A 57,671-nucleotide genomic window follows, 5' to 3' on the forward strand; every position below is an offset into this window, starting at 1 on the left:
CGACTTCCACCAGCGCGCGCCCGTCGGCGGTGTCGGCGCGGCGCGTCGGCAGTCGGTCACGCACCGCGGCGTTCAACATGCGCAGGGCCAGCAAGGCATCGCCCACCATGCCGACGTCGGTGTTGTAGTTGGCCGCGATCACCATTGGATCGATGTCGATATGCAGGATCGGCACGTTGCGGCCGGGGAAGCGCCAGTGCTCGGTAGTGGTGGAGCCGGCGCGGCAACCGATGAACAGCACGACATCGGCATTGGCCACCAGATCGCGGGTGGCCAGGATGCCGCCATTGGCGCCTACCACGCCGGCGTTGAGCGGGTGCGTATCGGCCAGACTGCCCTGGCCGCTGACCGTAGTGCACACCGGCGCGTTGAGCGAAGTCGCGAGCGTGTCCAACTCACCGCAGGCGCCCGAAATCACCACGCCACCGCCGCAGATGATCAGCGGCGCGCGCGCTTCGGTCAGACGGCGCGCGGCGCGATCCACCTCGTCGGGGTCCGGCGCGTAGCGCAGCGCCGGGAAACGATCGTGACCGGCCTGGGCCCAGATCCCGGCCGGGTCCACATCATGCTTCTGAACGTCGTAGGGGAGGCACAGATGCGCCGAGCCCGGCTTGCCGGTCGTCATGGCGCGGAAGGCGGCGCGCACGGCGTCCGGAATCTGATCGGCACGGTCGATCGTGGTGTTCCACTTGGTCAGTGGCCGATACAGAGCTTCCTGGTCCAGCTCGGTCAGGGGGTATTTGCCGCGCGAGTTGACGGATACATCGGACGTAATGCCCAGCACCGGCACCGACGATTCGTTGGCCTCCACCAGGCCCGGCAACAGATATGTGGCACCACCGCCACTCGGACCCTCGCACACGCCGACCTTGCCCGTGACGCGGGCGTAGGCATCCGCCATGTAGGCGGCGCTGCGCTCGTCGCGCGCCAGCACGTGATCCATGCCGTGGTCCAGGCGGGCCAGAGCATCGTAAAAAGGCAGGCTGGTATCGCCACACAAGCCAAAAATGTGCTTCACACCGTTGAGCTGGAGCATACGCACCATCGCTTCGGCGCCGTTCATCTTGGTCATCCGCTTGATCTCCATTGATCGGCCGGGTGAAGGGAGCGCCGGCGTCCGATGGAGCATACTCGAAAGAATACTTTTAAGTATACTGAAACGTATGCAAGAATCCGGACAGCAATTGCCGATGCCGGGTGCTGACAAGGGCATCTGGTAGCGCGCGCGGTATGATCCGTGCGATTCAAGAATCCCATCGGGCAGAAACAAGCATGAATTCGCCTATTTCCACGACTCGGCGCAAGCGCGGTTCCGACGTGTTCCAGACGCTGCGCGACATGGCCATCTCCTACGCGCTGAAACCGGGCGAGCGTCTCAACGAAATCGAACTGGCGGAGCAACTTGGCGTGAGCCGCACGCCGGTGCGCGAGGCACTGGCGCGGCTGGCCACGCATGGCTTCCTGGAGGAGTCGAGCCGTGGCTACGTCCGCCGGCCGCTCGACATCCGCGAGATGCAGGACCTGTATGAGGCGCGCGTCGCCGTCGAACGCGAATGCCTGCGGCTTGCGTTCGAGCGTGCGTCAGCGGAGGGGGTCGAGGAATTGGCCCGATACCTGGAACACAGCCGTTCGGTCTCGCCCGATACGCCAGCACAGCAACTCGTTGAACTGGACGAGGGCTTTCATTTGCGTATCGCGGAGTTGTCCGGCAATGCGGAGTTGCGCCGGATGCTGGCCAGCCTGAATGAGCGCATTCGCTTCATCCGCTGGATCGACATGGAGAACGTGGGGCGCGATTCCACCCAGAGCGAGCACGCCGATATTGTCGACGCGTTGAAGGCGCACGACTGGCATCGCGCGGAGGCCCACCTGACCTCGCATATCGCGCTACGCCGCGAGCAGATCGTCGACGCCATCAAGAAGGGCCTGGCGCGCGTCTATCTGGAGGGTGAAGCGGACTGAAGCCGATTGAAGCGGATGGATGCCGGCCCATGCGTTCGGCGCTCAATCAGGCCGTTCGCATACTCAAGACAGCGTGGGTGGACACCATATCCGCCCAAAGCCGGGTCCGGATGCTGTTCCGTCCGGCCCGTTTGGCTTCATAGAGCAGCATATCGGCAGCGGCAATCAACGCGCTTTCGGTGACCTCGGTATCGCTGGCCGAGAAATCGACGGAGAGCACCCCGATGCTGACCGTGGCGCGCATGCGCTTGCCATCGGGGCCGGGCACCTCGCTGTCCGCCACCGCGGCGCGCATATCCTCGGCCAGGCTGGCGGCCGACTCGAAGTCCATCTGCGGCATGACGAGTAGAAACTCTTCCCCGCCGTAGCGAACGACGCTGTCCCGTGGCTCGCGGATGCGGTCCTGCAGCAGCATGGCGACGTGCATCAGCACGGCATCGCCACCCTGATGGCCGTGGTTGTCGTTGACGCGCTTGAAATGGTCGATATCGCAAACCATCAGCGTCAGCCAGCGACGCTCGGCGCGAGCCCGCTCCAGCACCTGCGGCAGCAGCGTCGTGTGCAGATGGCGACGGTTGAAGCAGGCTGTGAGATGGTCGCGGATGGATAGCGCCTTCAATGTACTGAGCGCCCGATACTCGTCGCGCCACAGCCGGTGATAGCGGCGCGCCGCGATGATGCCGAAGCTGTTGGTCAGCAGCAGAAGCATCGCCATCGTGACCTCGTCGGAGAATCTCGACTCCCCCCTCATCACGGCCAGCGCGATGAAGGCCGCCGTCGCGCCAAGGGCGATGCCAATTGCGGTGATGAGCCGATTCGGGATAAAGACGTAGATGACGATCAGCATGATGCAGAGCGACATCGCGTGCCAGGGCAACTCGCCGGGACGGAACCAGACGACCAGCATGAAGATCGCCATCCCGACGACCTCCGCCGCGCTGGCCACCGCCCGGTGGGCCAGCACCGACTCGGTTTTCCGGCGAATCAGATACAGACCGCCGCAGGCAGTCAGCGCGACGGCGATTCTCCCCAGCAACAGCACGAGCAACGACGTCCCAAAGCCCAGCGCGGCGAGATCAGTCAGGGAAAAGGCCAGATAAAACAGCGAACAGAACACCAAGGTGACGCGCAACGACGCGCGCGTGGTCCGCAGATGGTGTTGCTGAAACTCCCGCTCGAGCCCCGGATCCGAGAACTCGACCCGAACCGGATCAACAGCGAAACTCATTTCGACGTCTGCTTCGGACATAAGCGCGTGGGCGACCAGTCGGCCCGGCGGTCATTGAATGTGCGCCATTGTCTCCTATTACGGCCTGGCAGCCGGCAAGAATCCTCAATCCTTGATCTGCCTGGCAGAAACCTCCTGCCTATCAGATCAGCTCGCGATACAGCACTGACAGCGATTCGCTACCGGGAGCGCCTTCGCGCCACATGCGCGCCGCAAAGGCGTCCTCGAATTCCTCGGTACCTTCCTCGAACATGTCGTAGACGTTGTCGTGCGACAGCCCCTTCTCCAACACCATCAACGCGGCGTCAACGGCCTTGCGGGCGCGCTCCGGCAGTTGCGGCTGCAGCGCCTTCAGGGCAGCAATCTCGGCTTGCACCTGCTCTTCGGTCTTCATCGTCATGTCGTATTTCCATAGTGTTGGCGGCGTTCGCGCCGGAGGGCATTATGCAACGGGATCGGGCCCGGCTATCAGGCCGCTTGCCCGGCCTGGACGACACGCGGACCCAAGTGCCGTGTCAGCCGCTCGGCGCGCCCAGGCGATACCCCCCTATTCATTCCCCAGTTCCCTTGCGGCACGCATTACACTTAGCCTGCCGCGTGGCGATCGGGCGACTTCACCCGTGTGCCAGCGCCGCTCGACTTCTGCTTGCTCTATCCCAACAAGGAGATCCGTCATGGCTACCGCGCCCAATCCGTTCACCGACATCACCAAACTGCTGGAACAGTACAAGCTCCCCGGCGTCGACATGACTTCGATCATCGAAGCGCGGCGCAAGGATATTGAAGCCCTCGCGGAGGCCAACAGGATCGCCTACGAGGGCATGCAGGCACTCGTGCAGAAGCAGACCGAAATCCTGAGCAAGAGCATGCAGGAGATTCAGGCCACGGCCCAGAAGATGGCCACGAGCGGCAATCCCGCAGAGGCCATGACCAGACAGGGCGAACTCGTGCAGCAAGGCTTGCAGACAGCCTTCAACAACATGCGCGAACTGGCGGAAATGGCGCAGAAATCGCAAGCCGAGGCACTGGCCGTGATCACCAAACGTGCCGAGCAGAGTATCGCGGAAGCGAAAAGCCTGATGAAGCCAGGCGGCAAGTAACCTCCTGGCGGCGAAACCCGGCCTGACCGGCCGGGTCCGCAGGCCTGGAAGCGTCAACGTCTGATCGATCTGGAATACGGCATCTATACGGAGAACCGACTGGTGGCAGGCACCTAGTCCTGCGCGCCATTGCCTCCCGTTCGTCCCGCCTCGCCATCAATGCGCATCCGCGGCAGAAACTGCGGATACTCGCGCTGCATGAAGTCGATCAGCCCCTCGCGCACGACGCAGCGAAGATCCCACGCCAGACCCGAGGATGCGGCGGTGCACAGCACGCGAATCTGCATCGTGCGTTCCGTTGCGTCGGTGACCACCAGGTTGAAAAACCGCCGATCCCACTGGGGCGCGTTGTTCACGATGCGCTCCAGCTCCTTGCGCAGCGGCGCCAGCGGCATCCCGTAGTCGACATGGAAGAACACCGAGCCCAGTAGCTGGGAGTTGTTGCGAGTCCAGTTCTGAAATGGCTTCTCGATGAAGTACTGCAGCGGGATGATCAGGCGGCGCTCGTCCCAGATCCGCAGCACCACGTACGTTGCCGTGATTTCCTCGACCCGGCCCCACTCGCCTTCGACGATCAGCACATCGTCGAGCCGGATCGGCTGCGTCAAGGCAAGCTGCAACCCCGCGATCATATTGCTGAACACCGTCTTGCCAGCCAGGCCGGCGACCAGCCCGACCACACCTGCCGAGGCCAGCAGGCTGGCGCCGACCTGCCGCGCGCCGGGAAACGTCATCAGCAACATCGCCGCCCCGATCACCACCACCAACGCCATCGCAATGCGCGAGAGCACGCGTGTCTGGGTATGGATGCGGCGGGCATTCATGTTGTCCTCGACATCCACGGGGTGCCGGTCCAGCACGCCCTGCGCGAAGCCGGCAATGACCCGCGCCACGAGCCATGTCATGGCGGCGATCAACAGCAGGCCATTGACATGCCGCACATTGTCGATCCAGCGCAGTTCGTCCGGGGCAGCCTGCCATACAGTCTGCAACGCGAGCAGCAGCAGAACCGCCTTCGACGGGGCCCGCGCCTTGACGACCATGGGATGGAGTATCTGCGCGGAACGCGTGATCCGCAGTAGCAGCAGACTGCCGATGCGATGTGCCAGCAGCACGATAACGACCGCAACCAGGGCCGCCGTCCACGTGCCAAACCAGGGGTGATCGAGAAGAAGAGGAAGATTCATCGGCGTCCTTCATCAGGGGAGGCGTGATGCCGGTTACGAAGTAACCGACACGACGAAGGGACAGAAGTTTCACCGATGTTGTCTGCGCTCCACAGACTTTGCGACGCAAGCATCGCACCACGCCTGGTTACTCGGCGCGGCACACGCCGGCCATGCAACCGATCAACGGATCAGCGGATCAGCGGATCAGTCGATACGCCAGCCGCGCGGCAACGCGGGCGCTCTGACCGTCACGGTCGAACTGCGGATTGAACTCCGCAAGGTCTGCCGCGCGCAGCTTGCCGCTACCGCGCACGTGCGTGACGATGGCCTCGATCACGCTGATCGGCACGCCATACGCCGCAGGCGCGGAGACACCGGGCATGACGGCTGCCGGAAGCACGTCGAGATCGATCGTCAGGTAGACATGCGCGGCCTGCGCCAGCATCGCGTCGACCTCGGCCAGTCTGTGGTCGAGATGGCGCTCCTGCATCTCGGTGTCTTCAACGTAGCGCACGCCCAGCGCCTGCGCGTGGGCAAATAGCGATGCAGTGTTGCCGAGCCGGCTGACGCCGAGACACACATAGTCGAACGGCTGGCCTGCGGCACGGCACGCCTCCGCAATTTGGTCGAACGGCGTGCCGGAACTGCCGGGCCGCGCAGTCCGCAAATCGAAATGCGCATCGAGATTGAGGATCAGGACGCGGCCCGCGTCGCCCGCCGCATCCAGATGCGCCCTGAGGCCCTGCCAGGTGCCCCAGGCCACTTCGTGCCCGCCACCGAGCACGATGGGCAGCGCGCCACGGTCCAGTTGCGCCCTGACGACTTCACCGAGCGCCCGCTGCGCATCTTCGAGCGCGTCGCCCTCGCAGCGCACGTCACCTGCATCGTAGAGCGCGGCCACGTCATGAACCGGCAGGCTGGCCAGGGCGCGTCGAATGGCGCGCGGGCCATCGGCCGCACCAACACGGCCCTGGTTACGCCTGACGCCTGCGTCGCACGCGAAACCAACCAGCACAGTCGCACCAGCCAGATCGTCGCTGGCCGCTACGGCCAGCGGCTGGACGATATTGAACAGCCGCCGCGTATCCCCGCGCTCGCCGGTATCGGCACGCCCCTGCCAGACCGCATCAGGGGCCTCGGCTTGCGTCAATGCCGTCATTTGCCGTGCGTCCGTTTCACGAAACACGGGTTTCCCGGGCGAGCAGCGCGTCCGCCTTCGGCTTGGCCCGCAGGAACCAGGCCAACGACAGCAGCACGACCCAGCCCGCGCCAACGTACAGTGCCACGCGCGTGTCCTCGACATACCCCAGCACGCCGATCACGAACAGCATGAAGGCGATCGCCAGCGCCGGACCGACCGGCCACAGCGGTACCTTGAACTTGAGGGCGCGGACCTCTTCGGCCGACAGGCGGCGTCGCATGGCAACCTGCGACAGCAGGATCATCAGCCAGACCCACACGGTGGCGAAGGTCGCAATCGACGCAATGATCACGAACACCTGTTCGGGGATCAGGTAGTTCAGCACCACACCGCCGAGCAAGGCAGCAGCCATCGCCAGCACCGTCACCCAGGGCACGCCATGAGGCGAGGTAGTGGCGAACAGGCGCGGCGCCTGGCCCTGCTCCGCCATGCCGTACATCATGCGGCCAGCGCCAAAAATATTGCTGTTGATTGCCGAGATGGCGGCCGAGATGACGATCAGGTTAAGCACCGCCGCTGCCGACTTGATCCCCAGCCCGGAGAAGATCTGCACGAACGGGCTGCCCTGGCTACCGATGCCGGTCCACGGGAAGATGGCCATCAGCACGGTCATCGTCAGCACGTAGAACAGCAGGATGCGGGCCGGCACGGCGTTGATCGCGCGCGGAATCACCTTCTCCGGATTCTGGGCTTCACCGCCGGTGATGCCGATGATCTCGATGCCGCCGTAAGCAAACATCACCACCGCCAGAGACGCGATCAACCCGCCCGCGCCGTGCGGCAGGAAGCCGCCATGCGCCCACAGATTGGTCAGGCCCGGCGAATGCTCGCCATTCATCTTCACGCCGAGGAACAGGATCAGCGTGCCGCCGATGATCATCGCCGCGATGGCCAGGATCTTCACCAGCGCCAGCCAGAACTCGAGCTCGCCGAACACCTTCACATTGCACAGGTTCAGCCCGCAGATCAGCATGACGATGCCGAGCACCCATATCCATTGCGGCACTTCGGGGAACCAGAATCCCATATAGATACCGAATGCGGTCACGTCCGCCAGACAGACGATGATCATCTCGAGGATGTAGGTCCATCCGGTAAGAAAGCCCGCGAGCGGCCCCAGGTACTCGCTGGCGTAGCGGCCGAACGAGCCGGTCACCGGCTCGCGCACGGCCATCTCGCCCAGCGCGCGCATGACCATGTAGACCGCCGCGCCGCCCACGATGTACGCCAGGATAACGGCCGGGCCGGCCAGCTGGATCGCCGATGCCGAACCGTAGAACAGGCCCGTGCCGATGGCCGAGCCGAGCGCGAGAAAGCGGATATGCCGCGCGCTCAGATTGCGTTGCAGGTTTTTCAAGCTGTCTCCAGAAGGATGTCTAGATTGGGACCGAAGGCCCATGGCGCGCGGATCTTTGCCCGCTTGGCGCCGGCGCGAGCGTCCGTCAGACGCTCGGCAGGATGCCTGCAGGCAGCAAGGCCGTAAGGTGACGCTCGGCGATCAGCACGCTGGCGTCTTCGATATCCGGCGCGAAGTACCGGTCCTTGTCGTAGAACGGCACCGACTGACGCAGCAGGCCGCGCGCGCGCTCCAGCGCTTCGGTGGTCTTGCCGCCTTCACGGAAGTCCATGCCCTGGCAGGCCGCCAGCCATTCGATCGCCACGATGCCCTTGACGTTGCTGGCCATCTCCCAGAGACGTTTGCCAGCGTTGGGCGCCATCGACACATGGTCTTCCTGGTTCGCCGACGTAGGCAGGCTGTCGACACTGGCCGGATGCGCGAGCGCCTTGTTATCCGATGCCAGCGCGGCGGCCGTGACCTGCGCGATCATGAAGCCGGAGTTCACGCCGCCATTGGCGACCAGGAACGGCGGCAACTGCGACAGGTGCTGGTCCATCATCAGCGACACACGCCGCTCGGAGAGCGAGCCGATCTCGGCCAGGGCCAGCGCGAGGTTGTCCGCGGCCATTGCCACCGGTTCCGCGTGGAAATTGCCGCCCGAGATGATATCGCCTTCCTGCGCGAATACCAGCGGATTGTCGGAAACCGAGTTCGCCTCGACACCCAGCACATCCGCCGCATTGCGGATCTGCGTCAGGCAGGCGCCCATGACCTGGGGTTGGCAGCGCAGCGAGTACGGGTCCTGCACCTTGTCGCAATGCGCGTGCGATTGGCCGAGCTGGCTGGTCTCCCCCAGCAGGTGACGATAGACCGCCGCCGCGTCGATCTGGCCGCGCTGGCCACGGGCAGCGTGAATGCGCGGATCGAACGGAGCGCGCGAGCCAAGCGTTGCCTCGACGGTCAGCGCGCCGCACACGCTGGCCGCCGCGTACAGGTCTTCCGCCTGGAACAAACCCTGCAGCGCATACGCGGTGGAAACCTGCGTGCCGTTCAGCAGCGCCAGCCCTTCCTTGGCGGCGAGCGTAAGCGGCTGCAAATCGGCAATGGCCAGCGCTTCGCGAGCGGACAGCCATTCGCCGCGATGTCGTGCCCGGCCTTCGCCCAGCAGCAGCAACGACATATGGGCCAGCGGCGCCAGATCGCCCGACGCGCCAACGGAGCCCTTCAACGGGATGCACGGGTACACCTCGGCGTTCACCAGCGCGATCAGCGCGTTGATCACCTTGCGGCGGATGCCGGACAGGCCACGCGCCAGGCTGTTGATCTTGAGCACCATGATCAGGCGCACCAGCGCGTCGTCGATGGGCTCGCCCACACCTGCCGCGTGGGAAAGCACCAGCGAGCGCTGCAGGTTCTCCAGGTCCTCGCGGGCAATGCGGGTCTGTGCCAGCAGGCCGAATCCGGTGTTGATGCCGTAGGCCGTGCGGCCCTCGGCGATGATGTTCTCGACGCACGCCACGCTGCGGTCGATGGCGGGGAAGGCGCGCTCGTCGAGCGTGATCTTGACGGGCTGCTGATGCACGGCACGCAGTTGCGCGAGCGTGAGCTCACCGGGTTGCAGATGCAGGGCGAAGACTGGCTGATTTTCTTGGTACGACATGGTTCAAATCCGGAGTTACTTGGAGGTGCCGAGCATCGGCAGGTTCAGGCCGTTTTCGCGGGCGCAATCGATGGCAATCTCGTAGCCGGCATCGGCGTGGCGCATCACGCCGGTCGCCGGATCGTTGTTCAGCACGCGGGCGATACGGGCGGCGGCGGCATCGGTGCCATCGCAGACAATCACCACGCCAGAGTGCTGGGAGAAGCCCATGCCAACGCCGCCGCCGTGGTGCAGCGACACCCAGGTGGCGCCACTGGCGGTATTCAGCAGCGCGTTGAGCAGCGGCCAGTCAGACACGGCGTCCGAGCCGTCCTTCATGGATTCGGTCTCGCGGTTCGGGCTCGACACCGAGCCCGAGTCCAGATGATCACGGCCAATCACCACCGGCGCGGACAGTTCACCCGAACGCACCATTTCGTTGAAGGCCAGGCCCAGCTTGGCACGCAGGCCCAGTCCAACCCAGCAGATCCGCGCCGGCAGGCCCTGGAAGCTGATGCGCTCCTTCGCCATGTCCAGCCAGCGGTGCAGGTGTGCGTCGTCGGGGATCAGTTCCTTGACCTTGGCATCAGTCTTGTAGATGTCCTGCGGATCACCGGACAACGCGGCCCAGCGGAACGGGCCAATGCCGCGGCAAAACAGCGGACGGATATAGGCCGGCACGAAGCCCGGGAAATCGAAGGCGTTCGACACGCCCTCTTCCTTGGCCATCTGGCGGATGTTGTTGCCGTAGTCGAAGGTGGGCACGCCCATCTTCTGGAAGGCCAGCATCGCCTCGACGTGCTTGGCCATCGACTGCTTGGCGGCCTTCACCACCTCGGCCGGCTTCGTCTGCGCGAGGTCGCGGTACTTGTCCCAGGTCCAGCCGATCGGCAGGTATCCATTGAGCGGGTCGTGGGCGCTGGTCTGGTCGGTCACCATGTCCGGGCGCACGCCGCGACGCACGAGTTCCGGCAAGATCTCGGCCGCATTGCCGCACAGCGCGATGGAGATGGCCTTGCCTTCCCCGGTGTACTTCGCGATACGGGCCAGCGCGTCATCCAGATCCGTGGCTTGCTCATCGACGTAGCGCGTACGCAGACGGAAGTCGATACGGCTTTGCTGGCATTCGATGTTCAGCGAGCATGCGCCGGCTAGCGTCGCGGCCAGCGGCTGGGCACCGCCCATGCCGCCCAGGCCCGCGGTCAGCACCCAGCGTCCGGTCAGATTGCCGTCATAGTGCTGGCGGCCGGCCTCGACGAAGGTCTCGTAGGTGCCCTGCACGATGCCCTGGCTGCCGATATAGATCCAGGAACCTGCCGTCATCTGACCGTACATCGCCAGACCCTTGGCATCCAGCTCGTTGAAGTGCTCCCAGCTAGCCCAGTGCGGCACCAGGTTGGAGTTGGCGATCAGCACGCGCGGCGCATCGGCATGCGTCTTGAATACGCCCACCGGCTTGCCCGACTGCACCAGCAGTGTTTCGTCGTCGCCCAGCGTCACAAGCGACTCGACGATCTTGTCGTAGCACTCCCAGTTGCGCGCGGCGCGGCCGATGCCACCATAGACCACCAGTTCCTTGGGGTTCTCCGCCACTTCCGGGTCGAGGTTGTTCATCAGCATGCGCAGCGGCGCCTCGGTCAGCCAGCTCTTGGCCTGAAGCTGATTGCCGCGCCGCGCGCGGATCTCTACGTCACGGTAACGATTGGGGGTGCTCACGGTTGTTCCTCATCCACGGTTTGTTCACGACGGCGATGACGCCACAGCGCCATCCGATGGGGTTGTACAGTATTGTATAGACAAGTTGATTTGTACTGGGGTTTACCCCGTTTTCAGGGCGAGCAGATAGCGCGGCAAAGGGGACGGGAGAGAACGGGAGTGGACCTTGCCGCACAGTGGCACGGCAAGGTCAGGGGCTCAGCGGAGCAAGGAAATAGCGAAGGGGGGGCGTCAGGCGCCGGGGCCGAACCGCCCTTCCAGGCGGTGACGCGACCCCGGATGCAGCAGGCGGGCGAACGTCACGACGCGCTTGCCCGACCATGTGCGGCGCCGGATCAGCAGGCACGGTTCGGCGCGCGGGATCTGCAGGAGTTTTGCCTCGTCGGCGGTGGCGACTACGGCCTCGACGATATGCTCGCCCGCCGTCAGGGGAGCAAGGCTTTGCAGATAGGCATTCGGCGTGTCGACGCTGAAGTCCTGCTTCAGGTAGTCGGGAGCCAGGCCCGGATTGACGTAGCGGTCCTCGATCTGCACCGGCACGTTGTCCTGGTAGTGAACGATGATGGAATGGAAGATCTTCTCGCCTTCGCGCAGATCCATCGCCACCGCGCGCTCGGGGCCGGCGGGCTCCTCGCGCACCAGGATCACCTCGGAATGATGGCGATGTCCACGCTCCGCGATCTCGTCCGCGATGTTGTTGACCTCGAGCAGCGAAGACTGCATCTTCGGCTCCGCCACGAACGTGCCCACGCCCTGCATTCGCACGAGCCGGCCTTCGGCGGTGAGTTCGCGCAATGCGCGGTTGATCGTCATCCGGCTGGCGCCGAACTGTTCCACCAGTTCGTTTTCGGACGGCACACGATGATGTGCCGGCCATGCGCCCGTATCGATCTGTCGGGTGATCATCTGCTTCAGGCGCAGATAGAGCGGCATTGGCGCGTCCTCGGCACTGCTGTCCATCGTCAGCTCAGGCGTTTGACGCGGCATTCTTGGGGTTCTCCAGCTCCGGGCAAGGATAAAGCGCGAAGCGTTGATCGATTCGCGCACCTATACATGATTAGACAATTGCCAGCATTATCGCAAATGCCGGGCTATTGGTACTCGCTCCTCGCGTGGGGTAAAGCCGGGCATGGAAATACCCGGCCTGCCGACGCAAGAAACCCCGCGCCTCGACTGCGAGACGCGGGGTCCGTGGCCGGCGGCTGGCGCGCCGGGATTGGCCTGGTGGTCGTACTTTAGTCGTCGTACTTTAGTCGTCGTACTTTAGTGGTCGTACTCCACGCTGGTACTGAAACTCAGATCGAACGTATCAGACCAGCTAAGGTTCGCGAACGACATATCGCTTGTGCCAGTCGCCCCGGCAACTGCCGGGAACGCCGCCCCCTGATCGCCCGGCACCGACACGTTGACCACCGTATTAGCGGCCGCCGGCCTGGCACGCGCATTGCCGCTCACGAATACCTGCGGGGCGCCACCGATGGTCGATCGGATCTGCACGTTGGTCTTCTTCACGAACGGCACGCCCGATGCAGAGGTCCAGCTCATCGGGAATGTGGCCCCACCAGCGAACTCCGAGCCCGAACCCGGCGTCAGGGCATCACGCGCGGTCTTGCTGACTTCCTGCCACGCATACTGGCGCAGCGTATCTGGCGACGGCGGCGGTGTGCGCAAACGCACCGCGTAGCTGTAGGCCGGGGCCGCCGCATTGTCTTTCTGGTAGATCGCGAAAGTGTAGACACCGAACGGCGTCACGTTCGCGAGTTCCGTGGCGCTCAACTGCGGATTCGAGAACGCGGCGTTGCTGCCCGGCCATTTGAACTGCGCCTGCGCGGCCGGATCCTGGGCAACGCCGGCCAGACGGTAGCTATTGCGGCAGCTGTTCAGCTTGCTCGAGTACTTGCCCGGAATCGCGCTGGCGTCCACACCTTGCATGTCACCCGGCACAAGCTGCGCGTGGATATTGAGCGTGTCGCACGCACCGGTGCTCGGCTTGAGGAGCACCCCTGCACGCAGCCCCGGACCTGTCACCACGGCGAAGTCGACCGGCACGTTCTGGTCGTCCGTGATACCTACCTGCAAACTCAGCGAACTGACGAAGGCATTGGTGCCGGTGGTCGCTTTGGGGGCGTTCAACCAGTCCCAGCGCTGCGCATTGCCCGTGACCTTGCTCAGCACGTGACGCTGGTTGCCGACCAGACGCCAGCCATTGTCGCTGGTCGTCCGAGCCGACGGCTGCAACGCGATCTGCGCGATCTGCTGCATGCCATCGCGGATGCCATCGGCGCGTGTCCAGGACACCTTGATCCAGACCTTGTCGGTCGACTGGACCCGAATGATCTCCGGCAGGCTGAAGACCGCGCCAGTCATGCCGTCGTCGCCGACGATGCTGGAGCCCAGATCCTGCTCGGCATTCGCGCCGTTGCTAAGGTAGCTGCTGGGCACACCCGCCATCAGCGCGCCCGGCGCGACATCATCGACGATGATCTGCTCACAGGCGGCCACGCTTCCGCTCAACCGGGCGGAAGCGGTTGTCGACGCCGCGAAGCACTGATTGAATGCCGCCTGCAGCCCGGCAAGATCGCTGGCGCTGGGCAAGCTGGAAACCGGTTGGCCGCCGATCGTCGCCACGCTTGGCAGGCTTGCGGTGTCGGCCGCCGTCGGCGCAACACCGGGCGCAAGCTGGAGCATTGTCGGCGTATCGCTCGATGCGCCCGCCACCGATGTCAGTTGCACGCCGCCATTGGGCAGCACGTTGACCTTTACCTGATCGAGCAGACGGTCCAGCCCGGGCGCACCGGCCGTCAACGGACCGGAGATCAGATCCACGCCGGTGTTGCCGGTGGCGGCCAGCAGAGCGGCCAGCGCGTCCGAGTACGCTTTCACCGTGGTGCTGATCGACGATGCCGTGACCTTGGACTGCAGGAGACTGGTATCGTCCAGCAACTTGGTCGGGTTGTCGCCAATGATCGTCGCTGCAATCGCGTTGGTGAGCGGCGTGATGTTGATCGTCTGAGTACCAGCTGTCGCGCTCAGGCTGATCAGCGTGGCCTGCGAGTCGGCTACATTGCCCGTGGCGGCCAGCACGAACGGCGCAGTCAGACCGGTCACGTCGCACTGGAACGAACCAGTGGTGGCATCGGCAGGACAGCTTGTCGACTTGCCCGAGGCGTCCGTCAGCGTCACCGTGGCACCTTGCATCGCCGCGCCGGTCGCCGCAACGCCGCTGACGACCTGCTTGGTGGGCGCAGTGGTGCCCGGTGGCGTGGTCGTGGTCGTAGTCCCCCCCGTTGAAGAATCGCCACCACCACCGCATGCCGACAGGGCAAGCACTGCGATGCAAAGCGCAATGGGCGTGAGCTTCATATTTCCCCTTCCGTGCTGTCTGTATTGAAAAAATACTCTCGATCCGACTCAGAGCAGGCAGATCCCAGTGGCCTTCGAGTTCGGGCCGATGGTGCTCGTGTCGAAATTCGTGATGTGGGGCAGCCCGGTTGCGCAGGCGATGACCCACGTGACCTGATTGTTGACGCGGGTCCCCAGGATGACCTGGGTGTTGCCGGCGCCCAGGCCATCGGAGCCCTGCTCATAGACGTAGCCGCTCGGGCTGTAGGTGGCGCGCTGGCCCTTGCAAACGAACAGCGTGCCCGTGTCGCCGGCCGGAGCGGCGTAGAGGTTGCAGAACGTATAGGAAATCGTCCCGCCGCACGTATTGGTGATCGTCGTGCTACCCGATGCGTTGTGGCCCATCCGCACGCAGTTCATGGCACTGACGCCGGACTTGAGGCCGCCAGACCCGGACGCGCCGCTGTCGACCGTGGCGCTTCCGCCCGTGCCGGTTGACGTTCCCGAGCTGCCTCCGCTGCTCGACCCACTGCCGACATACACCCACAGACCCGTCGCGTCGCCACCGGCGCAATTCTTGTAGGCGAAGCCATAGCTGGTGGTCGCGCTGGGATTCACCGTGACGTTCATGCCACTCGCGAAGGTCTTGGCATTCGTGAACCAGTCCGCCTGCGTCACGGACGTATCGCATTTCGCGGTCAACACAACGTTCGTCCCCGCCGGCACCGGGTTGTCCGCCGATGTCGCGGGCGAACTCGACACCGTGCACTGCGGCTTGGCAACCGTGCACGATGCGGCGGGCGTGGCGTCGGTGGCGCTGCCCGTCCCCGCTGCGTCGCCGCCGCCCCCGCACGCGGCGATGGTCACGGCAAGGATGCCAAATAGCGTGGCTGCGGCGAATCTCCTGGTCTTTGTCATGGCTCGATCTTCCCTTCCGGCTGTTGTCTTGTTTTGTGCCGGCGAGCGTACGTGGCAACGGCCGGGGGCGCATCACCAAGATTGACGATGACAAGTGCGACCGTTTTGCCCATCTCCCCCGGTCGGCCCGCCGTGGACGCCGTAGCTGGTGCAGGCGTGTATCGGCCTGTCCGGAATCCCCGGGGCATATACATTGCGATACAAATCCCCCCGCCCGCCGCTACATGCCGGTTACTTGCGCCACCTAAAGTCATGCACAGGTTGATCACACACACAGGAGCGAGAGATGCCGGAGATCGTCAATTTGCCTCGACGGGGCTTTATGGGAGTTGTTGCGGCGACGCTGGCCGCGGCGCAATTCGGGGGGGCACAGACGGCCCGGGCCCAGACCAGCCAGCCGCACGCAACGCCACTGCCCTCACCCCGGCCAGGCACTCATACGAGCTTTGCGCCGATCAAGCAGATCAAGGCCGGCGTGCTGAACGTCGGCTACGCGGAGGCCGGCCCGACCAACGGGCCCGTCGCGCTGCTGCTGCACGGCTGGCCGTATGACATCTACAGCTTCGTCGACGTAGCGCCGCTACTGGCGGCGCGCGGCTATCGCGTGATCATTCCCTACCTGCGCGGCTACGGATCCACCAGCTTTCTGTCTTCCGACACCATGCGAAATGGTCAGCCCTCGGCGATTGCCGCCGACATGATCGCGCTGCTGGATGCGCTCGGCATCCAGAACGCCGTGGTGGCCGGCTTCGACTGGGGCGCGCGCACCGCCGACATCATGGCCGCACTGTGGCCAGACCGCTGCCGGGGGCTGGTCTCGGTCAGCGGCTACCTGATCGGCAGCCAGGCCGGCGGCAAGGTCCCCCTGCCGCCCGAGGCCGAGCTGCAGTGGTGGTACCAGTTCTACTTCGCCACGGACCGTGGCCGCGCCGGCTATCAGAAGTACACCCACCAGTTCGCCAGGCTCATCTGGAAACTGGCATCACCGAAGTGGGATTTCGATGACGCCACGTTCGAACGTAGTGCCGCCGCGTTCGACAACCCCGATCACGTCGACATCACGGTGCACAACTATCGCTGGCGGCAAGGGCTGGCCACCGGAGAAGCCCGGTTCGACGATATCGAGAAACGGCTCGCCACCGCGCCCACCATCAGCGTGCCCACCATCACCATGGAAGGCGACGCCAACGGCGCGCCTCACCCCGAGCCAAGCGCTTATGCCAGCAAGTTCACGGGCCGGTACGAACACCGCAACGTGACCGGCGGGATCGGCCATAACCTGCCGCAGGAAGCGCCCGCCGCGTTCGCGCAGGCGGTGCTCGACGTGGACCGGCGCTAAGGCACCATGCAGGCGATGGGCAGTCGTCATGGCCGCCCGGCCAGCGCCCATTACAGGCTCACGGTGGCGTAGCTCAGCGTCTTCGGCGTCTTGACCATGACTTCCGGCACCTCGCCAACGACGACGGTATCGTCCAGGCGGAAGCCACCCAGGCCGTACACATACAGTCCCGGCTCGGACGAATAGACTTCGCCGGCGAGCAGCGGCCGGGTGTTGAACGCCATATCCTCGGGATATTCGTGCAGCATCAGACCCACGGCATGGCCCGTCCGGTGGAACACGTAATCGCCACACCCCGCGCTTTCGATCACCGCCTGCGCGGCGGCGTCCATGTCGCAGACACGCCGGCCCACCACCGCCGCAGCCACGGCAGCGTCCGTGGCCAGCGCCGCAACGCTGTAGAACCTGGCCTGCTCATCGCTGGGCTGACCGCAGAACCATGTGCGCTCGTTCTCCACGTAGAGGCCGTTCAATCTCGGCAATACAAGGTTGACGATGGTGTCGCCCTTCGCGATGCGCGAGCCGCACGCCGCGCCGTCGCCATGCGGGGACGCCGAGGCAGGGCCGGTGAGCGTCCAGCATTTCATGATCTCGAAGTCCTCTCCCGCGAAACGTCGCGCAGCCTCTTCCACCATCAGCGCCGCCATGGCGTGATCGAGCTCCTGCACTAGCCGGCCGGGACGAATGTTCTCTCGGTAGCGATCCTGAACCCAGTCCGTCAAGGCCGCGAGGTCTCGCATGGTCTGCAGCTCCTCGGCGTGCTTGACCCATCGCAGGCTGCGCATCTCGGCCATCGCCGGACGCAACGTCATCTCGGGAAGATAGCGCTGCGCGCCGGTCAGGATCGGATGCTGAACGTCGACGGCGATGCGCGACATCCCGAGGCCCTTCGCGGCCAGCAATGCGGCCACGACTTCGGGCAGTTGCGACGGCAGGGCCAACCGGTTGGCCACGCGGGGATGCTCGGCGTAGTACGTCACGTCCGAGAGCCACACCGTGCCCTTCTCCGCGGCAAACCGCATGTGGTTGGTCGATAGCTCGTTCATTACGGCAAACGTCTCGCCGTTGCGCGGCACGACGACGAACACGGGACGCTCCCATGGCCACACGTCAAGCTGGAAATTGGTCGCGTACTGGAAAAAGTCCGGCGAGCCGAATACCAGCGCATCCACGCGCAGGCGGTCCATCAGGCGATGCATCGCGGCCAGGCGATAGTCATGCACGGCTTTGGTCAGATGTGGCATGGTTTTCTTATCAGAGCGGTCAGGGTAGTCAGAGAGAAATGTTGAGACGGCGGATGACGGGCCCCCAGGCATCGGCGTCGCGCTTCATGTAGCGCTCCACCTCCGAAGGCGGTCCCTTGATCGCATCGAGGAACTGGAAGCCCAGCTTCTCCTTGAACTGCGGATCGTCCTGGATATGGTTGATATCGGCATTGATCTGCTGCACCACGGCTGGCGGCGTGCCCGCGCGGGCGACGATGGCATACCAACCCGGCACTTGGACGTCGTAACCGAGTTCCTTGAAGGTAGGCACCGAGGGCAATGCCGCCAGTCGCCGATCGCCAGTGACCGCCAGCGGCACCAGCTTCTTGCCCGCGATAAACGGTTGCACGCCGGCCACCACGTTCATCATCACCGGCGTCTGCCCGTTCATCAGGCTTGTCGAGCCACCCGTGCCATTGAACGGCACATGCTGCATCGTGATGCCAGTGCGCTCCGCCACCAGTTCCATCGCCAGATGCGTGGAATTGCCGATACCGCCCGACGCGAAGCTGATCTCGCCGGGTCGCGCCTTGGCAAGGCGCACGAAGTCCTGCAAGGTCTGCACATGCAGTGACGGCGATGCGACGAACACGAATGGCGAGTTCGCCAGCATTGCCACGCCGGTCAGGTCCTTGGCCGGCTGATAGGGCAGCTTGGGATAGAGGTACGGGTTGAAGCTGAGGTTGGAAACACCCGCGAAGAACAGCGTGTATCCATCGGCCGGCTGCCCCAGTACGTAGGAAATCGCCAGCGTCCCATTCGCGCCCGGCTTGTTCTCCACGACTACTGGCTGCTTCCACGCCTGGCTGAGCTTTTCAGCCAGCGCGCGCGCCAGTACGTCATTCCCCGTGCCGCCGGCCTGCGGCACCACCAGCCGGACTGGTTTCGTCGGAAATGTCTGCGCCTGTCCGATCAGTGGCAGCGCCATCGCCACGGCCATGCTGGCCATCCTTCCCAATAGCTTTCGCAAATCCATGTTGCTTCCCGATGAGTTCTCTCGCCGCCACCATCGGCCGCGATGACGTGAAATGTACCATGTGGTACATCAACATCGAAAATTGGGGTTTACGTGAAAACGTGGGAATGGAATCTGGTTGGCGCGTGGATCTGGATTCTGCGTATCGCTGTGTAGTGCTACTTGAACCCAAGAGCATTCTTGTGCGCTTTCTGACGCGCGGTGGAAAGGCAGACCAGTGATGCAAGGCCAGGCAGCCTTCGCCACGGTTTCACGAAAGCTTCATTGATCAAGCGCAGATTTGCATAAGAGTTCCGCGCCTTCTTTTTAAGAAAAAAATGAATCAAACCAGAGGCCCGTTGTCAGATCGGCATACGTGTCGTCGGACACCAGACAGGAGAGTTTCCAAACAACTGTTCGTATTACTGAACAGTATGTCGGCGACCTCTCCCTTTTTACGATGCATCTTGAAACCTACACTGGAAGCCATGCGCAACCCACCGCAAGTTCTTGCCAGGTTTCAGAGAACGGCACAGCAATGGAATTCCTCCTTTCTGCTTTTACTTTCACCCTCCCCCTCCTCTGCGCCATTGGCCTGTCCGCCTTGACTGTGGCTCGCTTGCTTCAATCCCCTGCTCTGCGCCGCGCGCGTGACCGCTAACACCGCTCCCCCTTGCGTACAGCCACGCGGTTCGGCGACGATTCAAAACCTTCCGGCTCGCAGCCTGACAGTGCATTCACCGTTTGCCGTGATGGTGCGTGGTGGCCTGATCATCCAAATCATCCCGATGTGATCTAAACACAGGAATGTCATGAAAATAGACTCCGTAGCTTCGCGTGCGTTTGCCATGCCAATCACGAGCCCAGCGTTCCCGATGGGGCCGTATCGCTTCGTGAATCGGGAGTTCTTTATCGTGACCTATCGCACGGACATGGATCGGTTGCGCGAGGCTGTCCCCGAACCCTTGAAAGTCACCTCGCCCCTGGTGAGCTACGAGTTCATCCGGATGCCGGATTCGACCGGCTTTGGCAACTACACGGAAAGTGGCCAGGTCATCCCCGTCGAGTACGAAGGCGTGGCAGGCAGTTACACCCATGCGATGTACCTGAATGATCATCCGCCGATTGCGGGCGGCCGGGAACTCTGGGGGTTTCCCAAGAAGCTGGCTTCGCCAGCCCTCGAAACGCATATCGACACGCTCGTTGGCACACTCGATTACGGCCCGGTCCGGATTGCCACCGGCACGATGGGCTACAAGCACCGCGAGCTCGATCTTGCGGAACAGGCCAGGCGGCTTGCCATGCCGAACTTCCTGCTGAAAGTGGTGCCTCACGTGGACGGCTCCCCTCGCGTCTGCGAACTGGTGCGCTACTACCTCGAAAACATCACGATGAAAGGGGCCTGGACCGGTCCCGCGTCACTGCAGTTGTCTCCCCATGCCCTTGCACCGGTTGCCGATCTTCCGGTTCTTGAAATCGTCGAAGCACGCCACCTGATCGCCGACCTGACGCTGGGTCTCGGCGAGGTCGTGCACGACTATCTGGCGAAGTAGCAGTTCTTGTTCTCGCGTATCCAACTTACTCAACGTATCCAGGAGTTGATCATGACTAATCTGAACGGCAAGGTTGCAGTCGTCACCGGTGCGGCAAGCGGTATCGGCAAGGAAATTGCGTTGGAACTGGCGAAAGGCGGGGCCGCGGTTGCCATCGCCGACATGAATCTCGATGGCGCGAACGGCGTCGCAGATGAAATCCGGAAATCTGGCGGCAAGGCCATCGGCGTGGCCATGGACGTCACCAACGAGGACGCGGTCAATCAAGGCATCGACAAGGTCGCGGCGGAGTTTGGCTCAATCGATATCCTGGTCTCGAACGCGGGCATCCAGATCGTCAATCCCATCGAGAGCTATGCGTTTTCGGACTGGAAGAAGATGCAAGCCATCCATGTGGACGGCGCATTCCTGACGACGAAGGCCGCGCTCAAGCACATGTACAAGGACGACCGTGGCGGTGTAGTGATCTACATGGGATCCGTGCACTCCCACGAAGCTTCGCCGCTGAAGTCGGCGTACGTGACCGCGAAACATGGATTGCTGGGGCTGGCCAAGGTGTTGGCCAAGGAAGGCGCGGCTCATAATGTGCGCTCGCATGTTATCTGTCCTGGCTTCGTTAAGACGCCGCTGATGGAGAAACAAATTCCACAGCAGGCCAAGGAACTGGGCATCAGCGAGGCGGAAGTGGTGCGCAACGTCATGCTTGGCGGTACTGTCGATGGCGTCTTCACCACTGTGGAGGATGTCGCGCAGACCGTCCTGTTCCTTTGCACGTTCCCAAGCGCGGCACTGACCGGACAATCGTTTGTTGTCAGCCACGGCTGGTTCATGCAGTAATCGAACGCCCCAGGGAGCGATATGACGCACAAGCAGGTTGATTTCCTTTTGATCGGCGGTGGGCTTGCGAGCGCGCGCGCAGCGGAAACGCTGCGCAGAGAAGGCGCGACAGGCTCCATCCTCATGCTTTCGACAGAGTCGACCCTGCCGTATCTGCGGACGAGACTCTCGAAACAGTATCTGCAGGAGCCGTCAGAGGACTCCCAGTTCCTGCTGCACTCCGAGCAGTTCTACCGGGAGCAGGCGATAGATATCGCGCTGGACACGACAGTTGCATCCGTCGATCCCGTCCGTCAGATAGTAGAGACCTCGGTGGGCGCGCGCATCCACTACGGAAACCTCCTGATCGCAACCGGCGCGACACCGAGGCTGCTCGATGTCCCGGGGATGTCGCTCCAGGGCATCCACACCCTGAGGTCCAGGCAGGATTGCGATGCCATTCGCGATGCCGCATCGAAGGGCAAGCGCGTCGTGGTGATCGGTGGCAGCTTCCTCGGCATGGAAACCGCCATGACCCTGGGCGAAATGGGTCTCGATGTGACGGTGATCGAGGAGAGTGACCGACTGCTGCGTCATCTCGAATCCAGGATGCTGTCGGAGTTCTTCCGTCTGCACGCGCAGGAGCGCGGCGCATCCATCGTCCTCGAAGACGCGGTGGTGGCCCTGCATGGCCAACGCAAGGTGGCGGAAGTCGAAACACGCTCAGGCAGGAGGCTGCCGTGTGACGTTGTTGTCGTGTGCGCGGGAGTGGATCCGGCAACGCGCTTCCTCGAGGGTAGCGGGATCGCGCTCGAGAAAGGCTACGTTGCCGTAGACGAGTTGCTGCAGACGAACGTGCCAAACGTCTGGGCAGCAGGCGATGTCACGAGCTTCCACGATCCCGTCTTCGCCCGCCGGCGTCATATCGAGCACTGGGACAACGCCGCCAAGCAGGGCCGCCTCGCGGCGCTGAACATGCTTGGCCGCCGGATGCGCTATGACCTCGTCTCATACTTCTTCTGCGACGTAGGTGATATTGGCTTCAACATGCTCGGCGCTCCCGAGGGGGCCGACGAATGCATCGCACGGGGCTCGCTGGAGGACCGCTCCTTTGCGCTCTTCTACCTGAAGGACGATGTGGTGCGCGCCGTGTTCTCCATTGGACGACCAGCCACCGAGTTGCGCCTTGCCGAAGGGCTGATTCGGTACCGCACCAATGTGCTGCCGCAGAAAGCGGAGTTGGGCGACCCTGACTTCGCGCTCGATCAGTTGCCGGTGCAGACCGTGCTGATCCTGCAGGGTGGCGGCGCGCTTGGCGCGTTCGAGTGTGGGGTCGTCAAGGGTCTCGAGGAACGCAAGATCTTTCCTGACATCGTGGCCGGGATATCGATTGGCGCACTCAACGGCGCGATCATTGCCAGCAACCCCGGCAACGCGACTGAAGCGCTCGAGTCGTTCTGGTCCGATCTTTCGGTTTGCACCCCTCACTTTCATTCGGAGCCCTTGCGACGCGCCACGACGGCGATGCAGATACTGCAGCTTGGCGTGCCCAACTTCTTTCGGCCCCGCTGGATGCCCGCTTTCGACCAGCCTTGGGTCGCGCCATGGGACTGGACGAGCTTCTACGATACCTCCCCCATGAAAGCGCTGCTGGAGAAGTACGTGGATTTCGGCGGGCTACGCAACAGCCCGGTGCGATTGCTGGTCGGCGCCGTCAATGTCCTGACTTCGAAGTTCGAGATCTTCGACAGTTACGTTGACGACCTGACGCCGGATCATATCCTCGCCAGCGGCAGCTTGCCGCCGGGCTTCTCGTGGACATTCGTCGACGGGGTGCCCTACTGGGATGGCGGGATCGTGTCCAACTCTCCCCTCGACATGGTGACCGAACGCTGCGGCCCGGATGGGAAGCGCGTCTTCATTGTCGATCTTTTCTCCGGCGAAAAACCGTTGCCGTCCGGCATGATGGAAATCCTCGCGCGCCGCGACGAGATCGTGTACTCGGAGCGCATCCGTAGCGATCAGCGCGCACGCGAACTGAGAGACGCGTATCGCGAGCTTGTGGACTACATCCTTCAGGAAATCGAGCCTGTCAGGCGCGAGAAAATCAAAAGCCGTCCGCAGTACATCCAGCTCATGGGGGACGGCGCGCGCACGAGTATCTCGCGATTCGTGCGCGAGGGACCATCCGACGAGCCATCGTCGCGTGACTACGACTTCTCCAAGACGGCAATTCAGGCGAATATGGCCCAGGGGTATGCGGAGGTCACGGTGGTGTTGGGACCGATTCCAAACGCAAGCGATGGCCTGGTGCTAAAGCTGGGCGATTCGGATGAAAGTGTCACGGGGGATGTGTCAGACGGTGTCATGCCGTAAGCACTCGCAGCGATGGGCATTGAGCCACGCCGCGGCGGAACTCTGGTGACACCGGGATTGAACAGGCGCCCGCCTCGGGACTCTCCGATGGGCGCCCGCTATGCGCCCTTCCGCCCCTTGCCAGGCGTCGCCATCTTGCTCGCGAAGTACTTGAGCGCGGCGGTGGTGCCCTTGCGGTCCCCAGTCGTGATCAGGTCCAGTAGCAGCCCTCGCATCGTGGCGACTTCAACACGCGCGTAGAGCCGGGCTTCTTCTTCGCTGATGTTCATGCTTTGCTGCAGACGCTCAGCCAGCATCGAAGTCCAGCTACCGACGACGTCCTCCAGGAAGCCGCTGAAACGATCGCGATCGCGGATTGCCCTGCCGTAGATCTCGAACAGCAACTGCATCACGGGCAGATAGCCCGGCGCGGAATAGCGGTCCCAGGCGGCTTCCATCGCCGCGCCGCTATCCATACCGCCCGAGAACGCGCGCAGACGCGCCTGCTGCTCGGTATGTCGCACGCGAAACAGCAACGCCTGCCAGAAGCCATCGGCAGATCCGAAGTAGTAGATCAGCATTCGATGGCTGGTGCCCAGCGCATCCGCGACATTGCGCAGCGACAGGTCTCCCAGACCGTGAGCCAGCACGTGTTCTGTGGCGGCATCCAGCAGTTGAACGGCTTGCTCGCTGGATGAGCGGTCCGCGGCGGTGGTTTTGGCTTTCGGCATTCACTGGGCTCTTGGTTGGCGCGGCCCCGGCATGGAACGCCGTACCGCAGCGCGTCAATGTACCACGCAGTACATCAGCAGACGTCCCCCGGAGACACGCGGGACGGCGCCCCTTCCGCGATCCCGAAGGCCCGATTTGTGAATCGTGAATTCCATTGCTCCGGGCAGCGGCCTATCTTAGGTCGCGATCCGCGCTTCCGCGTATCGACACAGAACGACAAGAAACAGAACGGCACCGTCAGCCCAGCCATGTGCGCGAGCGCCGGACAAGGAGACAGGCATGACCATCAAGATGGGCGGGGCGCGTCTGGCCGCCGCATGGGTTGCGGCATCCGCATTGTCATTTGGCATGGCCGGTACCGCGCAGGCCGCCTGGCCAGAGCGGCCGATCCGGTTGATCGTGCCGGCCGCCGCAGGCGGTACCACTGATATCGCGGCCCGCCTGGTAGGCAAGCGCATGAGCGAGATCCTGGGCCAGCCGGTGGTGGTGGACAACCGTGCCGGTGGCGCCGGCATCATCGGCTCGCAAGCGCTGCTCCTGGCGCCGGCCGACGGCTACACGTTGATGATGGGCAACATTGGGCCGAACGCGATCAACTACGCGCTGTATCGCCAGCTGCCCTACAAACCCCAGGATTTCGCGCCGATCACGATGGTGGTCTCCGTGCCAAACGTGCTGGTGGTCAATGCCAAGGTGCCCGCGCGCAACGTGGCGGAACTGGTGGCGCTGGCGAAGTCCGAGCCGGGCAAGCTGTCGTTCGGGTCGTCGGGCTCGGGCCAGTCTGTGCACCTGTCGGGCGAACTCTTCAAGAAGCGCGCCGGCATCGACATCATCCACGTGCCCTACAAGGGCGCGGCGCCTGCCGTGGCCGATCTGGTGGCGGGCCAGGTGACGATGATGGTCGACAACCTGCCCAGTTCGCTGCCGCAGATCCAGGCTGGCAAGCTGCGCGCGCTGGCCGTGACCAGCGGGACGCGCGTGGCCGAACTACCCGACGTGCCGACGATGAAGGAAGCCGGCTTCGACGATTTCCAGGTGACGGCGTGGTTCGGCCTGGTGGCACGCGCCGGCACACCGCCGGCGGTGATCGCGCAACTGTACAAGGCCGCGGCAACGGCGCTGGCCGAGCCGCAGATCAAGTCCCGACTGGCTGAACTTGGCGGACAGGCCGGCGGCGACACGCCCGAGCACTTCGGCCAGTTCATCGAACAGGAGCGCCTGCGCTGGGCGCGGGTCGTCAAGGACACGGGCATTCCGCAGCAGTAGCCGCATCACCGTATCGCAGTTTCATCGGCAAAGGAGTTCTCATGATCGACAAGATCGCGCCCTCGCTCGCCGCCGCGGTTTCGGGCATTGGCGACGGCGCCACGGTGTTGGTCAGCGGCTTCGGCGGTTCGGGCATTCCCGACGAACTGCTCGATGCCTTGCTGGCGCACAGCGCGCGCGACCTCACCATCGTCAACAACAACGCCGGCAACGGCGATGCTGGCATTGCCGCGCTGATACGCGCGGGCCGCGTGCGCAAGGTCATCTGCTCGCACCCGCGTTCGAACAATGCCGAGGCGTTCATTGATGCGTATCGCGCCGGCAAGGTCGCGCTCGAGTGCGTGCCGCAGGGCACGCTGGTGGAGCGGATGCGCGCCGCAGGCGCCGGGCTCGGGCCGTTCTTCACGCCCACGGCGTATGGCACCGCGCTGGCCGAAGGCAAGGAAAGCCGCGTTATCAATGGCACCGGCTATGTGCTGGAACAACCGCTGCACGGCGACTTCGCGCTGATCAAGGCACACCGTGCCGATCGCTGGGGCAATCTGACCTACCGCTACGCGGGCCGCAACTTCGGGCCGGTGATGTGCACCGCCGCGCGACACACCATCGTGCAGGTCGACGAGATCGTCCCGCTGGGCGAGATGACGCCGCAACACGTGATGACGCCGGGAATCTTCGTCCAGACAGTGGTCCTGGCAACATCGGGAGACAGCCATGCATGACACCCTGCCCCGCCTCGGCACGCTGCCGCGACTGAGCCGCGCCCAGATGGCGCGCATCGTCGCCCATGACATTCCCGATGGCAGCGTCGTCAATCTCGGCATCGGGATGCCCACGCTCGTTTCCGACCAGTTGCCCGACGACCGCGAGATCGTGCTGCACAGCGAGAACGGCATCCTCGGCATGGGTCCGGTCATCCGCGAAGGCGAGACCGACCCGGACCTGATCAACGCCAGCAAGGAGCCGATCAGCCTGATCGCCGGCGCGTCGATCTCGGACCACGCGGTGTCGTTCACCATGATGCGCGGCGGGCATATCGATATCACGGTGCTGGGCGGATTCCAGGTCGCGGCCAACGGCGATCTGGCCAACTGGTCGACCGGCGAGCCCGATGCGATTCCCGCGGTAGGCGGCGCGATGGACCTGGTGGTGGGCGCGGCCAGGCTGTTCGTGATGATGGAACACGTGACGCGCGACGGACAACCGAAGATCGTCGAACGCTGCAGCTATCCGTTGACGGGCATCGGCGTAGTTGACCGCATCTATACCGACCTGGCCGTGATCGACGTTCGGCCCGGCAAGCCATTGCTGGTGACCGGCCTGGTCGAGGGCGTGTCGTTCGAAGCGGTGCAGGCGCTATCGGCCGCACCACTCACGCTGGCGACCGACTGCCGCGTGCTAAGGCCAGGGAGCTGAAAGCGTCGACGGATCGGGCAGGATCACCACCAGAACAAAAAAGGGGACAATCATGACCAGGATGACAACCGGAAAGATGAGCCTGACCGCCAGCATCGCGCTACGCGTGCTGCTGGCCACCACCGCCATCGCCGCCCTGCCGCTTGGCGCTCACGCAGCGGATGCGTGGCCATCCCGCCCGATTCAGTTGCTCATTCCCTACCCGCCCGGCGGCAGCACCGACCTGCTTGCGCGCCCGCTCGGCGCAAAGTTGCAGGAACGGCTGGGCCAGCCCATCGTCCTTGACTATCGCCCCGGCGCGGGCGGCACGATCGCCACGCAGGCGCTGGCCCGCAGCAAACCCGACGGCTACACGCTGATCATGGTGCTGGCCGCTCACGCGATCAATCCGAGCCTGTATCCCAAGCTGCCGTACGACACGCGCAAGGACTTCGCGCCGGTCTCGCTGGTGGCCAACCTGCCGTTGATCCTGGCCGGCAGCCCGTCGCTCAAGGCGCGCAACGTGCCCGATCTGATCGCCGCCGCCAAGGCCGCGCCCGGCACCATTACCTTCGGCTCCGCCGGCAACGGCAACACCGGGCATCTGGCTGGCGAACTGTTCGATTCGATGGCGGGCGTCAAGATGACCCACGTGCCGTACAAGGGTAGCGCCCAGGTGGTCAACGCCATGCTCGCCGGCGATATTCAGCTTACGTTCGACAGCATCTCGACCTCGATGCCGCAGATCCGCGCCGGCCGCATGACCGCGCTGGCCGTGACCAGCGCCAAACGCGCCGCGATGGCGCCCGATGTGCCGACGCTGGCCGAAGCTGGCGTGCCCGGCTTCGACATCAATGGCTGGTATGCCATCCTGGCCCCGGCCGGCACCCCGCGCGCCGTCGTCGACAAACTCAGCAGCGAGATTGCCACCGTGCTGACCCAGCCGGAACTCCGTTCGCAACTCGCCGCCAATGGCTACGAGCCGGTAGGGTCCACGCCGGCCGCCTTGGGCGCGCATATCGACGCCGAGCTGGCGCGATGGAACAAGGTGGTGCGCGACGCGGGCGTGAAGCTGGAGTAAGGACGCCAGCCTCGGCCCTCAGCCCTCAGTCCCCTGCCCTCTGCCGTCAGCCCTCTGCCTTGGGGACCGGATCGAGCACGAAGTCGTAGCGTGCTTCACGAAACGGCCCATCGAAGCCGAAGCGCCGCGCCAGCGGATGGTCGGCGGGCCGCTCCTCGTAAGCCACCTGCAGCGATGGCTTGACGCCGAACACCGCGTCCGAGTCCAGGTACGGATCGCCCCGGTTGAACAGGTGTGTGACCAGCCGGCGATGGCCCGGCGCGTCGATCATGAAATGCAGGTGCGCCGGCCGCCACGGATGCCGTCTGGTAGACGTGAGCATGTGGCCGACCGGCCCGTCGGTCGGAATCGGATAGCTCACCGGCACGATGGTGCGGATGGCGTAGTAGCCCTCGTCGTCGGTGCGATAACGGCCGCGCAGGTTGCCCGTAGGCTGCGCAGTGTCCTGGCCCGAATACATGCCGTTCTCCGCGGTCTGCCAGATGTCGAGCACCGCGCCACGCAGCGGCGTGCCATCGGCGGAGAACACGCGACCATGAACCAGCGCCGGCGTGCCCCGCGTAAGGGCCATGTTCTCTCCTGCCGAGCGGTCGGGCATCCCGGCAATGTAGAACGGGCCAAATACGGTGGTCTCGGTAGCGCCCGTGGACTGCCGGTGGTTGATCGCATCGACCAGCATCGACACCCCCAGCGTGTCCGACAACAGGATGAATTCCTGCCGGACCAGCCCGTCGCACATCTTGCCGGTATCGGTCAGGAACTGGATGGCGGCGAACCACTCCGCTTCCGTCGGCTCGCACTCGCGCACATAGGCGTGAAGGTGGCGCACCAGCCCTTGCATCAGCGCGCGCAGGCGAGGGTCTGGCGTGTCGGCAAAGCGGGCGACGACCTGCTCGGTCAGCGCGGCTTCGGCGGCTGCGTGGGGCGTTGCCTCCATGGTGTCTCTCCTTTGTGTTGGTTTCCGTGCGCCGATCCGTCTCAGGCCGGGCTCTCGCCGCGCCAGGCGCGTTCCAGCAACGCCCGGATCGGCTCGCGCTCGACCGGCCTCGGGTTGTAGTAGGGATTGGCGCAGGCCAGCGTGGCGGCCTCGTCCAACCCATCCTCGGGCATACCGATGGCCGACAACGCCGTGGCGATACCCAGCGACTGGTTCAGCCGGAACAGCAACGGGCCGGCATCCTGCGCGCGTTCGCCACCCAGCGCCCGCGCCACGCGTGCCAGCGCAAGCGGCGCGGCGGCGTGGTTGTAGTGCGCGGTATGCGGTAGCAAGATGGCATGGGTCTGCGCATGGGGCAGGTTGAAAGTCCCGCCCAGCGTGTGGCAAAGCTTGTGATGGATCGCCATGCCAACCGAGCCAAGGCAGGCACCCGCCAGCCACGCGCCATATAGCGCGTCGCCACGGGCGTCGATATCGTCCGGCCGCCGCACCACGGTGGGCAAGGCCCCGGCCAGCGCGCGGATCGACGCCTCGGCCATCAGGCTGATAATCGGGTTGGCGTCCTCGGCGTATAGCGCCTCCACCGCGTGCGCCATCGCATTCATGCCGGAGGCGGCGGAGATCTCCACCGGCAACGTCAGCGTCAGTTCAGGATCGTAGAGGACCGTACGCGGCAGCACGCGCGCGTCGCGGCCGGTCTGTTTCAGGCGCCCTTCGGTCAGGCCGTAGATCGGTGTTACCTCCGATCCTGCGTACGTGGTCGGCACCGCGATGATGGGTTGCCCCGAAACGAGGGCGATAGCCTTGCCAAGCCCGATGGTGGACCCACCGCCAACCGCCACGTAGCAGTCAGCACCCAGCCGCGCGGCCTCGTCGCGTGCGGCGTGGGCCACCTCCACCGGCACATGCATCACGGCCTCGCTGTAGACGCCTGCGGAGCACTCGCCCAGCAATGCGGCCACCCGCTCGCCAAGTGCCCGATGCCCGGGCGTGGTCAGTACCAGAGCCCGCCGCGCGCCTAGCCGCAGCACCTCCTCGGGCAACGCCGCCAACCGGCCCGCGCCGAAGACCACCCGCGACGGCGTGGCTTGATAAACGAACGATTCCATCCCCTCTCCCAAGGCATCGACCCACCGAATGCGCTTCAGTGTAGTCCCGCTTCGCATGACGCACATGTTGGGCGAGCGGGCGACCGAATCGCCCGGCTCGCGCCTGACTCAATCAATGCGGCAGGACGGTCAGGCCCGTGGCGCCGCTGGAAGTCGTCCTGCGCTCGCTCCGGAGTACGCCGTTCTGATCGAACTCGAACAGCACCGTCGACGACAGGATGTCGCCGCCGGCGAACAGCGGACCGATAAAGGGAAGAAAGCTCTCCGGATGCGGCTTCGAGGTCGCATACGCGTAGACCAGCACGATCGCCCCGTCGCTGGTTGTCGCCTGCGAGGTTGGATTGCCAAGCTGTCCGGTCACGTCATCGAGCGTGGAGAAGCCCAGAATGAAACTCTGCATCTGCTCGGGCTTGACATCGATACCAGTCGATACGCAGGCGGCCATGAGGCCGCACACCGCAACCATTGCGTAGAACCGGTTCATATCGTCACCGCCCTGCTTCCTGGGCCGTGACTGCAGACGTGCTGGTCGTCGTGGCCCGAGTCTGGCCGGGCAATACGCCCAGTCCATCCCCTGCCTCAAGCATAGAACTTCCGAGGCCCAGGAAAAACGCCCGCAAAAGCGGGCGTCAATGCAGGGGCCAGGTCCGTGGAGCAACGCCAACGGCGTTGCGGACGCCTCTCAATGCGATTCCACGTAGCGCTTGAAGTTGTTCAGGATGGCCTGCCAGCCTTGTTGCTGCTGCTCGACCGGGTACTCCGTCTCGGCGACGAAGCTCACCCGCACGGTGACCCCCTGCGGTGCCTCGAGGAACTCGACCTTGGCAGTCCGGTCCCCGAACGCGTATTCGATCAGCTTGTTTTCCACGATCTTCGTGTAGGTACCGGCGAAATCGAAACCCATACTGCCGTCCTTGGCCTCCATCCGCGAAGAGAAGGCACCCCCCTCCCGCAAGTCAACCGTGGCGGCCGTGGTGTGCCAGTCGTCGGACGCGGCATTCCATTGCTTGATGTCTTCCGGCGTCGTATAGGCGCGCCACACCTTTCCGACAGGCGCTGCAACAGTGGTTTCAACGGTAACGTTCATAGACTCTCCCGACTCTCGTTCAAGGCCTCGGCTTGCGCCGTCAAGGCTGGCTCGCCATCCCGGGTGGCAATCAGCGCCTTCGGCGCCAGCGGGATCACGGCCAGGATCAGCCCATACACTGCGGTGGTGGCAATCACGCAATAGGTGAATCCGTGCGAGGGCACGCTATTGTAGATCCAGGAGCCCAGCAGATCGCCAGCGCGCCCCGAGAGCGCGAGGACCCCATCCACCAGCATCATCAGGGTGCCTTGCAGGCCCGGCGGGCACGACCGCATCGCGAGGTCGAGATAGGCTGCCGTGGCGATGCCGCCCATCAGCCCGATTGGCGCGGCCAGCACCAGCGCAAGGTCGGCGGAATGGATGAACGCCAGCGGGACCATCTGCGGCACGGCGATGATCGTGCCCCACCACAGCAGCCTGTTCAGGGCCACCCGCTTGCACAGATAGCCATAAAGCAGGAACGTCGGCACAAATGCGGCAGCGAAGATGCCGTTGTAGTACGAGTAGACGGAGTCCGACGCGTGCAGTTCGTTGGTCAGGTAGAACTGCAGCGGCGTGGCGGAGCCCGGGGCGAAGTTCCACAGAAAGCAGATCAGCACTGCCGGATAGACGGCCTTGTGTCTGACCAGCCGCCTGACGTTCCCGACGAAATCGGTGGCGCGGGCCAGGGGCCTGTCATAGATCTGGCCGAAGACCGACGGGGGTTTCCAGAGCGCCAGCGCGACGATCAGCAGATTGACGATCGCCACCAGGAAGAACGCTTCCGCCGCCGCCAGATGGTCGGAGACATAGCCAGAAGCAAAGGCGCCCGCCACGACCGGAACGGACCCGATCACGTTCCACAGCGCGCTCAGGCGGCCGGACATGAGCTTTTCCTGGCCGACCAGGGCGATCAGCCCCTGATAGGCGGCCGCGACGAACCGGAATGCCAGCATGGCCATCAGTGTCCCGGCCAGAAGCCCGGTGTACGAGAACCCCGAATACGCCATCCAGACGCAGGCCAGCGCGGTCATCGGCGCGAATATCAGGAAGTAGCCGCGATCCCGTAGCCCGAGCGGGTTCCATTGGTCCCGCGCCAGTCCGAAAACGAACGCCACATAGACGGGGATGCCCGTCACCAGCCGAAACGTGGAAATCTGCGTTGCCGTCGCGTGCAACTCGTTCTTGAGGACGTACGACGTCTGGATATCGACGAGCGCACCGGCCGGCGTCGCCAGATAGATGAACAGGGTCAGCCAACCAAAGTACAGCAAGGTTCGGTCGTTGCCCTCGGAGCCCTGATGACCTGAAGCGGCCAGCATCGTCGTATCCACGCGGCAAGACTGCGATGGTGATTCGCTCTGGTCCTGGGACCGGAACGGCTAGCAGCACGGCCCCTTGGAGTGCCCGTGACAGCACACAGCGGCTGCTCGAAATAAGTGTAGGTAAGAAAACGTGGTCGCACCGCGCTCAGGTGTCCGCCCTTGATCCCGCCGCATGGGTGGGTTTCCATTCACGCCGGGCGGCGACGAAGCAGCAGGAAGCCCAGAATGCCCAGTATCGGGCCCGGCAGCAGAATCCAGGACGTCTTCAACCCCAGTTCGCCGAGGTAAGTGGACGCCAGCGCAATGGACACCACGGTCAGCGCGAAGCCGATCGAGTTCTGTATGGCAAGCGCGCCCCCAACCAATGTTGGCGGGCAGGCCCTGGCCGCCAGGGCCGAGAACTGTGGCGAGTCCGCGATGACGGTCGCCCCCCAGACCAGGAAGAAGCACAGCAGCCAACCCGGCGAGAGCGCATCGGCGGCGAATGGCAAGAGCAGGCAGCAGGTGCCGGAGATCGCCAACGCGCCCAGCGCCACGCCGGCGCTATCCACCCAGCGGGTCAGCAGGCCACCTGCAATGCAGCCAAGGGCGCCGATGCCGATGATCGCGAATGCCAGCGCGGAAATACTGAGTCCACCGAAACCGGACGGCAGCGACGAACGGGCGACGAGCATCGGCAATACCGTCCAGAACGCGTAGAGCTCCCACATATGCCCGAAGTAGCCCACCGCCACGGCTCTGAACCGGCGATCGCGAAAGGCACGCAGCGGATTGCCGGGACTTGGCGCGCCATGCCGGCGCACCGGCAGATGCGGCCCATTGCCCAGGCAGAGCACCAGCACCGCCGCCGCGCAGGCCAGCAGCGACGAGCCCGCCATGACGTACGGCCAGGGCCACTGGGCTGCGGCGATACGCAAGCCGTGTGGCAGCGCGGTCCCCAGCGTCAGCATTCCTACCAGCAATGCCAGCGCCGCGCCCGCCCTGTCCGGCGCCCAACTGATGATCAGCTTCATGCCGATCGGATAGATGCCCGCCAGGCACACCCCTACCGCGAACCGAAGCGCGATGGCGGCAGAGAAATCACCGGACAGGCAGGCGAACCACGCGTTGAACCCTGCCCCGAGCAGGGCCGCCAGGCCGAAGATCCGGCTCGCGGAGAACCTGTCGGCGAGCCCCAGCAAGGCAAAAGCCATGGTGCCGAGAATGAACCCGGCCTGGACCGCCGCCGTCAGCGTGCCGATATTGGCTGCCGTCAGCCCCCACGTCCGGACGAGGTCATCGGCGGCACTGTTGGCGCTGAACCAGAGTGACGTGCCAAACAACTGCGCGATGGCGATCGTCAGCACCGGCGAGAATTGAGCGGATCCCCGTTTCACGGTTGTGTTCGATCCGAGCCTGCCGGATTACCGCTGGGCGACGTCCGGGGTGCTGCGATGATCGATATTGAGCTGCATGAATACCAGGTCGAGCCACTTGCCGAACTTCATGCCAACCTCCTTCATCAGGCCGACCTGCTCGAAGCCAAGCTTCTCGTGCAGGCGGATCGAACTGGCATTTCCAGCCTCGATGGCGCCCACCATGATGTGCTTGTTCAGGTCGCGCGCGCGCTCGATGAGCGCCTGCATCATCAGCCCGGCAATGCCCCGGCCCCGCTGGTCGTTCCGGATATAGACCGAATGCTCCACCGTATGGCGATAGCCGTCGAAAGCACGCCAGTCGCCGAACGACGCATAGCCCACCACGGCCCCCGCCTCGTCCTGCGCGACCAGCACCGGAAAGCCCGCCTTGCGGCGCGCGGCCAGCCAGTCCTTGCGATTGTCCACGTCGACCAGCACTTCGTTCCAGATCGCCGTGGTGTTCGCCACCGCATCGTTATAGATCGCGCAAACCGCTTCCATGTCGTCCGGCGTGGCATCGCGAATCGTGATTTCTGACATTGTTTACCCCTTGTTTTCTGTTCCACCTTTTCAGGCGCAGACGCAAGCATCCGCTACCTCTTCGACCTTTGCAATCGGGCACATCGCAAGCCCTGCCCAACTGGTAGCCACCGACGTGACCGCCCGCCGGCTTGACATCGCGCATCTGGAAGCCCCGATCAACGTGGATGTCACGTCAGCCCCCCGAGGTTCGTGCCCACCGCGATATCGACCATCTCTCCGGAAATGATTGACGAAAGCGCTTCTGCTCGCACCCTTGCGACTGATAGCCTACCTTTGTCAGAATCGCCAGAGCCGGTCGTGAAAGATCAGAACGCGACAGAATCCGTCCGCAACCGCTTGATCAAGGCGGCGCTGGATGGCTTCCTCGCCGACGACTATCACTACGTCACGACCCGCCGCATTGCCCAATTCGCCAAGGAGAATGAGCATGACGTTCCAGATGAACGCAGGTGCCGTGCGCCGATTCGCCAAGGCCATGAGGTTCGGCGCCTGGCTTCAATCGATCACTGACAGGATGACGCCAGCCCCTTTCCGGCTGGTGCAGATCGGCTCGGCCTACTGGCAATCGAAAGCGCTCTACGTGGCGGCGAAGCTGGACCTGGCGACTGTCCTGGGAACGGCAACCCTGACGGCATCTGCGCTGGCCAGCCGGGTCGACGCCAATGAAGATGCGCTCGGACGCCTGATGCGACTGCTTGCAGCCATGGGCATCTTCGAGGAAACGGCCCCGATGGTCTTCCGCAACAACAAGCTCTCCCGGTGCCTGACGCGCGACGATCCCAAAAGCGTCCGGGCCATGATCCTGATGCACAACTCGGAAACCATGAGCCGCCCATGGTTCGAGCAACTGGAGGCTGGCATCCGCAGCGGCACGCCACCGTTTCAACTCAGCCACGGCGAGGACCTGTTCGATTACCTGGATCATCACGCCGATTTCGACCGGCTTTTCTCGGAAGCCATGAACAGCGTCGAGGCACTGGCTGGCGACGGCTTTGCCACGGATCTGGATTGGGGCCGTTTCGACCGCATCATCGACGTTGGCGGATCACGGGGCACCAAGTCGCTGGCAATCCTGCGACGCCATCCAAGGTTGGCGGCACTGATCGTGGATCGGCCCCAGGTCATCGAGGAAGCCCGACGCTACTGGGCAGAGCACCATGCGGATGGCCTCGAACGCCTGCAATTTCAGGCTGCGAACCTGTTTGAAAGCCTGCCTGCGGCTGGTCCGAAGGATGTCTACCTGTACTCGGCCGTCCTGCATGGCTTTGACGACCCTGCCTGCGTGCAGGCATTGCTACGGCTCCGCGAAGCCATCGGCAACAGCGGCGCCCGCGCGGCAATCCTGGAGATCGTTGTGCCTGAAAAAAACGCCGACATCTCCAGCGCATCGTTCGACATGCAGATGTTCGTCGGCAGCCGGGGGCGCGAACGCACCTTGACCGAATGGAAGGCAATCATTCAAGCCGGCGGCCTGGCGCTTGAAGAGGTCGTGCGTCTCCGGTCGCTCGGGAGCATTCTGGTGTTGCGTGCGGGGTGAAGTGGACGGTTGCGTTGAGAACGTTGAAAGAGCGTTGAGTTGGTGCCTTTGGGTCGTGAAGCGACAAGCAAGGGCTACTGGCCCAGATCAATCACGCTGCAAGGTGAGCCGGGGCCGGCGCCGCTGACCGGCGCGCAAGGTGCCGGGCGCGACGCCCTGCCACCGCATGAAGGCCTTGTTAAAGCCGGCCTGTGTCTTGAACCCCAATGCCCGCGCGACATCTCCAAGCGGCATGTCCGTATTGGCCAGCAGCCGTCGCGCCAGCGTATCGCGCTCCTCGTCCAGCAGGTGGGCAAACGAGGTGCCGTGATCCTGCAGGTGGCGATGCAACGTAAAGCGGTGAACCGCGAACAGCGCGGCCAGCCGCGGTGCAGTGCATTCGCCCAGCAGCATCAGATCGCGGATTGCATGCCGAACCTGCCCAAGGAAATCCGGCGCGACATGTGACTCCAGTTCGCCCAGGTAGCGCACCACGGAGGACTCCACCGCCTCGCCTGCCACACCGCCGACGCCGCATCGTTGCTCGAGCGTGGCGGCCGGAAACACGAATTCGTCGCGCGGCTGGCCGAAGCGGACATCGGAACCGAAGTGTGCCGCATACGGGCCAAGCTCCAACGGCGGCGGCCGCGACAAGGACACAGCCGCCGGCATCCAGAGCTTGCCGAGAACCAGACGGAACAACTGGAGGTTGGCCGCCAGGTAGGCCGTCAGCAGCGCTTCACGGCCAGCAAAGGCGCCGTCGATTTCAATCGAGAAGACGGCGTAGCCATCGCGCACGGTCAGCGCCGTGTTGATGCCCCGGTACCAGATCCGACCATAGCGCAGCAGGCCCTCCGCGGCATCGCGCACGCTCCGCGAGGACAGCAGCAGCAGGCGCAGCGGGCCCGCGTTTTCCATATTGGCGCGCGCGCCGACCTGCACTGCGAGATGGGGCCGGCCGGTCGCGTCGGCCGCATCTGCCAGGATGCGGCCGCATACCTGTAGCGCCAGGGGTGCCATGGGTTCATGCAGCGACGCGAGCCTGATCCCATGACGCTCCAGGATCGGCCAGGGATCGTCGCCCTGCGCCTGAAGTACTTCGACCACCCGCGCAAGCGTGCCAACTGGCACGGAGCGGCTCTCGGGCTTCAAGGTTCGGGTTTTCACCAGATGTGATCATCAGATAAAAAATAGTGACAGAAGGATAAACGCAGGATCGGACAGCCGTCCAGAATACCTGCACCGCCCCCACTGCAAAGGGCTTCACCTTCAGGAGACTATTCATGCATTTTCTCGACGACAGCCTGCTTCCCGAGAACCAGGAAAAGCTGGTGATCCAGGTCGCGCCCTACGGCCCCCAGTTTCTGCCATCCGACTCGGACGACATTCCGGTGAGCATGGATGCTCAGATTCAGAAGGCCATCGATTGCTATAACGCCGGCGCCACAGTGCTTCATGTGCATGTGCGCGAGGCAGACGGCAAGGGCTCCAAGCGCCTGTCGATGTTCAACGAGATGCTGGCCCGTCTGCGTGACGCCGTTCCGGACATGGTGCTGCAGGTCGGCGGCTCGATCTCGTTTGCGCCGGAGGGCGAAGGCAAGGCCGCCGAGTGGCTGGACTATGACAGTCGCCATATGCTGGCCGAACTGGACCCCAAGCCGGACCAGGTGACCATTGCGATCAACACCAGCCAGATGAATATCTGCGAGATGCTGACCGCCGACGACGTCAAAGGCACCATCCTCGAGAAGCCTGAATACTTCAAGGCATACAGCGAGATGGTGGTCGACGCCAAGCCGTCGTTCTTCATCGAGCACCTGGAGCGCCTGAGCCGGGCCGGAATCCAGCCGCACTTCATGCTCGGTCACGTGGCCCAATTGGAGACCGTTGAGCGCCTGATCCGCAAGGGCCTGTATCGCGGCCCGCTGATCCTGAACTATGTCGCCATCGGCGGCGGCGCGGCCGGCCTGCACCCTGCTGACATGATCGAGTTCGCGCGCCGCACGCCGGACGGCGCCGTGCTGACGATCGAGAGCGCCATGCGCGCGGTGCTGCCGATGAACGCCATGGCGATCGCGCTGGGGCTGCATGTGCGCGTGGGCATCGAGGACAACCTGTGGGGCCGCAAAGGCGAACGCATGACCTCGGTGCAGCAGATCGAGCAGACCGTGCGCCTGGCGCGCGAGCTGGGCCGCGACGTAGCCAACGGTACGGAAGCGCGCCGCATCTACAAGATCGACGAGTGGTACGACAGCGCCGACGAGACCATCCGCCAGCTGGGCATGGCGCCGAACCGCAAACCGGGCCAGCGCGGCTTCACGGTGCCGGGCAGCGTCTGAGCACAGCCATGCCGCCACGTCACGCGCGGCGCTCCGGCTGCGCGTGACGTTTATCTCCGAATACCGTTTCCGGCAGAGACCAATCATGAAGCTGAGCAACAAGATCGCCTTGGTGACGGGCGTTGGCCCAGGCCTGGGCCAGGGCATCGCCGTGGCACTGGCACGTGCAGGCGCCGACCTGGTGATTTGCGACATCAACCCGGCGTCGCTGGCCGCCGCGCGCGAGGCGGTCCTCGCCGAGGGCCGCAGCTGCCTTTCCGTCGCTTGCGACGTGTCGTCGAGCCAGCAAGTGGCCGACATGTTTGCGCAGGCGCGCGAGGCCTTTGGCACGGTACATATCCTTGTCAACAATGCCGCGCTGACCCCCAACCGCCCGGTGGATACCGAGCGCCGCAACCAGCTCTATGCGTACCTGCAAACGCCGGTGCCACGCGCATCGCTCGGCTTCACCAGCGAGATCACCGACGAAGAATGGCTGCGATATTGGGGCGTAAACGTGCATGGGACCTTCTATTGCACCCGAGAAGCACTCCGGCTGATGCAGCCGCAACGCTACGGCCGCATCGTCAATATCGCCTCGATCGCCGGGATCTCGTCAAAGAGCGCGCACAGCCCGCACTACAGCGCCACCAAGGGCGCCGTGGCGGCCTTCACGCGCTCCGTGGCGCTGGAAGTGGCCGGGGCGAACATTTACGTCAACGCGATGGCACCTGGCGGCGTCGCGACACCGGCCTTCAACGAGTATCTGGAAAGGATCGGCGAGGACGGCCGCAACCGGCTCTGGCAAGGCTGCCCGGCGGGCCGCTTCGGCACCGTGGAGGAGTACGCCGCAACCGTGCTGCACCTCGCCAGTGACGAGCACTACCTCGTAGGCCAGGTCATCAGCCCAAATGGCGGCTCGGTGATCTGAGGCCGCCCTCAGACTTAGAAAACCATGCAACTCAATCTATTTCCACACTACAAGGCGCTGCGCGATACCGGCGTGCTCGGCAGCGAGCTCGATCCGCTGACTGACTGGGATCCCAACTGGATCGCTGGCTGGGTCGCACTGGCGCGCGATGCGCAAGCTGACGATGTGCTTGACCCCAAGCTGGTCGCGCTAATCCGCCTGAATCTCGATGTCACCGCCACCCACCTGTACAAGCCGGGTGTGTCCCGCCACGTGCGCGAGGCCATCCGCCTGGGCGCCACCCGCGCCGAGATCCTGGAAGTGTTCAAGCTGGCCAGCGTGGTCGGCATCCACGCCTGCGCGGTTGGCGTGCCGGCGCTGGCCGAGGAGCTGGCGCGCGCCGGCATTCCCGATGACCCCGTGGCGCCCGGCGCCACGCCGGTGTGCGACGCGGTGCGTGCCAACGGCATGTTCAATCCGCTGTGGGAGACGCTCTATCGCTGGGATCCACAGTACCTTGAAAAATTCCTGGCAATGGGCTTCGGCCTGTGGAAGGACAACATCCTGCCGCCGCTGTGGATCGAGTTTCTCTGCATCGCCGGCGATGCCGCGATCACCCACATGTACGCCCACGGCACCCAGCGGCATATCGAAGCCGCGCTGCGGCTCGGCGCCACGCGCGCGCAGATCCTGGCGGTGCTGAAGATCGTCAGCCTGCAAGGCATCGAGGCCTGCGAACTCGCGGTGCCGATGCTCGACCGCGCCATGCGGGAAACCGCGGCCTGACCCCCGGGGCCGGACTTGCCGGCCTCTTCCCGCAAAGTCCAGGAGTACGCCGTGCATCCATTCGCCCCCACTGCAGGCAATTCAGCATCGCTCCATCAGGATGCCGACACGCTCGCCGCCATCTATCGCAAGATCATGTGGCGGCTGCTGCCGTTCCTGTTCGTTGCCTACGTGCTGAACACGATCGACCGCATCAACATCTCGTTCGCCAAGCTACGCATGGCCAGCGACCTTGGACTATCGGATGCTGCCTATGGCATCGGCGCGGCGGCCTTTTTCGCCGGGTACATCCTGTTCGAGGTGCCAAGCAACCTGTATATGCAGAAGATCGGCGCCCGACTGACCATCACACGCATCATGCTGCTGTGGGGCCTCGTGACGATCGCCACCAGCCAGGTCAGCTCGCCGGATGCGCTTTACGTCGCGCGCTTCCTGCTCGGCGTGGCCGAGGCAGGCTTCTTTCCGGGCGTCATCCTCTACCTGACCTACTGGTTCCCGGCGCAGCGCCGCGGACGGATCACCTCACTGTTCCTGATGTCTGGCACCTTCGCCGGAATGATCAGCGGCCCGCTGGCCGCGGCGATCATGCTCCACCTGGACGGATGGATGGGACTGCGCGACTGGCAGGCGCTGTTTGTGGTGGAAGGCATCCCCGCGATGCTGCTCGCCCTCGTCGCTTATCGCTTCCTCGACGACGGTCCGACACAGGCGACTTGGCTCAGTCCGACAGAAAAGGCGCTGCTCGCCAGCGATCTTGGCAAAGAGGTCCACGCACAACAACACGGCGGTATCAAAGCCCTGCTCAAGGATCCACGCATCTACATGATCGGCCTGACCTTTCTTTCGATCTATGCCAGCACCAATACCATCGCGTACTGGATGCCCACGCTGATCCAGGGCTTTGGTGAGACCCAGGTGACACGCATCGGCTGGATCTCCACACTGCCCTATGTACTCGGACTGGTGACGATGTACCTGCTGGCACGCAGCTCGGATCGCCATCTGGAACGGCGCTGGCACGTCGCGGGCTGTCTCCTGGTGGCAGCGGCCAGCTTCCTGCTGATGGGTATCGTGCGCGATCAACTGGTGCCTTCGGTGCTATGCATGACAATCGGCGCCGCTGCATGCCTCGCGGCGCTGCCGGTGTTCTGGACGATCCCGCCTGCATATCTCGGCGGCACGCAGGCGCCTGCCGGCATCGCCTTCGTCAGCAGCCTTGGGGGCGTGGCGGCCCTGCTGAGCCCAATCGCGGTGGGTGCGATCAAGACCCGCACCGGAGACCTTTACCTCGCGTTCGACCTGCTTGCTGTACTGCTGGCGGTGGGAGCGGTCGTTCTGTTGCTTGCGTTGCCGGCCCGGCTGCTGGGGCGCAGCCGCCAGCCTGGCGACGGGGCCGACCAAGCCTAGCCAATGCAGCCCAACACGCATAGTCCGCTGATTGAGGATCTGGGAGGTGCCGCCCAGCGCCCCATCGCGGTGGGCTGAAGCGGGCTGCGGTTCGGCGGTTCGGCGGTTCGGCGGTTCGGCCGTTCAGCCGGAGACGGCCAAATGCCCGCGAGGAGTCGCGGATTCAACTGGTCAACGCCTTCACCGATTCGAGAAGTTTCGCAACGGCAGCGCGGAACCTGCTCTCGTTGGCCCCTGGACAATGGGCAGAAACAAGGTCGATCCGAAGCCGCTGGTGAAGACCGCATCCGAGGTCGTCCGCCGGCACGAGCAGCAACTGCACGCGCGGCTCAACAAGCAAGTCTCGATCGAGATCGCCTCGCAGCTCGTGAACGTCAGGCTGGCGATCACGCCAGACGAATTCGAGCCATTCGGCACACTGACGGCCATTGATGCATTCGGGGACGTTCTCGCAAGCGTCAATGTACAACCGGACTTTCGTTTGACAACGGAAAGCGCTACAAGATGGGCGGGTGGCGGATTTGGTCAGATCCGGCATTGACGGGATAGCCAGCGTGGCCCAAAGCTGACCGGCCCCGGCTATCGTCCCCTTCAACGCTGGACTTGGGTCCGCCGCCCCACCTGCTCTGGCACCGTTCGCGCTACCGTGACCATATTCGACAGCGCAGCCTCCACCTCTGGCCAGGTACGGGTCTTGAGACCGCAATCCGGATTGACCCAGAGCCGCTTAATCGGCACGAACGCCGCAGCACGTCCTTCACCTGCCGAACGCGACACGATGCGGACTCGACGACGAAGAGCGCTTCCGGCGTTACTGGGCGCGCAGCGCCCTGGCAGCGGCAACCATGTTCGTCAGTGCCGGGATAACCTCCGCCCACTGGCGCGTCTTCAGGCCGCAGTCCGGGTTCACCCACAGTCGTTCGGCAGGCACGCGCGCTGCGGCCTTGCGCATCAGTTGCACGATGTGCTCCTGCGTCGGGATGTTCGGCGAGTGGATGTCGTACACGCCCGGGCCAATCTCGTTCGGATACTTGAAGTTGTCGAACGCGTCGAGCAGCTCCATATCTGAGCGCGACGTCTCGATCGTGATCACGTCGGCATCCATGTCGGCGATCGATGCGATGATGTCGTTGAACTCCGAATAGCACATGTGGGTGTGGATCTGCGTTTCGTCGCGCACGCCATTGGCCGTGACGCGGAACGATCCGACGGCCCAGTCCAGGTATTCCTTCCACTGCGCGCGACGCAGCGGCAGGCCTTCGCGCAGCGCGGCCTCGTCAATCTGGATCACATTGATGCCAGCACGCTCCAAGTCCAGCACTTCCTCGCGGATCGCCAGTGCGAGCTGGTAGCACGACACGGAACGCGGCTGATCGTCACGCACGAATGACCAGTTCAGGATCGTCACGGGGCCGGTCAGCATGCCCTTCATCGGCTTGCTGGTCAGCGATTGCGCGTACTTGATCCATTCGACGGTCATGGCCTTCGGACGGCTGATGTCGCCGAACAGAATAGGCGGCTTCACGCAGCGCGAGCCGTACGACTGCACCCAGCCAAACTGACTGAATGCGTAGCCTTCGAGCTGCTCGCCGAAGTACTCGACCATGTCGTTGCGCTCGGCTTCGCCGTGGACCAGCACGTCAAGACCCAGCGCTTCCTGCTCGCGTACGCTGCGGGCGATCTCCGCCTCCATGGCGGTCTTGTAGCCGGCTTCATCCAGTGCGCCGGCCTTGTACTGGCTGCGCGCGTGGCGGATCTCGGTCGTTTGCGGGAACGAGCCAATCGTCGTAGTCGGAAATACCGGCAGCTTCAGGTGCGCAGCTTGTTTCGGCGCGCGTTCGCTATAGACATTCTGACGCTGACCTAGCGCGGCGTTGATACCAGCCACGGCCGCCTTGACGGCGGGGTTGTTCACACGCGGCGAAGCGCGACGTGCGTCGACGGCGACCTTGTTGGCGGCCAGCTCGTCCTTGACGCTGTCCCGGCCGTTGCGCAAGGCGCCGGCCAGCACTTGCAGTTCGTCGAGCTTTTGCAGCGCAAACGCCAGCCACGACTTCACGTCGGCATCGAGCTTCTGCTCGCTACCCAGATCCACCGGAACGTGTAGCAGCGAGCACGACGGCGCCACCCACAGGCGTTGGCCAAGCTGCTTCGCCAGCGGCTCCAGCCAGTCCAACACGCGGCCCAGGTCGGTCTTCCAGATGTTACGGCCGTTGATAACGCCCAGCGAAACCACGCGGTCGGCTGGCAACTTCGCGATGAGCGCCTCGACTTCGGCACGTGCGTTGATGGCATCCAGGTGCACGCCGGCCACCGGCAGTTCGGCCACCAGTGGCAGGTTTTCCTGCAACTGGCCGAAGTACGTGGCCAGCAGCAGCTTGGCCGGCGACTTGGCCAGCGCCAGGTAAGCCGTACGGAAGGCGTCGCGCCAGGCGTTCGACAGCTCGGTCACCAGCACCGGCTCGTCGATTTGCACCCACTCCACGCCCTGCGCGGCCAGGGCGACCAGCAGTTCCACATAAGCGGGCAACAGGCGCGGCAGCAGCGCCAGCTTGTCGGAATCGTCCTTGGCCTTGCCAAGCGCCAGGTAGGTCACCGGGCCCACGATCACCGGCTTGGCGGTGACACCCAGTGCGCGCGCTTCGCCAAGCTGGTCCAGCAGGCGCGATGGGTCCAGCTTGAACTCGGTGCTGGCCGAGAATTCCGGGACGATGTAATGGTAGTTGGTGTCGAACCACTTGGTCATCTCGCCGGCGGCCACGCCACCGCAGCACGCTGCATGCTCTTCGGCCGACTTGGCCGAGCGGCCACGGGCCACGCGGAAGTAGTTGTCCAGCGCATCGCCATGGAAGCCTTGCACGCGCTCGGGCAGGTTGCCGAGCGTGAAGCTCATGTCCAGCACCTGGTCGTAGAAAGCAAAGTCGCCTACCGGCACCAGATCCAGACCTTTCTGACTATTCCAGTGTCGTTGACGCAACTCGGCGGCTAGCCGCTTCAGTTCGTCGCGCGATGTTTCACCCTTCCAGTAGGACTCCAGTGCGAATTTCAGTTCGCGCTTCGCGCCGATACGCGGAAAGCCGAGGTTGTGGATCGTGGTCATGGCGTCATCCGTATTCAAGTCGAAGCCGGATTGTAGGAACGGCATCACATGAAGTAAAATGATCGTTATTCAGAATTCAATGAATATCACTCATGCTTGAGCGCATTCATCTATCGATCCTCCGGGAAGTGGACCGCCAGGGTTCCCTGACTGCCGCCGCTTCCGTGCTCTGCCTGACGCAGTCGGCGCTTAGCCATGCCATGAAGAAGCTGGAACTGCAGCTTGGCACCGACATCTGGCTACGGGAGGGTCGTACGTTGCGGCTGACGCAGGCAGGGTCCTATCTGCTGGCGGTGGCGAACCGCGTGCTACCCCAGCTCGACCTGGCCGAAGAACGCGTCCGACAGTTCGCGCAGGGTGAACGTGGCACGCTGCGCATCGGCATGGAATGCCACCCGTGCTACCAGTGGCTGCTCAAGATCGTGTCGCCCTATCTGGCCAAATGGCCCGACGTGGATGTCGATGTGAAGCAAAAATTCCAGTTCGGCGGCATTGGCGCGTTGTTCGGGTATGAGATTGACATGCTCGTTACGCCCGACCCGCTCTACAAGCCGGGCCTGCATTTCGAGCCCGTGTTCGATTACGAGCAGGTGCTCGTCGTCGGCAAGGACCATCGCCTTGCTGGCCTGCCGTATGTGGATGCTGATGCACTGACCGATGAAGTGCTGATCACCTACCCGGTTGCAATCGATCGGCTCGATATCTACAACATGTTCCTGCAGCCGGCGGGCGTCACGCCCAAGCGCCACAAGACCATCGAGACGACCGACATCATGATGCAGATGGTGGCCAGCGGACGCGGCATTGCCGCACTGCCGCGCTGGCTAGTGGCCGAATACGCGCAGAAAATGGACGTCACGGCCGTTCGCCTGGGCGCCGACGGGGTCGCCAAACAGATCTTCCTGGGCGCACGCGAGGGCGACATCGACATCGACTACGTGAAGGCCTTTATTGAACTGGCCCGCCGCTCCGCGGACGTCGCCCCGAACTGAACCATCGCCATATCAGACACACACCAGCCAGTTCCCCTGCCCGACGGCCAGCGACGCCTACGACGAGATCCATGCCCTGGAGTCCAGCTAGGCCGACCTCTGGCGCTTCTATCTCTTTGTCCCCGAACAGGCACGTCAACACACGGCGTCGCTCGGACATCGCATGCTTGGCGTGCCAAGCGAGTTTTCGCGCTGAATGGCTCGCCCTGTCGTGCCGGCCTGTCAAGTTCCCTTGCCGGACGCAATCTCCGCTGTGAAGAGCTGGATCACGCTCGAAAAATCCAGGCCACCGCGTCCCGCGCGCTGATTCAGCGAGTACAGATTGCGCGCAAGCTCTCCAAGCGGCACAGTCGCGCCGGCCGACATCGCGGCGTCCACGGCGAGCCCCAGATCCTTCAGCATCAGGTCGTTGCCGAACCCGCCGCTGTAACCACGTGAAGATGGTGCATTGTCAAGTACGCCGGGCCAGGGATTGCAGACCTCGGTGGCCCAACTCCGCCCGGTGCTGACGGCGATCATCTGCGACAGCCTGGCCGGGTCCAGGCCCTGCGAGACGCCAAGTGCCAACGCTTCGCCGGTAACGGCCATGATCACGCCAAGCGCCATGTTGTTGCAGAGCTTGGCCACCTGGCCCGCGCCCGATTCGCCCATATGGAAGATGTTCTTGCCCATGGCATCGAGCGCCGGCCGGCCCTTTGCCAACGCCGCCTCGCTACCGCCCACGATGAACGTCAGCGTGCCGGCGGCCGCACCAGCCGTTCCGCCCGAAACCGGTGCGTCGATCATGTCGATGCCTCTCTCGCGCGCGGCATCCGCCACCCTGCGCGCCGACGCCGGCGCGATCGTGCTGCAGTCGATGATCAGCGCGCCCTGCGGCAGTTGCGTCAGCAGCCCCTCTGTGCCGAGAAAAAGCGACTCAACGTGGCGGCTGTTTGGCAGCATCGAGATCACGATCCCGGCACCGTCCACCGCCGCCCGGACAGTGTCGGTAGTGGCCACCCCTTCGCTGCGCACGCGCGCCAGCGCTTCCGTGCTCAGGTCGAAGGCGGTCACTGAGAAGCCGGCGCGATGCAAATTCAGCGCCATGGGGGCGCCCATGTTGCCCAGCCCGATGAATGCGATACGTGTGCTGCGGGTCATGTCGTTGTCTCCTGAATCAGCTCAGATCAGCCAGTGGATGCACGCCGCCATGGCGCGGCGCAAGGTGCGCGTCGACAAGCTCGGCCGTGACGGCATCCAGCGTGGCCGGCTGCCAGCGCGGTTGCTTGTCCTTGTCGATCAACAGGGCGCGGATGCCTTCCGGAAAGTCATGGTGCACACAACAGCCTATCGACGCCTGCCATTCCATGCGAAAGACCTCGGCCAAGGTCATGCGCCGCGCGCGTTGCTGCATGGCGAATGTCAGCGCAAGCGAGGTGGGCGACGCACCGGCGACCGCGCGGCCAGCCTTGGCCAGCCAGGGATCCGGGTCTTCGGCGAGGGCCCGCAGGCGCGTGACGATCTGCGCCAGATCGTCACCGTCAACCAGACCTGCAATCCGTGCTGCATGCTCGCGCAACGGCGACGGCGGCAATTCCTGACCGTCCCCGAGCATGGCAAGCAGCCCGTCGATACGGCTGGCATCGGCTTGCGCATCCCCGTGCCAGCATGCCTGCGCGATCGACTCCAGCAGCATGCCGCGTTGCCCGGCATGCACAGCGTGCGTGGCAAGGCCTACGTAGCGCGCATCGCCGGCATTCAGCAATGCCCCCGTCAGTCCCAGGAACATCCCAATATGGCCGGGCATCCTGGACAGCACCCAGCTACCACCGACATCGGGATAGAGGCCAATTCCAACCTCGGGCATCGCCATGCGCGAAGTCGGAGTCGCCACGCGGTGGGAGGCGCCGGCAAGCAGCCCAATGCCGCCTCCCATAACGATGCCCGTTGCCCAGCAGATCACTGGCTTCGGATAGCGGTGGATGCGATAGTCCATTCGGTATTCGCGGGCGAAGAACGCGGCCGCATCGGCGGGCACGTTGCCCGCCCCGGCGTTCTGCATCGACCGGTATAGCCCGACGATATCGCCACCGGCGCAGAAGGCCTTGTCGCCTGCCGCGTCGATGATGACGCCCACCACCTTCGGATCCACCGCCCAGCGCTCCAGTTGCGGATCGATGTGCTCGACCATGGCCATGGTCAGTGCGTTCAGGCTGTCCGGCGCATCGAGCGTGACGCGGCCGAACAGATGGCCACTTGCGGTCAACAGCGTGCCGATGCGCACCGGTACGTCGTGATGCATTTTTTCCGTCACCGGATCACCTCCGTCGCGTTGTCCTGAAGCAGGCGTCGGGCGACGATCACGCGCATGATCTCGTTCGTGCCTTCCAGTATCTGGTGCACGCGCGCGTCGCGCAGCAAGCGTTCCAGCGGATACTCGCGGATATAGCCATATCCGCCGTGGATCTGCAGCGCCTCGTTGCAGACATTGAAGCCGACGTCCGTGGCAAGCCGCTTCGCCATCGCGCAATACACCGATGCCTCGGCATCGCCCGCATCAAGCTTCGACGCGGCCAGACGCACGATCTGACGGGCCGCTACCAGTTCGGTGGCCATGTCTGCCAGCTTGAACTGCAGTACCTGAAAATCCGCCAGCGGCTTGCCGAACTGCTGTCGTTCATGCATGTACCGATGCGCGGCGCGCAGCGCGCCTTGTGCGGCGCCGATCGAGCAGGTGGCGATGTTGATGCGACCACCATCCAGCCCCTTCATGGCGATCTTGAAACCGCTGCCGATTTCGCCCAGCAGGTTGGCAGCCGGCACCCGCACGTTGTCGAAGCTGATGGTTCGGGTGGGCTGGCTGTTCCAGCCCATCTTCGCTTCCTTCTTGCCATAGTGAATACCAGGGCTGTCCGCCGGCACCAGCAATGCCGAGATGCCCGCTGCCCCGGAGCCACCCGTTCTGGCCATCAGCACCAATACGTCGGTTTCGCCCGCGCCCGAGATGAACGCCTTGCTGCCGTTGACGACGAGACCTTCCGCGTCCATGCGCGCGGTGGTCCGCAACGACGCCGCGTCCGAACCCGAGCCTGGCTCGGTCAGGCAGTACGACGCCAGCGCCTGGCCGCTGGCGAGCCTGGGGCCCCACTGCGAGGCAAGCTCCCGGGAACCAAACGTCGTCACCATCCACGTCGCCATGTTGTGGATCGTGATAAAGCCGGCAGTGGATGGACAGACGCTGGCCAGTTCCTCGAAGACAATCGTCGCATCGAGCCTGGACAGGCCGACCCCACCGTGCTCGACAGGCGTGTAGAGCCCGCAGAAGCCAAGCTCGCCAGACTTGCGGATCGTGTCGCGCGGAAAGTGCCGCATTTCGTCCCACTCGCCGGCGTAAGGTGCGAACTCCTGGTCCGCAAACTGACGCGCCGTGTGCTGGAAGGCGAGCTGGTCCTCGTTGAGATCGAAATCCATCGCTCGCTCCTGGCCTATTGCAGGCGGATCGTCGTGTTGACGCCGGTGGTCACGTCATCCTCGAACCAGCGCGACGTAATGGTCTTGGTCTGCGTGTAGAACAGCACCACCTGCTTGCCGTAGGGCCCGAGGTCGCCCAGCTTGGACGCGCGGGACCCGGTGAACGAGAACAGCGGCACCGGGACCGGAATCGGCACATTGACGCCCACTTGGCCCACATCGATCTCTTCCTCGAACTTGCGCGCCGCCGCGCCGGATTGCGTGAAGATCGCCACGCCATTGCCGTTGGGATTGGCGTTGACCAGCGCGATGGCGTCGTCTAGCGACTCGACACTTACCAAGGACAACACGGGACCAAACACTTCCTGGTCGTAGATCTCCATACCGGGGCGGACACCCGAAAAGATGGTCGGCGCGATGTAATTGCCCTCGGCCAGGCCGCCAGGAAGCTCCGGCATGCGTCCGTCGAGTTCCAGCGTCGCGCCTTCCGCCACCCCCTGGGCGATGAGCCCTTCGATACGCGCCTTGGCACTGCGGGAGATAACAGGCCCGACATCGGGATTGTTTTGCCCGGGGCCCACCTTGAGCGACCGGGCCTTGGCTGCCAGGTCCGGCAACCAGCGATTGGCCTCGCCGACCAGCACGACGACGGACACCGCCATGCAACGCTGCCCTGCCGCACCGAATGCGGCGCCAGCCAGCGCGTTGAGCGTCTGCTCCTTGTGAGCGTCGGGCAGCACGATGGCGTGGTTCTTCGCCCCCATCATGCATTGCACGCGTTTGCCCGCCAGCGATGCGCGCTCATACACATGTGTGCCAACCCTGGTCGAGCCAACGAACGAGATTGCCTTGATGTCCGGGTGATCGCAGATGGCGTTCACAACATCGGCGGCGCCATGCACGACGTTGAGCACCCCCTTCGGGATGCCCGCCTCCAGCGCCAGTTCCACCAGTTGCATCGTCACCATCGGGTCCTGCTCCGAGGGCTTGAGCACGAACGTATTGCCGCAGGCAATTGCCATGGGGAACATCCACAGCGGAATCATCGCCGGGAAATTGAACGGCGTGATGCCCGCACAGACACCCAGCGGTTGCAGGCGCGTGTAGGTGTCGACGCCCGCGGCCACGTTGTTGGCCAGTTCGCCCAGTTGCAGGTTGCCGATGGCGGCGGCATGCTCCACCACTTCCAGGCCGCGGAACACATCGCCCTCCGCGTCCGCCAGCGTCTTGCCTTGCTCGGCTGTGAGCGTGGCAGCCAGGGATTTCATATTGGCGCGAATCAGTTCCTGGTACTTCAGGAAGATGCGCGCGCGGGCGCCGATCGGCGTTTTCTTCCACGCGGGGAACGCTGCCTGCGCTGCTCCAACGGCAGCGGCTATTTCGTCCGCCGTGGCCATCGGCACACGAGCCAATACCTGCTGGTTTGCAGGATTCACAACGTCCCGCCATTCGGATGTCCGGGACTGGACGAACTCACCATTGATCAACAAGGGAATACGGGGAATGTCAGCGGCAGCCATAGCGTCTCCAAGGTCACTCGACATGATCGAAAATCTCAAGCAGAATCTACCCGCAACCTTCACAGATTCACACAAGTTACTGAAGTAAAAGAGAAAATCTGTGAATTGCTTCGCATCTCCTCGATCAAATTTGTGAAGATTGTGAAATGACGAAATCCCGGAAGATCTTTGTCGGCGCGCGCGTGCGAAGGCTCCGCGAACAGCGCGAGTGGAGCCAGATGGCGTTGGCCGGACGGCTATCGCTATCACTTAGCTATGTCAGCCAGATCGAGAACAACCAGCGCCCCGTGACCGCTGCGGTACTGCTCAAACTGGCCGAAGTGTTTGGCGGCGACGTCGCCCAGTTCTCGGAAGACAAGGATCAGCGGCAACTGGCGGAGCTGGATGCCGCGCTGAAGGACCGCACGGTCTGGTCAGGCGCCATCGGCCCCGCCGCTTTACAGCGCATGAGCGAGCACGCGCCGGATCTTGTCGACGCGTTCCTGAGCCTTTACGCCAGGCATGGCCGCTTGCAGGACGAATACGCCCAGACGGTCGATCGTTTCTATGGCGATCTCGATCCCGGCACGACATCCGAGGCGGTACGCCGCATGGGAGCACCGTTACCGCATGAGGAGGTCCGGGATCATTTCAACCGGCAGAACAACTATCTGGACGCCCTCGATGTATTGGCCGAGGATCTGGCGGGTTCGGCGGCCTTGGTACCAGGCGCACGCAGCGGGCCGCTGCAGCGCTTGCTGCGACAGGATTTCGGCGTCACCGTGGTGGAGCAGTCCGATGGCGAGGCCTGGCTGCGCCGCTTCGACCCCACCCGTAAGCGGATGACCATCCGGGCCGGGCTCAGCGACGCCCAGCAGGCGTTCCAGCTCGCCACCCAATACGCCCTGCTCAGGCATGGCGACATCATCGATACGGAAATCCGCCAGGCCGCGTTTGCGGATGCGTCCACGCAGGAACTGGTGCGCCAGGGGCTATCGCACTATTTCGCGGGCGCGATGCTGCTGCCATATGCCGACTTTCTCGATGCGGCACGACGGGTGCGCTATGACATCGAACTCCTGCAGCAACAGTTCCAGGTCAGCATCGAAACGGTTTGCCATCGGCTTTCCACGCTGCAGCGGCCCCATGCGCGCGGCGTACCGTTCTACTTTGTCCGGCTGGACCAGGCCGGCAATATCTCGAAGCGCCAGAGCGCGACCTCGTTCCACTTCGCCCGCCACGGCGGCGCATGTCCGCTCTGGCATGTCCACGAAGCGTTTGCCCAGCCCGGCCGCATCCTGACTCAGGTCGCCGAAATGCCGGACGGCATCCGCTACTTCGGCATCGCCAGGACGATCGAACGGGGCGGCGGCGGCTTTCGGGCCAGGCGCAAGCTTTTCGCCGTGGGTCTTGGATGCGAGCTCGCGCACGCACGCGAGCTCGTCTACGCCGATCACATCGACATCGATCATCCGTCGGACGTTGCACCGATTGGTCCCGGTTGCCGCGTCTGCCCCAGGCAGGATTGCGTGCAGCGCGCATTTCCGCCTGCGGGCAAATCCATCGTGATCGACAGCAACACGGAATCGCTGGTGTCCTATCGGTTTGCGAAGGATTGACCCGAAGCCGGCGCAGAATTCCGACGCCGCCGCCCCAAGAAAATCGATTCCGATCGGCGCGCTCTGCCGGAGCGTTAGTCAGGGTCCCCGCCAGACGCTTGCTAGTGGTACGCCATCCGAAGCGCCGGCCCGTTCTCCAGTGCGTCTGGATATAGCAGTGCAAGGCCAGTCTGCGCGCCGTCAGTTCCTGGTGTGTGCTGCGAGGCGTCAGGTCAGATTGCTTCAGGCGCAGGCTTCGACCTCCGAACAGCCTGAGGCTCACAGCCGAGTGGGTCAGGTTCTGCACACCGACGTGGGCTGTCAACGCCCTGCTTATTGACCAGCTGAGCGACGCCGATAGGGATATCGCTGAAGCACTCACATGATCCAAATTCATGGATATGTGAGTTTTAACCATTTTACTTCATGGTTATCTGTCGATAGCATCCGCTCCTATTGTTTGTTTGCATTCTCCCAGACCGAGTTGGTGCTGCAGCTCTACACCAGTGGTCGCGCGCGTGATGCGGTTGACGTTGGCGAGGGCTGGGCGGATGCCGACCAGGCTGTGCCCGAGCTGGCTCAGCGCATGAGACTGCCCGGTGGCCGACATGGCGCATGGACCGAGCGTATGCCATTGCAGCAGTTGGTTTGCACCGTCCTTAACGGGATGGCGGCAAACAGCGAGCAACGGCGGCGGCCCGCTGTGAATGCGCGCTCTCGGCTTGGTCAATGCGCTTGCATCGGTACGCATCGCGTCTCCCGGCACCGCGCAGATCCATCCATATGAAAACAAAGATGACACTTCCACTCCGCGTAGTAGCGGTCTCCGGTGGGCTGCAACGCCCCTCCAAGTCTGCGGCTCTGACAGAGCACCTGCTGGACCTGATCGCTGAAGAAGTCCCGTGCGAGCAACGGCTGGTCGAGTTGGGTCAACTCGCGCCGCAGCTTGCTGGCGCGGTCTGGCGCTCTCAAATGTCCGACACGGTGGAGCGAGAGCTTGCGGCGGTCGAGCAAGCCGACGTCCTGGTGGTGGCAACACCGGTCTTCCGCGGCTCTTACTCGGGCCTGTTCAAGCATTTCTTCGACTTCATTGATCAGGACGCCTTGATCGACAAGCCGGTCTTGTTGGCTGCCACCGGCGGCAGCGAGCGCCATGCCCTGATGATCGACCACCAGTTGCGGCCACTGTTCAGCTTCTTCCAGGCACGTACCTTGCCGTTGGGCGTCTACGCCACCGACAAGGATTTCGTCGACTACCGCCTGCAGAACGAGGCCCTTATCCAGCGGGCCAGACTCGCGGTCCAGCGGGCATTGCCGTTGGTCGAATTGACGCGCCAGACAAGATCCGCCAACGCCGAGGAAATGGTCGCGGCCTGAAACAAGGGCGTAACGGGCACGAAACAAATTCAAATATTCTCTCGGAAACCAGGGCATCAGATCGCTATGAGCAAAGATTTCACATTTGGCATCAAGAGTATTCGTTTCGATGAAGATTACCAACCATCTGACAATACGCGCATAACAACCAACTTTGCCAATCTGGCCCGAGGACAGAGTCGCCAAGAGAATCTGCGCAACACCCTGAGGATGATTGACAATCGCTTCAATAACCTGGCGCATTGGGATAATCCGACAGGTGATCGATATTCTGTCGAGCTCGAAATCGTTTCTGTGGAGATGAATATTGATGCCGCCGGCGGCGATGTATTTCCGTTGATCGAGATACTGAAAACAAACATCATCGACAAGCAAACCAACGAACGCATCGATGGTATTGCGGGAAATAACTTCTCCTCTTACGTGCGAGATTACGACTTCAGCGTTTTGCTGCCCGAGCACAATCATGACAAATCCACGTTTAGCATCCCGGACAACTTCGGTGATTTGCATGGAAAGCTATTCAAGCACTTTGTGAACTCAAGCGTTTACAAAAATCGCTTCGGTAAGCCGCCGGTTATCTGTATCAGCGCTTCCAGCAGCAAGATTTACCATCGAACTGAAAATCATCACCCCATACTGGGCGTCGAATATCAGCAGAGCGAATTATCCTCGACCGATCAATATTTCGAGAAGATGGGGATGCAGGTTCGCTTCTTTATGCCGCCGAACAGTGTTGCGCCTTTGGCTTTTTACTTCCTCGGCGATCTGCTCGGTGACTACACCAATCTTGAGCTTATCGGCACCATCAGCACGATGGAGACGTTTCAGAGAATTTACCGGCCGGAGATTTACAACGCCAATTCTGCAGCGGGAAAACTCTATCAGCCGAGCCTGAAGAACAAGGATTATTCCCTGACGCAGATTGTCTACGATCGGGTAGAACGTAGCGAACTAGCTGTCAAGCAGGGAAAATTTACGGAAGAACACTTCATCAAGCCGTACAGAAGAGTTCTTGAACAATGGGCTAACAATTACGCTCTCTGACCAACCAAAAAAATACGAGATCATCTGTTATGAAAAAGCTATTGCCTACCTCAACTGCTGGCAGCTTGCCCAAACCTTCCTGGCTTGCTCAACCTGAAAAGCTCTGGTCGCCCTGGAAGCTACAAGACGAGGAATTGGTCGAAGGCAAACAAGATGCGTTGCGTTTGTCGCTGCAAGAACAACAGCACGCGGGCATTGATATCGTTAGTGATGGCGAGCAAACGCGCCAGCATTTCGTCACCACGTTTATCGAGCACCTTAGCGGGGTCGATTTTGAGAAACGTGAGACCGTCAGAATTCGCGATCGCTATGACGCGAGTGTGCCGACCGTGGTTGGCGCTGTGAGCCGCCCGAGGCCTGTGTTTGTTGAAGACGCAAAGTTCCTGCGTCAGCAAACCAGGCAGCCCATCAAATGGGCCCTGCCGGGACCCATGACCATGATCGATACGCTCTACGATAGTCACTACAAGAGCCGCGAGAAGCTAGCCTGGGAATTCGCCAAGATCCTCAATCAGGAAGCCAAGGAGTTGGAGGCTGCCGGCGTCGACATCATCCAGTTTGATGAGCCGGCGTTCAACGTCTTCTTTGACGAGGTGAATGACTGGGGAATCGCCACCTTGGAGCGAGCAATCGAAGGCCTCAAGTGTGAAACGGCCGTGCATATTTGCTACGGCTACGGCATCAAGGCCAATACCGATTGGAAGCAGACGCTGGGGTCCGAGTGGCGCCAATATGAAGAATCTTTCCCCAAGCTGCAGAAGTCCAATATCGATATTGTCTCGCTGGAGTGCCACAACTCTCACGTTCCGATTGATCTGATCGAACTCATTCGTGGCAAGAAAGTGATGGTGGGAGCCATCGATGTCGCGACCAATACCATTGAAACGCCGGAAGAAGTAGCAAATACCCTACGGAAGGCGCTTCAATTTGTAGATGCAGACAAGCTGTATCCTTGCACTAACTGTGGCATGGCGCCCTTACCTCGTCGAGTAGCAAGAGGCAAACTGAATGCTCTCAGTGCAGGCGCAGATATCATCCGGGGAGAACTCTCGACCTAGTGCTGAGCTAAGTTCGTAAATGGTGCGGAGGTATTGAAGCTGTAGTTTGACGGCCGTGAATTGGGCTGCGGCCAGTCCAGTGGACACTGACCAATGCTTCATCGCGCGGAACTGACTCGTTCACAGTGAGTTCCGCCCCTCCCTCCACGACAATCCCATCGCCTGCGCCTGCTGATCTGGCTCAGTGGTCAGAGATCCCGACGTCGGTGCGCCAGTATCGTGCCATTTGCGCGATGGCTACAAAGGCGCTGACCACACGGCGCGACCGGTTCTTCCAGGGATGACTGAAGCTGCCGCCGTATGCCGAGCCCGTTCCTCAGAATAGCTGAACCTTGATCCCGTGTTTGCGCACAAAAGGGGATGCCGCCAGCTTCTGTTCTCACCAGGCGGGAAGCAACATACCTCCGTATGCGGCCTCATCTTGAGGCACCTTGCGATACCTCTCGTCGCTCCCGCCACAACTCTCAATGACCGAGAGGGGTCGCGGATTCAGCCGGTCAACGCCTTCACTACGCTACGGAATTCGGATTGAGAGCGAAGACAGCGCACTGATGTGCTGCCCGCCCTCCAAGGTAGTTGCTACACGATCTCTACCCCCCTTGCAGTCAATGCGTCATGCACTGTATATTTATACAGTATTTTGATTACGCACCCCGGCCCGCAACGACGAACCGGCTCCCCCAATTCCGTGACGACCATTTCCATGTCCCAAGACGACTCCGCCCTTTTGGACGACGACACTTCTCAAATCCATGAGCCCCGGCTTTGGCGAGATAAAGGCTGGACGGCGAAGGTGGTGAAGAACGAGGACGGCGAGGGGTGGGCCGTCGAGATGTTCCGCGACGGCAGCGCGGAACCTGCCCTCGTTGGCCCATGGACAATGGGCAGAAACAAGGTCGATCCGAAACCGCTCGACGCTACCGCGCACCAGACATTGGTGAAGACGGCATCCGAGGTCATCCGCCGGCACGAGCAGCAATTGCACGCGCAGCTCAACAAGCAAGTCTCCATCGAGATCGCCTCGCAGCTCGTGAATGTCAGGTTAGCGATCACGCCAGACGAATTCGAGCCATTCGGCACACTGACCGCCATTGATGCATTCGGGGACGTTCTCGCAAGCGTCAATGTGCAACCGGACTTTCGTTTGACGACGGAAAGCGCAACAAGATGGGCGGATGGCGGATTTGGTCAGATCCGGCATTGATGGGTAACCAGAGCCGCCCAAAGCCGACCGCCGGCCATTCGACGGCATTGCCGGCCACAGGCTGCGGATGCGCGTCCGTGAACTGCGAGGCAGGCGGGTAACGGACGGATGCCTGTAGTCAGGTCGATGACCGCCTGTTTAGGTGGCGGTCAGCTTCCGGGTATATCGGGTTTTGAAGGCCCCGCTCGAAATTAATTTGATGTTCAATCGGCGCGGGTGGCAGGACAAGAGACCAGAGTTGGACTCGTACCAACACAATGCAGACTTCAGGGAACGTGGCTACCTAGAGTTCAAGCAACCTGGGGAACCAATCACGGTTCGTGTGACATCGACCGCGGGATTGGATAGAGAATTTGATGCACTACCCGTAAATTCCCACAACGGAACGACCATGGGTCGTGCTCTGGTCCCCACCGAAAACTACAACTCCACCCACCGCTTGGTATGGCCACCAGAATCTGTGACAGTACCTGGAGGAGCATTACCTAGTGGAGTCTCGGACTTGACTATCTCGGTTGTCGACGTTGGCCAAACACTAGTCGGGGAGAGCATTACGGTGATCGTCGGCGCACCCGTCAAGTTGAAGCAGGTTGCACCGGGCTACGGCTGGCTTTGGTGGCTCCACTTCTGGCCGGTCTTTGCGACGCTTCTTGCCATTTAC

Annotated in this window: 52 protein-coding genes and 1 pseudogene (1 of these 53 running past the window's edge); 24 read left to right on the forward strand and 29 right to left on the reverse strand. The window is 63.3% G+C overall.

What is annotated here, in order from left to right; genetic code table 11:
• Window positions 1-1,072 (reverse strand): thiamine pyrophosphate-binding protein (locus tag D769_RS28490; protein WP_008651954.1); only part of this gene is annotated, 1,072 nt, incomplete at its 3' end.
• 200 nt (window positions 1,073-1,272) lie between these two features.
• On the opposite strand from D769_RS28490, the gene D769_RS28495 reads away from it, so the two are divergent.
• On the forward strand, window positions 1,273-1,962 hold the full coding sequence (locus D769_RS28495; protein WP_008651956.1) for a GntR family transcriptional regulator: 690 nt from the start codon (window positions 1,273-1,275) through the stop codon (window positions 1,960-1,962).
• 46 nt (window positions 1,963-2,008) lie between these two features.
• On the opposite strand, the gene D769_RS28500 is transcribed toward D769_RS28495, so the two are convergent.
• Both D769_RS28500 and D769_RS28505 read right to left on the reverse strand, forming a co-directional pair.
• Window positions 2,009-3,190, reverse strand: a complete 1,182-nt coding sequence (locus D769_RS28500) for a diguanylate cyclase (protein WP_008651958.1) — start codon at window positions 3,188-3,190, stop codon at window positions 2,009-2,011.
• A 142-nt stretch (window positions 3,191-3,332) separates the two neighbouring features.
• Window positions 3,333-3,590 carry a hypothetical protein gene (locus D769_RS28505; RefSeq protein ID WP_008651960.1) on the reverse strand — a complete coding sequence of 86 codons (258 nt, stop codon included), beginning with the start codon at window positions 3,588-3,590 and terminating at the stop codon, window positions 3,333-3,335.
• Window positions 3,591-3,864: 274 nt separating this feature from the next.
• Here D769_RS28505 and D769_RS28510 point away from each other — a divergent pair, with 274 nt between their 5' ends.
• Window positions 3,865-4,290 (forward strand): phasin family protein, encoded by a 426-nt coding sequence (locus D769_RS28510; RefSeq protein WP_008651961.1) that lies wholly within the window; start codon window positions 3,865-3,867, stop codon window positions 4,288-4,290.
• Between the two features lie 113 nt (window positions 4,291-4,403).
• On the opposite strand, the gene D769_RS28515 is transcribed toward D769_RS28510, so the two are convergent.
• From D769_RS28515 to D769_RS28550, 8 genes are all read right to left on the reverse strand, one after another.
• Window positions 4,404-5,477 carry a mechanosensitive ion channel domain-containing protein gene (locus D769_RS28515; RefSeq protein ID WP_008651963.1) on the reverse strand — a complete coding sequence of 358 codons (1,074 nt, stop codon included), beginning with the start codon at window positions 5,475-5,477 and terminating at the stop codon, window positions 4,404-4,406.
• Window positions 5,478-5,655: 178 nt separating this feature from the next.
• On the reverse strand, window positions 5,656-6,618 hold the full coding sequence (gene hutG, locus D769_RS28520; protein WP_008651965.1) for a formimidoylglutamase: 963 nt from the start codon (window positions 6,616-6,618) through the stop codon (window positions 5,656-5,658).
• A 16-nt stretch (window positions 6,619-6,634) separates the two neighbouring features.
• A complete protein-coding gene (locus D769_RS28525) occupies window positions 6,635-8,017 on the reverse strand; it encodes an amino acid permease (RefSeq protein ID WP_008651970.1) in 1,383 nt (460 codons plus the stop codon).
• Window positions 8,018-8,102: 85 nt separating this feature from the next.
• Window positions 8,103-9,659: a histidine ammonia-lyase gene (gene hutH, locus D769_RS28530; RefSeq protein WP_008651972.1), complete on the reverse strand. Its 1,557-nt coding sequence runs from the start codon at window positions 9,657-9,659 to the stop codon at window positions 8,103-8,105.
• A gap of 15 nt (window positions 9,660-9,674) precedes the next feature.
• Window positions 9,675-11,354, reverse strand: a complete 1,680-nt coding sequence (hutU, locus tag D769_RS28535; RefSeq protein ID WP_008651973.1) for a urocanate hydratase — start codon at window positions 11,352-11,354, stop codon at window positions 9,675-9,677.
• A 231-nt stretch (window positions 11,355-11,585) separates the two neighbouring features.
• Window positions 11,586-12,341: a histidine utilization repressor gene (gene hutC, locus D769_RS28540; protein ID WP_008651975.1), complete on the reverse strand. Its 756-nt coding sequence runs from the start codon at window positions 12,339-12,341 to the stop codon at window positions 11,586-11,588.
• A 276-nt stretch (window positions 12,342-12,617) separates the two neighbouring features.
• Window positions 12,618-14,717, reverse strand: coding sequence for a hypothetical protein (locus D769_RS28545; RefSeq protein WP_008651977.1), 2,100 nt, complete (start codon window positions 14,715-14,717; stop codon window positions 12,618-12,620).
• A gap of 48 nt (window positions 14,718-14,765) precedes the next feature.
• The gene (locus tag D769_RS28550) at window positions 14,766-15,614 is read right to left on the reverse strand and encodes a hypothetical protein (RefSeq protein ID WP_035883894.1); all 849 of its coding nucleotides are present in this window, start codon (window positions 15,612-15,614) and stop codon (window positions 14,766-14,768) included.
• 286 nt (window positions 15,615-15,900) lie between these two features.
• Here D769_RS28550 and D769_RS28555 point away from each other — a divergent pair, with 286 nt between their 5' ends.
• Entirely contained in the window at window positions 15,901-16,953 is a 1,053-nt protein-coding gene (locus D769_RS28555) for an alpha/beta hydrolase (protein WP_008651982.1), read from the forward strand.
• A 50-nt stretch (window positions 16,954-17,003) separates the two neighbouring features.
• Here the strand turns inward: D769_RS28555 and D769_RS28560 are convergent, their stop codons facing one another.
• Together D769_RS28560 and D769_RS28565 are read right to left on the reverse strand one after the other, a co-directional pair.
• Window positions 17,004-18,197 (reverse strand): Xaa-Pro peptidase family protein, encoded by a 1,194-nt coding sequence (locus D769_RS28560; RefSeq protein WP_008651983.1) that lies wholly within the window; start codon window positions 18,195-18,197, stop codon window positions 17,004-17,006.
• A 28-nt stretch (window positions 18,198-18,225) separates the two neighbouring features.
• Complete coding sequence (locus D769_RS28565) at window positions 18,226-19,194, reverse strand: tripartite tricarboxylate transporter substrate binding protein (protein ID WP_035883896.1); 969 nt, start codon at window positions 19,192-19,194, stop codon at window positions 18,226-18,228.
• A 791-nt stretch (window positions 19,195-19,985) separates the two neighbouring features.
• On the opposite strand from D769_RS28565, the gene D769_RS28570 reads away from it, so the two are divergent.
• The 3 genes from D769_RS28570 to D769_RS28580 are packed head-to-tail and all read left to right on the forward strand — an operon-like array spanning window position 19,986 to window position 23,918.
• On the forward strand, window positions 19,986-20,726 hold the full coding sequence (locus tag D769_RS28570) for an acetoacetate decarboxylase (RefSeq protein ID WP_008651987.1): 741 nt from the start codon (window positions 19,986-19,988) through the stop codon (window positions 20,724-20,726).
• A 48-nt stretch (window positions 20,727-20,774) separates the two neighbouring features.
• Entirely contained in the window at window positions 20,775-21,563 is a 789-nt protein-coding gene (locus D769_RS28575) for a 3-hydroxybutyrate dehydrogenase (RefSeq protein WP_234707071.1), read from the forward strand.
• Window positions 21,564-21,584: 21 nt separating this feature from the next.
• Window positions 21,585-23,918, forward strand: coding sequence for an FAD-dependent oxidoreductase (locus D769_RS28580; protein ID WP_008651990.1), 2,334 nt, complete (start codon window positions 21,585-21,587; stop codon window positions 23,916-23,918).
• A gap of 98 nt (window positions 23,919-24,016) precedes the next feature.
• Here the strand turns inward: D769_RS28580 and D769_RS28585 are convergent, their stop codons facing one another.
• Complete coding sequence (locus D769_RS28585; protein WP_008651991.1) at window positions 24,017-24,628, reverse strand: TetR/AcrR family transcriptional regulator; 612 nt, start codon at window positions 24,626-24,628, stop codon at window positions 24,017-24,019.
• 280 nt (window positions 24,629-24,908) lie between these two features.
• Between D769_RS28585 and D769_RS28590 the strand changes: the two genes are divergently transcribed.
• Genes D769_RS28590 through D769_RS28605 form a run of 4 tightly spaced genes read left to right on the forward strand, consistent with a single transcriptional unit; the run spans window position 24,909 to window position 28,371 of the window.
• Entirely contained in the window at window positions 24,909-25,895 is a 987-nt protein-coding gene (locus D769_RS28590; RefSeq protein ID WP_008651992.1) for a tripartite tricarboxylate transporter substrate binding protein, read from the forward strand.
• Between the two features lie 41 nt (window positions 25,896-25,936).
• A complete protein-coding gene (locus D769_RS28595; protein WP_008651993.1) occupies window positions 25,937-26,617 on the forward strand; it encodes a 3-oxoacid CoA-transferase subunit A in 681 nt (226 codons plus the stop codon).
• Window positions 26,610-27,311 carry a 3-oxoacid CoA-transferase subunit B gene (locus D769_RS28600; protein WP_008651994.1) on the forward strand — a complete coding sequence of 234 codons (702 nt, stop codon included), beginning with the start codon at window positions 26,610-26,612 and terminating at the stop codon, window positions 27,309-27,311. Before D769_RS28595 ends, D769_RS28600 begins: the two co-directional genes overlap by 8 nt.
• 52 nt (window positions 27,312-27,363) lie before the next feature.
• Window positions 27,364-28,371, forward strand: a complete 1,008-nt coding sequence (locus tag D769_RS28605) for a tripartite tricarboxylate transporter substrate binding protein (RefSeq protein WP_085959100.1) — start codon at window positions 27,364-27,366, stop codon at window positions 28,369-28,371.
• Between the two features lie 46 nt (window positions 28,372-28,417).
• On the opposite strand, the gene D769_RS28610 is transcribed toward D769_RS28605, so the two are convergent.
• From D769_RS28610 to D769_RS28640, 7 genes are all read right to left on the reverse strand, one after another.
• Window positions 28,418-29,308, reverse strand: coding sequence for an intradiol ring-cleavage dioxygenase (locus tag D769_RS28610; protein WP_008651996.1), 891 nt, complete (start codon window positions 29,306-29,308; stop codon window positions 28,418-28,420).
• 41 nt (window positions 29,309-29,349) lie between these two features.
• Window positions 29,350-30,417, reverse strand: coding sequence for a maleylacetate reductase (locus tag D769_RS28615; protein WP_008651997.1), 1,068 nt, complete (start codon window positions 30,415-30,417; stop codon window positions 29,350-29,352).
• A gap of 112 nt (window positions 30,418-30,529) precedes the next feature.
• On the reverse strand, window positions 30,530-30,901 hold the full coding sequence (locus D769_RS28620; protein ID WP_008651998.1) for a hypothetical protein: 372 nt from the start codon (window positions 30,899-30,901) through the stop codon (window positions 30,530-30,532).
• 198 nt (window positions 30,902-31,099) lie between these two features.
• Entirely contained in the window at window positions 31,100-31,504 is a 405-nt protein-coding gene (locus tag D769_RS28625; protein ID WP_008651999.1) for an SRPBCC family protein, read from the reverse strand.
• Window positions 31,501-32,805, reverse strand: a complete 1,305-nt coding sequence (locus tag D769_RS28630) for an MFS transporter (RefSeq protein ID WP_008652000.1) — start codon at window positions 32,803-32,805, stop codon at window positions 31,501-31,503. The genes D769_RS28625 and D769_RS28630 overlap by 4 nt, the downstream gene beginning before the upstream one ends.
• 191 nt (window positions 32,806-32,996) lie before the next feature.
• A complete protein-coding gene (locus tag D769_RS28635; RefSeq protein ID WP_040011330.1) occupies window positions 32,997-34,184 on the reverse strand; it encodes an MFS transporter in 1,188 nt (395 codons plus the stop codon).
• 27 nt (window positions 34,185-34,211) lie between these two features.
• A complete protein-coding gene (locus D769_RS28640) occupies window positions 34,212-34,745 on the reverse strand; it encodes a GNAT family N-acetyltransferase (RefSeq protein WP_008652002.1) in 534 nt (177 codons plus the stop codon).
• A 300-nt stretch (window positions 34,746-35,045) separates the two neighbouring features.
• Between D769_RS28640 and D769_RS32095 the strand changes: the two genes are divergently transcribed.
• The gene (locus D769_RS32095) at window positions 35,046-35,258 is read left to right on the forward strand and encodes a hypothetical protein (RefSeq protein WP_152415104.1); all 213 of its coding nucleotides are present in this window, start codon (window positions 35,046-35,048) and stop codon (window positions 35,256-35,258) included.
• A gap of 4 nt (window positions 35,259-35,262) precedes the next feature.
• Window positions 35,263-36,285, forward strand: a complete 1,023-nt coding sequence (locus D769_RS28645) for an acetylserotonin O-methyltransferase (RefSeq protein ID WP_241227918.1) — start codon at window positions 35,263-35,265, stop codon at window positions 36,283-36,285.
• An 87-nt stretch (window positions 36,286-36,372) separates the two neighbouring features.
• On the opposite strand, the gene D769_RS28650 is transcribed toward D769_RS28645, so the two are convergent.
• Window positions 36,373-37,431, reverse strand: a complete 1,059-nt coding sequence (locus D769_RS28650) for an AraC family transcriptional regulator (protein ID WP_081596875.1) — start codon at window positions 37,429-37,431, stop codon at window positions 36,373-36,375.
• A 116-nt stretch (window positions 37,432-37,547) separates the two neighbouring features.
• Between D769_RS28650 and D769_RS28655 the strand changes: the two genes are divergently transcribed.
• The 5 genes and pseudogenes from D769_RS28655 to D769_RS28675 form a co-directional block, all read left to right on the forward strand.
• Entirely contained in the window at window positions 37,548-38,603 is a 1,056-nt protein-coding gene (locus D769_RS28655; protein WP_008652006.1) for a 3-keto-5-aminohexanoate cleavage protein, read from the forward strand.
• An 85-nt stretch (window positions 38,604-38,688) separates the two neighbouring features.
• Window positions 38,689-39,513, forward strand: coding sequence for an SDR family NAD(P)-dependent oxidoreductase (locus D769_RS28660; protein ID WP_008652007.1), 825 nt, complete (start codon window positions 38,689-38,691; stop codon window positions 39,511-39,513).
• Window positions 39,514-39,537: 24 nt separating this feature from the next.
• Complete coding sequence (locus D769_RS28665) at window positions 39,538-40,278, forward strand: carboxymuconolactone decarboxylase family protein (protein WP_008652008.1); 741 nt, start codon at window positions 39,538-39,540, stop codon at window positions 40,276-40,278.
• A gap of 51 nt (window positions 40,279-40,329) precedes the next feature.
• Window positions 40,330-41,685: an MFS transporter gene (locus D769_RS28670; RefSeq protein ID WP_008652010.1), complete on the forward strand. Its 1,356-nt coding sequence runs from the start codon at window positions 40,330-40,332 to the stop codon at window positions 41,683-41,685.
• A 199-nt stretch (window positions 41,686-41,884) separates the two neighbouring features.
• Window positions 41,885-42,226, forward strand: a pseudogene (locus tag D769_RS28675) (hypothetical protein); the annotation flags it as partial.
• A 50-nt stretch (window positions 42,227-42,276) separates the two neighbouring features.
• Here D769_RS28675 and D769_RS31515 read toward each other — a convergent pair.
• Together D769_RS31515 and metE are read right to left on the reverse strand one after the other, a co-directional pair.
• On the reverse strand, window positions 42,277-42,462 hold the full coding sequence (locus D769_RS31515) for a hypothetical protein (protein WP_160172206.1): 186 nt from the start codon (window positions 42,460-42,462) through the stop codon (window positions 42,277-42,279).
• Window positions 42,463-42,496: 34 nt separating this feature from the next.
• Window positions 42,497-44,785, reverse strand: coding sequence for a 5-methyltetrahydropteroyltriglutamate--homocysteine S-methyltransferase (metE, locus tag D769_RS28680; RefSeq protein WP_008652014.1), 2,289 nt, complete (start codon window positions 44,783-44,785; stop codon window positions 42,497-42,499).
• A gap of 92 nt (window positions 44,786-44,877) precedes the next feature.
• Here metE and D769_RS28685 point away from each other — a divergent pair, with 92 nt between their 5' ends.
• Complete coding sequence (locus D769_RS28685) at window positions 44,878-45,777, forward strand: LysR family transcriptional regulator (protein ID WP_008652016.1); 900 nt, start codon at window positions 44,878-44,880, stop codon at window positions 45,775-45,777.
• Between the two features lie 222 nt (window positions 45,778-45,999).
• Here D769_RS28685 and mmsB read toward each other — a convergent pair whose 3' ends face one another.
• Genes mmsB through D769_RS28705 form a run of 4 tightly spaced genes read right to left on the reverse strand, consistent with a single transcriptional unit; the run spans window position 46,000 to window position 50,747 of the window.
• Window positions 46,000-46,917 carry a 3-hydroxyisobutyrate dehydrogenase gene (mmsB, locus tag D769_RS28690; RefSeq protein WP_008652017.1) on the reverse strand — a complete coding sequence of 306 codons (918 nt, stop codon included), beginning with the start codon at window positions 46,915-46,917 and terminating at the stop codon, window positions 46,000-46,002.
• Window positions 46,918-46,933: 16 nt separating this feature from the next.
• Window positions 46,934-48,058, reverse strand: coding sequence for an enoyl-CoA hydratase/isomerase family protein (locus D769_RS28695; protein ID WP_008652019.1), 1,125 nt, complete (start codon window positions 48,056-48,058; stop codon window positions 46,934-46,936).
• An 8-nt stretch (window positions 48,059-48,066) separates the two neighbouring features.
• The gene (locus D769_RS28700; protein ID WP_008652021.1) at window positions 48,067-49,227 is read right to left on the reverse strand and encodes an acyl-CoA dehydrogenase family protein; all 1,161 of its coding nucleotides are present in this window, start codon (window positions 49,225-49,227) and stop codon (window positions 48,067-48,069) included.
• Window positions 49,228-49,241: 14 nt separating this feature from the next.
• Window positions 49,242-50,747, reverse strand: a complete 1,506-nt coding sequence (locus D769_RS28705) for a CoA-acylating methylmalonate-semialdehyde dehydrogenase (RefSeq protein WP_008652023.1) — start codon at window positions 50,745-50,747, stop codon at window positions 49,242-49,244.
• Between the two features lie 146 nt (window positions 50,748-50,893).
• Here D769_RS28705 and D769_RS28710 point away from each other — a divergent pair, with 146 nt between their 5' ends.
• A complete protein-coding gene (locus tag D769_RS28710; RefSeq protein WP_008652024.1) occupies window positions 50,894-52,345 on the forward strand; it encodes a short-chain fatty acyl-CoA regulator family protein in 1,452 nt (483 codons plus the stop codon).
• Between the two features lie 409 nt (window positions 52,346-52,754).
• Here D769_RS28710 and D769_RS28715 read toward each other — a convergent pair whose 3' ends face one another.
• The gene (locus tag D769_RS28715) at window positions 52,755-53,075 is read right to left on the reverse strand and encodes a hypothetical protein (RefSeq protein ID WP_008652025.1); all 321 of its coding nucleotides are present in this window, start codon (window positions 53,073-53,075) and stop codon (window positions 52,755-52,757) included.
• A 44-nt stretch (window positions 53,076-53,119) separates the two neighbouring features.
• On the opposite strand from D769_RS28715, the gene msuE reads away from it, so the two are divergent.
• The 5 genes from msuE to D769_RS32100 all read left to right on the forward strand — a co-directional run.
• Entirely contained in the window at window positions 53,120-53,701 is a 582-nt protein-coding gene (msuE, locus tag D769_RS28720) for an FMN reductase (RefSeq protein WP_008652026.1), read from the forward strand.
• Window positions 53,702-53,767: 66 nt separating this feature from the next.
• Window positions 53,768-54,748 carry a DUF1852 domain-containing protein gene (locus D769_RS28725; protein ID WP_008652028.1) on the forward strand — a complete coding sequence of 327 codons (981 nt, stop codon included), beginning with the start codon at window positions 53,768-53,770 and terminating at the stop codon, window positions 54,746-54,748.
• A 29-nt stretch (window positions 54,749-54,777) separates the two neighbouring features.
• Window positions 54,778-55,806, forward strand: coding sequence for a methionine synthase (locus tag D769_RS28730; RefSeq protein WP_008652029.1), 1,029 nt, complete (start codon window positions 54,778-54,780; stop codon window positions 55,804-55,806).
• A 703-nt stretch (window positions 55,807-56,509) separates the two neighbouring features.
• Complete coding sequence (locus D769_RS28735) at window positions 56,510-57,010, forward strand: hypothetical protein (RefSeq protein WP_008652030.1); 501 nt, start codon at window positions 56,510-56,512, stop codon at window positions 57,008-57,010.
• 502 nt (window positions 57,011-57,512) lie between these two features.
• Window positions 57,513-57,671, forward strand: partial view of a hypothetical protein gene (locus D769_RS32100; RefSeq protein WP_152415105.1) — the 5' portion only. The gene runs 45 nt beyond the window's last position; the window shows 159 of its 204 coding nt (coding positions 1-159); it begins with the start codon at window positions 57,513-57,515; its stop codon lies off the right edge, out of view.

Origin of the sequence: Cupriavidus sp. HMR-1 (genome assembly GCF_000319775.1) — a bacterium.
Taxonomy (GTDB): domain Bacteria; phylum Pseudomonadota; class Gammaproteobacteria; order Burkholderiales; family Burkholderiaceae; genus Cupriavidus; species Cupriavidus metallidurans.

What these genes read in the sequence shown, in the direction of transcription:
- D769_RS28495 (WP_008651956.1), top strand. Translation starts at nt 1,273, where the DNA reads ATGAATTCGCCTATTTCCACGACTCGGCGCAAGCGCGGTTCCGACGTG.
- D769_RS28500 (WP_008651958.1), bottom strand. Translation starts at nt 3,190, where the DNA reads ATGAGTTTCGCTGTTGATCCGGTTCGGGTCGAGTTCTCGGATCCGGGG.
- D769_RS28505 (WP_008651960.1), bottom strand. Translation starts at nt 3,590, where the DNA reads ATGACGATGAAGACCGAAGAGCAGGTGCAAGCCGAGATTGCTGCCCTG.
- D769_RS28510 (WP_008651961.1), top strand. Translation starts at nt 3,865, where the DNA reads ATGGCTACCGCGCCCAATCCGTTCACCGACATCACCAAACTGCTGGAA.
- D769_RS28515 (WP_008651963.1), bottom strand. Translation starts at nt 5,477, where the DNA reads ATGAATCTTCCTCTTCTTCTCGATCACCCCTGGTTTGGCACGTGGACG.
- hutG (WP_008651965.1), bottom strand. Translation starts at nt 6,618, where the DNA reads ATGACGGCATTGACGCAAGCCGAGGCCCCTGATGCGGTCTGGCAGGGG.
- hutH (WP_008651972.1), bottom strand. Translation starts at nt 9,659, where the DNA reads ATGTCGTACCAAGAAAATCAGCCAGTCTTCGCCCTGCATCTGCAACCC.
- hutC (WP_008651975.1), bottom strand. Translation starts at nt 12,341, where the DNA reads ATGCCGCGTCAAACGCCTGAGCTGACGATGGACAGCAGTGCCGAGGAC.
- D769_RS28545 (WP_008651977.1), bottom strand. Translation starts at nt 14,717, where the DNA reads ATGAAGCTCACGCCCATTGCGCTTTGCATCGCAGTGCTTGCCCTGTCG.
- D769_RS28550 (WP_035883894.1), bottom strand. Translation starts at nt 15,614, where the DNA reads ATGACAAAGACCAGGAGATTCGCCGCAGCCACGCTATTTGGCATCCTT.
- D769_RS28555 (WP_008651982.1), top strand. Translation starts at nt 15,901, where the DNA reads ATGCCGGAGATCGTCAATTTGCCTCGACGGGGCTTTATGGGAGTTGTT.
- D769_RS28560 (WP_008651983.1), bottom strand. Translation starts at nt 18,197, where the DNA reads ATGCCACATCTGACCAAAGCCGTGCATGACTATCGCCTGGCCGCGATG.
- D769_RS28565 (WP_035883896.1), bottom strand. Translation starts at nt 19,194, where the DNA reads ATGGATTTGCGAAAGCTATTGGGAAGGATGGCCAGCATGGCCGTGGCG.
- D769_RS28570 (WP_008651987.1), top strand. Translation starts at nt 19,986, where the DNA reads ATGAAAATAGACTCCGTAGCTTCGCGTGCGTTTGCCATGCCAATCACG.
- D769_RS28580 (WP_008651990.1), top strand. Translation starts at nt 21,585, where the DNA reads ATGACGCACAAGCAGGTTGATTTCCTTTTGATCGGCGGTGGGCTTGCG.
- D769_RS28585 (WP_008651991.1), bottom strand. Translation starts at nt 24,628, where the DNA reads ATGCCGAAAGCCAAAACCACCGCCGCGGACCGCTCATCCAGCGAGCAA.
- D769_RS28590 (WP_008651992.1), top strand. Translation starts at nt 24,909, where the DNA reads ATGACCATCAAGATGGGCGGGGCGCGTCTGGCCGCCGCATGGGTTGCG.
- D769_RS28595 (WP_008651993.1), top strand. Translation starts at nt 25,937, where the DNA reads ATGATCGACAAGATCGCGCCCTCGCTCGCCGCCGCGGTTTCGGGCATT.
- D769_RS28600 (WP_008651994.1), top strand. Translation starts at nt 26,610, where the DNA reads ATGCATGACACCCTGCCCCGCCTCGGCACGCTGCCGCGACTGAGCCGC.
- D769_RS28605 (WP_085959100.1), top strand. Translation starts at nt 27,364, where the DNA reads ATGACCAGGATGACAACCGGAAAGATGAGCCTGACCGCCAGCATCGCG.
- D769_RS28610 (WP_008651996.1), bottom strand. Translation starts at nt 29,308, where the DNA reads ATGGAGGCAACGCCCCACGCAGCCGCCGAAGCCGCGCTGACCGAGCAG.
- D769_RS28615 (WP_008651997.1), bottom strand. Translation starts at nt 30,417, where the DNA reads ATGGAATCGTTCGTTTATCAAGCCACGCCGTCGCGGGTGGTCTTCGGC.
- D769_RS28620 (WP_008651998.1), bottom strand. Translation starts at nt 30,901, where the DNA reads ATGAACCGGTTCTACGCAATGGTTGCGGTGTGCGGCCTCATGGCCGCC.
- D769_RS28625 (WP_008651999.1), bottom strand. Translation starts at nt 31,504, where the DNA reads ATGAACGTTACCGTTGAAACCACTGTTGCAGCGCCTGTCGGAAAGGTG.
- D769_RS28630 (WP_008652000.1), bottom strand. Translation starts at nt 32,805, where the DNA reads ATGCTGGCCGCTTCAGGTCATCAGGGCTCCGAGGGCAACGACCGAACC.
- D769_RS28640 (WP_008652002.1), bottom strand. Translation starts at nt 34,745, where the DNA reads ATGTCAGAAATCACGATTCGCGATGCCACGCCGGACGACATGGAAGCG.
- D769_RS28645 (WP_241227918.1), top strand. Translation starts at nt 35,263, where the DNA reads ATGACGCCAGCCCCTTTCCGGCTGGTGCAGATCGGCTCGGCCTACTGG.
- D769_RS28655 (WP_008652006.1), top strand. Translation starts at nt 37,548, where the DNA reads ATGCATTTTCTCGACGACAGCCTGCTTCCCGAGAACCAGGAAAAGCTG.
- D769_RS28660 (WP_008652007.1), top strand. Translation starts at nt 38,689, where the DNA reads ATGAAGCTGAGCAACAAGATCGCCTTGGTGACGGGCGTTGGCCCAGGC.
- D769_RS28665 (WP_008652008.1), top strand. Translation starts at nt 39,538, where the DNA reads ATGCAACTCAATCTATTTCCACACTACAAGGCGCTGCGCGATACCGGC.
- metE (WP_008652014.1), bottom strand. Translation starts at nt 44,785, where the DNA reads ATGACCACGATCCACAACCTCGGCTTTCCGCGTATCGGCGCGAAGCGC.
- D769_RS28685 (WP_008652016.1), top strand. Translation starts at nt 44,878, where the DNA reads ATGCTTGAGCGCATTCATCTATCGATCCTCCGGGAAGTGGACCGCCAG.
- mmsB (WP_008652017.1), bottom strand. Translation starts at nt 46,917, where the DNA reads ATGACCCGCAGCACACGTATCGCATTCATCGGGCTGGGCAACATGGGC.
- D769_RS28695 (WP_008652019.1), bottom strand. Translation starts at nt 48,058, where the DNA reads ATGCATCACGACGTACCGGTGCGCATCGGCACGCTGTTGACCGCAAGT.
- D769_RS28700 (WP_008652021.1), bottom strand. Translation starts at nt 49,227, where the DNA reads ATGGATTTCGATCTCAACGAGGACCAGCTCGCCTTCCAGCACACGGCG.
- D769_RS28705 (WP_008652023.1), bottom strand. Translation starts at nt 50,747, where the DNA reads ATGGCTGCCGCTGACATTCCCCGTATTCCCTTGTTGATCAATGGTGAG.
- D769_RS28710 (WP_008652024.1), top strand. Translation starts at nt 50,894, where the DNA reads ATGACGAAATCCCGGAAGATCTTTGTCGGCGCGCGCGTGCGAAGGCTC.
- D769_RS28715 (WP_008652025.1), bottom strand. Translation starts at nt 53,075, where the DNA reads ATGCGTACCGATGCAAGCGCATTGACCAAGCCGAGAGCGCGCATTCAC.
- msuE (WP_008652026.1), top strand. Translation starts at nt 53,120, where the DNA reads ATGACACTTCCACTCCGCGTAGTAGCGGTCTCCGGTGGGCTGCAACGC.
- D769_RS28725 (WP_008652028.1), top strand. Translation starts at nt 53,768, where the DNA reads ATGAGCAAAGATTTCACATTTGGCATCAAGAGTATTCGTTTCGATGAA.
- D769_RS28730 (WP_008652029.1), top strand. Translation starts at nt 54,778, where the DNA reads ATGAAAAAGCTATTGCCTACCTCAACTGCTGGCAGCTTGCCCAAACCT.
- D769_RS28735 (WP_008652030.1), top strand. Translation starts at nt 56,510, where the DNA reads ATGTCCCAAGACGACTCCGCCCTTTTGGACGACGACACTTCTCAAATC.